This is a genomic window from Janthinobacterium sp. Ant5-2-1, assembly GCF_001445815.1.
Lineage (GTDB): Bacteria > Pseudomonadota > Gammaproteobacteria > Burkholderiales > Burkholderiaceae_D > Janthinobacterium > Janthinobacterium lividum_E.
Window position 1 is genome coordinate 1 of sequence record NZ_LNCE01000054.1, and the last position, 47016, is coordinate 47016.

The 47016-nt window shown below is 61.1% G+C and carries 36 protein-coding genes, 2 rRNA genes and 1 pseudogene; 24 read left to right on the top strand and 15 right to left on the bottom strand.

Going from position 1 to position 47016, the window contains the following annotated elements:
* Both ASN89_RS17835 and rrf read left to right on the top strand, forming a co-directional pair.
* Positions 1 to 125, top strand: a 23S ribosomal RNA gene (locus tag ASN89_RS17835); the annotation flags it as partial.
* 138 nt (positions 126 to 263) lie between these two features.
* Positions 264 to 376 (top strand): 5S ribosomal RNA (gene rrf / locus ASN89_RS17840).
* Positions 377 to 583: 207 nt separating this feature from the next.
* On the opposite strand, the gene uraH is transcribed toward rrf, so the two are convergent.
* On the bottom strand, positions 584 to 937 hold the full coding sequence (gene uraH / locus ASN89_RS17845) for a hydroxyisourate hydrolase (RefSeq protein WP_058050215.1): 354 nt from the start codon (positions 935 to 937) through the stop codon (positions 584 to 586).
* 121 nt (positions 938 to 1058) lie between these two features.
* On the opposite strand from uraH, the gene puuE reads away from it, so the two are divergent.
* From puuE to ASN89_RS17895, 10 genes are all read left to right on the top strand, one after another.
* Complete coding sequence (puuE, locus tag ASN89_RS17850) at positions 1059 to 2012, top strand: allantoinase PuuE (protein ID WP_058050216.1); 954 nt, start codon at positions 1059 to 1061, stop codon at positions 2010 to 2012.
* A 99-nt stretch (positions 2013 to 2111) separates the two neighbouring features.
* Positions 2112 to 3578, top strand: coding sequence for a xanthine dehydrogenase small subunit (gene xdhA, locus ASN89_RS17855; RefSeq protein ID WP_058050217.1), 1467 nt, complete (start codon positions 2112 to 2114; stop codon positions 3576 to 3578).
* A gap of 10 nt (positions 3579 to 3588) precedes the next feature.
* Positions 3589 to 5934 carry a xanthine dehydrogenase molybdopterin binding subunit gene (gene xdhB, locus ASN89_RS17860; protein WP_058050218.1) on the top strand — a complete coding sequence of 782 codons (2346 nt, stop codon included), beginning with the start codon at positions 3589 to 3591 and terminating at the stop codon, positions 5932 to 5934.
* Positions 5935 to 5943: 9 nt separating this feature from the next.
* Positions 5944 to 7011, top strand: a complete 1068-nt coding sequence (xdhC, locus tag ASN89_RS17865) for a xanthine dehydrogenase accessory protein XdhC (protein ID WP_058050219.1) — start codon at positions 5944 to 5946, stop codon at positions 7009 to 7011.
* 9 nt (positions 7012 to 7020) lie between these two features.
* A complete protein-coding gene (gene guaD, locus ASN89_RS17870) occupies positions 7021 to 8337 on the top strand; it encodes a guanine deaminase (protein ID WP_058050220.1) in 1317 nt (438 codons plus the stop codon).
* 43 nt (positions 8338 to 8380) lie between these two features.
* On the top strand, positions 8381 to 9883 hold the full coding sequence (locus tag ASN89_RS17875; protein ID WP_046685495.1) for an adenosine deaminase family protein: 1503 nt from the start codon (positions 8381 to 8383) through the stop codon (positions 9881 to 9883).
* A gap of 791 nt (positions 9884 to 10674) precedes the next feature.
* The gene (locus ASN89_RS17880; RefSeq protein WP_046685494.1) at positions 10675 to 14085 is read left to right on the top strand and encodes a TonB-dependent receptor; all 3411 of its coding nucleotides are present in this window, start codon (positions 10675 to 10677) and stop codon (positions 14083 to 14085) included.
* A 112-nt stretch (positions 14086 to 14197) separates the two neighbouring features.
* Positions 14198 to 15895 carry a bifunctional metallophosphatase/5'-nucleotidase gene (locus ASN89_RS17885; RefSeq protein WP_058050221.1) on the top strand — a complete coding sequence of 566 codons (1698 nt, stop codon included), beginning with the start codon at positions 14198 to 14200 and terminating at the stop codon, positions 15893 to 15895.
* An 18-nt stretch (positions 15896 to 15913) separates the two neighbouring features.
* Positions 15914 to 17143, top strand: a complete 1230-nt coding sequence (locus ASN89_RS17890; protein WP_058050222.1) for a phospholipase D-like domain-containing protein — start codon at positions 15914 to 15916, stop codon at positions 17141 to 17143.
* A gap of 2 nt (positions 17144 to 17145) precedes the next feature.
* The gene (locus ASN89_RS17895) at positions 17146 to 18216 is read left to right on the top strand and encodes a S1/P1 nuclease (protein WP_058050223.1); all 1071 of its coding nucleotides are present in this window, start codon (positions 17146 to 17148) and stop codon (positions 18214 to 18216) included.
* A gap of 36 nt (positions 18217 to 18252) precedes the next feature.
* Here the strand turns inward: ASN89_RS17895 and ASN89_RS17900 are convergent, their stop codons facing one another.
* Positions 18253 to 19017, bottom strand: coding sequence for a DeoR/GlpR family DNA-binding transcription regulator (locus ASN89_RS17900; RefSeq protein WP_046685490.1), 765 nt, complete (start codon positions 19015 to 19017; stop codon positions 18253 to 18255).
* Positions 19018 to 19092: 75 nt separating this feature from the next.
* Between ASN89_RS17900 and ASN89_RS29525 the strand changes: the two are divergent.
* Positions 19093 to 19677: pseudogene (locus ASN89_RS29525) on the top strand (NUDIX domain-containing protein); the annotation flags it as partial.
* Between the two features lie 421 nt (positions 19678 to 20098).
* On the opposite strand, the gene ASN89_RS17910 reads toward ASN89_RS29525, so the two are convergent.
* From ASN89_RS17910 to ASN89_RS17945, 7 genes are all read right to left on the bottom strand, one after another.
* A complete protein-coding gene (locus tag ASN89_RS17910; protein WP_034754516.1) occupies positions 20099 to 21070 on the bottom strand; it encodes an ABC transporter permease in 972 nt (323 codons plus the stop codon).
* A gap of 4 nt (positions 21071 to 21074) precedes the next feature.
* A complete protein-coding gene (locus ASN89_RS17915) occupies positions 21075 to 22154 on the bottom strand; it encodes an ABC transporter permease (RefSeq protein ID WP_034754518.1) in 1080 nt (359 codons plus the stop codon).
* Positions 22151 to 23680: an ABC transporter ATP-binding protein gene (locus tag ASN89_RS17920; RefSeq protein WP_058050225.1), complete on the bottom strand. Its 1530-nt coding sequence runs from the start codon at positions 23678 to 23680 to the stop codon at positions 22151 to 22153. Before ASN89_RS17920 ends, ASN89_RS17915 begins: the two co-directional genes overlap by 4 nt.
* A gap of 81 nt (positions 23681 to 23761) precedes the next feature.
* On the bottom strand, positions 23762 to 24757 hold the full coding sequence (locus ASN89_RS17925) for a BMP family lipoprotein (RefSeq protein ID WP_046685486.1): 996 nt from the start codon (positions 24755 to 24757) through the stop codon (positions 23762 to 23764).
* A gap of 503 nt (positions 24758 to 25260) precedes the next feature.
* The gene (locus ASN89_RS17935; RefSeq protein WP_034754538.1) at positions 25261 to 26163 is read right to left on the bottom strand and encodes a LysR family transcriptional regulator; all 903 of its coding nucleotides are present in this window, start codon (positions 26161 to 26163) and stop codon (positions 25261 to 25263) included.
* Positions 26164 to 26248: 85 nt separating this feature from the next.
* Positions 26249 to 27178, bottom strand: a complete 930-nt coding sequence (locus tag ASN89_RS17940; RefSeq protein WP_058050227.1) for a pseudouridine-5'-phosphate glycosidase — start codon at positions 27176 to 27178, stop codon at positions 26249 to 26251.
* Between the two features lie 3 nt (positions 27179 to 27181).
* The gene (locus ASN89_RS17945; protein WP_058050237.1) at positions 27182 to 28339 is read right to left on the bottom strand and encodes a carbohydrate kinase; all 1158 of its coding nucleotides are present in this window, start codon (positions 28337 to 28339) and stop codon (positions 27182 to 27184) included.
* Positions 28340 to 28861: 522 nt separating this feature from the next.
* Between ASN89_RS17945 and xapA the strand changes: the two genes are divergently transcribed.
* The 7 genes from xapA (at position 28862) to ASN89_RS17980 (ending at position 37594) form a co-directional block, all read left to right on the top strand.
* Positions 28862 to 29701: a xanthosine phosphorylase gene (gene xapA, locus ASN89_RS17950; RefSeq protein WP_058050228.1), complete on the top strand. Its 840-nt coding sequence runs from the start codon at positions 28862 to 28864 to the stop codon at positions 29699 to 29701.
* A gap of 120 nt (positions 29702 to 29821) precedes the next feature.
* On the top strand, positions 29822 to 31015 hold the full coding sequence (locus ASN89_RS17955) for a phosphopentomutase (protein WP_058050229.1): 1194 nt from the start codon (positions 29822 to 29824) through the stop codon (positions 31013 to 31015).
* Complete coding sequence (deoC, locus tag ASN89_RS17960; protein ID WP_046685481.1) at positions 31012 to 31971, top strand: deoxyribose-phosphate aldolase; 960 nt, start codon at positions 31012 to 31014, stop codon at positions 31969 to 31971. Before ASN89_RS17955 ends, deoC begins: the two co-directional genes overlap by 4 nt.
* 12 nt (positions 31972 to 31983) lie before the next feature.
* The gene (locus ASN89_RS17965) at positions 31984 to 34365 is read left to right on the top strand and encodes an aldehyde dehydrogenase family protein (protein WP_414842518.1); all 2382 of its coding nucleotides are present in this window, start codon (positions 31984 to 31986) and stop codon (positions 34363 to 34365) included.
* Positions 34366 to 34535: 170 nt separating this feature from the next.
* Entirely contained in the window at positions 34536 to 35858 is a 1323-nt protein-coding gene (gene deoA, locus ASN89_RS17970) for a thymidine phosphorylase (protein WP_058050231.1), read from the top strand.
* Positions 35859 to 35964: 106 nt separating this feature from the next.
* On the top strand, positions 35965 to 36372 hold the full coding sequence (locus ASN89_RS17975) for a cytidine deaminase (protein ID WP_034754695.1): 408 nt from the start codon (positions 35965 to 35967) through the stop codon (positions 36370 to 36372).
* A gap of 4 nt (positions 36373 to 36376) precedes the next feature.
* Positions 36377 to 37594: a nucleoside deaminase gene (locus ASN89_RS17980; RefSeq protein ID WP_200969070.1), complete on the top strand. Its 1218-nt coding sequence runs from the start codon at positions 36377 to 36379 to the stop codon at positions 37592 to 37594.
* Here the strand turns inward: ASN89_RS17980 and ASN89_RS17985 are convergent.
* The 4 genes from ASN89_RS17985 to ASN89_RS18000 form a co-directional block, all read right to left on the bottom strand.
* On the bottom strand, positions 37591 to 38754 hold the full coding sequence (locus tag ASN89_RS17985) for a dipeptidase (protein ID WP_152988607.1): 1164 nt from the start codon (positions 38752 to 38754) through the stop codon (positions 37591 to 37593). The genes ASN89_RS17980 and ASN89_RS17985 overlap by 4 nt on opposite strands.
* 11 nt (positions 38755 to 38765) lie before the next feature.
* A complete protein-coding gene (locus tag ASN89_RS17990) occupies positions 38766 to 39188 on the bottom strand; it encodes a VOC family protein (protein ID WP_034754561.1) in 423 nt (140 codons plus the stop codon).
* 160 nt (positions 39189 to 39348) lie between these two features.
* The gene (locus ASN89_RS17995; protein WP_046685477.1) at positions 39349 to 39618 is read right to left on the bottom strand and encodes a hypothetical protein; all 270 of its coding nucleotides are present in this window, start codon (positions 39616 to 39618) and stop codon (positions 39349 to 39351) included.
* 142 nt (positions 39619 to 39760) lie between these two features.
* Entirely contained in the window at positions 39761 to 40243 is a 483-nt protein-coding gene (locus ASN89_RS18000) for a hypothetical protein (protein ID WP_046685476.1), read from the bottom strand.
* Between the two features lie 310 nt (positions 40244 to 40553).
* Here ASN89_RS18000 and ASN89_RS18005 point away from each other — a divergent pair, with 310 nt between their 5' ends.
* Positions 40554 to 41489, top strand: coding sequence for a choice-of-anchor A family protein (locus ASN89_RS18005; RefSeq protein ID WP_082654633.1), 936 nt, complete (start codon positions 40554 to 40556; stop codon positions 41487 to 41489).
* 27 nt (positions 41490 to 41516) lie between these two features.
* Here the strand turns inward: ASN89_RS18005 and ASN89_RS18010 are convergent, their stop codons facing one another.
* Together ASN89_RS18010 and ASN89_RS18015 are read right to left on the bottom strand one after the other, a co-directional pair.
* Positions 41517 to 42200: a TetR/AcrR family transcriptional regulator gene (locus ASN89_RS18010; protein WP_058050234.1), complete on the bottom strand. Its 684-nt coding sequence runs from the start codon at positions 42198 to 42200 to the stop codon at positions 41517 to 41519.
* Between the two features lie 10 nt (positions 42201 to 42210).
* Entirely contained in the window at positions 42211 to 43668 is a 1458-nt protein-coding gene (locus ASN89_RS18015) for a PLP-dependent aminotransferase family protein (protein WP_058050235.1), read from the bottom strand.
* 199 nt (positions 43669 to 43867) lie between these two features.
* Between ASN89_RS18015 and ASN89_RS18020 the strand changes: the two genes are divergently transcribed.
* The 3 genes from ASN89_RS18020 (at position 43868) to ASN89_RS29710 (ending at position 46986) form a co-directional block, all read left to right on the top strand.
* A complete protein-coding gene (locus ASN89_RS18020) occupies positions 43868 to 45184 on the top strand; it encodes an aspartate aminotransferase family protein (RefSeq protein ID WP_046685473.1) in 1317 nt (438 codons plus the stop codon).
* Between the two features lie 118 nt (positions 45185 to 45302).
* Complete coding sequence (locus ASN89_RS18025; RefSeq protein ID WP_058050236.1) at positions 45303 to 46805, top strand: CoA-acylating methylmalonate-semialdehyde dehydrogenase; 1503 nt, start codon at positions 45303 to 45305, stop codon at positions 46803 to 46805.
* 46 nt (positions 46806 to 46851) lie between these two features.
* Positions 46852 to 46986 carry a hypothetical protein gene (locus ASN89_RS29710; protein ID WP_268766392.1) on the top strand — a complete coding sequence of 45 codons (135 nt, stop codon included), beginning with the start codon at positions 46852 to 46854 and terminating at the stop codon, positions 46984 to 46986.
* The last annotated feature ends 30 nt before the right edge of the window (positions 46987 to 47016 follow it).

Genomic DNA, 47016 nt, shown 5'->3' on the forward strand with positions numbered 1-47016 from the left:
TGAGATTTCCCAGAGCCTTGAGCTCTTTGAAGGGTCGTTCGAGACCAGGACGTTGATAGGCTGGGTGTGGAAGTGCAGTAATGCATTAAGCTAACCAGTACTAATTGCCCGTACGGCTTGTCCCTATAACCTTAGCAGGTACAGAGGATAAGACGGTACAACGTTGCGTGTGTGTTGATACTACCAGTCATTACCCCAATCTTTGCTTCTTCCAGATTCAGGCTTTGTCGTCCAATTGGAGACAAACGCCAGTACAAGTTATGCCTGATGACCATAGCAAGTTGGTCCCACCCCTTCCCATCCCGAACAGGACCGTGAAACAACTTTGCGCCGATGATAGTGCTGCAACCAGTGTGAAAGTAGGTTATCGTCAGGCTTGTTATTCGAAAAAACCCCTTCCGGTGATCCGGTTGGGGTTTTTTTACGTCTGGAGATTTGTTTGCGTTATAGGCTGGCGGGTACTTGTCGGCTTACGCGCGCAGCGCTAAGCCGACCTACGTTTATTGGATGGCGGGTAGGTCGGATTAGCGGGGCCGCCGAGGTGCGTAGCGCGTAATCCGACAACATTGTTGGCATCGCGGGATCAGCTACCGCGATAGGTCGAATACGACCAAGGCGATACCACTAGCGGCACGTGATAATTTTCATCCGGATGCGCGATGCCGAAGGCCAGGGTGACCAGGTCGATGAAGCGGGGCGATGGCAGTTCCACCCCTTGGGCGGCGAAATAGTCGCCTGCGTTGAACACCAGTTCATATTGGCCCGCCTTCATGCTGTCGCCCTCCAGCAATGGCGTGCTGCAGCGGCCGTCGCTATTGGTCATATCCATCTTCAATAACACCTTTCCTTCCGGCGCGACTGAAAACAGGGCTACCTTGACGCCGGCTCCCGGCTTGCCGTGGGCGATATCGAGTACATGCGTGCTGAGTTTTCCCATTTGCTATCCTGTATATAGGGTGAGTGAATGTGCTTATCGTGCAAATCATATACCGGTGACTGCGCCGGGCTATATGATTGGGCATATAGCCAACATTGTCCTCCTATAGGCGCGCCTCCGCATGAACAATTACGAACATTATCCACGCGACTTGATCGGCTATGGCCGTACGCCACCCCATCCGCAATGGCCGGGCAAGGCCCGCATCGCGCTGCAGTTCGTCCTCAATTACGAGGAAGGGGCGGAAAATAGCGTGCTGCATGGCGATCCTGCGTCGGAAACGTTTTTATCGGAAATGATCGGCGCGGCCGCTTTTCCCGCGCGCCACCTGAGCATGGAGTCGATTTACGAATATGGTTCACGCGCCGGCTTATGGCGCTTGCTGCGCATGTTCGAGGAGCGGCACCTGCCGTTGACGGTGTTTGGCGTATCGATGGCCTTGAAACGCAATCCGGAGGCGGTGGCTGCATTCCAGCAACTGGGTCACGAGATTGCCTGCCATGGCTTGCGCTGGATTTCCTATCAAAACATGGATGAAGCAACGGAACGCGAACACATGCGCGAAGCCGTGCAGATCATTCGCGAATTGACGGGGGCCGCCCCGCAAGGCTGGTACACGGGGCGCGATTCTCCGAATACGCGCAAACTGGTGGTCGAACATGGCGGTTTCCGCTATGACGCCGATTATTATGGCGACGACCTGCCATTCTGGGAAAAAGTGGCCTACACGGATGCCGCCGGCATGCCGGCGGTGCAGCCGCAGCTGATCGTGCCTTATACCCTGGATACGAACGACATGCGCTTTGCCGCCATGCAGGGCTTTAATTCTGGCACGCAGTTTTTCGATTATCTGAAGGATGCCTTCGACGTGCTGTACGCGGAAGGCGATCCGGACGGTTTGAATCAGCCGAAGATGTTGTCCGTAGGCCTGCATTGCCGCCTGATTGGACGGCCTGGCCGCGCGGCCGCATTGGCGCGCTTCCTCGACTATGTGCAGGGTCATGAGCAAGTGTGGATCACGCGCCGCATCGATATTGCCGAACATTGGCATGCGACGCATCCGTTCCAGGAGTGAGTTCTATTGAGATGGGATGATAAGTAAAATCAGTTTTTACATATAGTTGTCCCGTATGCCAGTGTTAATCTCCTATACTGGGACTATACCGAGGCCAGCATGTCAGAACCGATCCGATTTTACTACCGTGGTGCCGTACAGGAAGTGCGCGACGCCGCCCCTACGCAGACTGTGTTGCAGCACCTGCGCGAGGATTTGCATTGCACGGGCACCAAGGAAGGCTGCGCCGAGGGCGATTGCGGCGCCTGCACGGTGGTCATCGGCAGCCTGGTCGATGGCCAGGTCGAGATGAAGGCCGTCAACGCCTGCATCCAGCTCACGCCTACCCTCGATGGCAAGGCCCTGTTTTCCGTGGAAGACTTGCAGCAGTCCGACGGCGCCCTGCACCCGGTGCAGCAGGCGATGGTCGAATGCCACGGTTCCCAGTGCGGCTTTTGCACACCCGGTTTTGTCATGTCCTTGTGGGGCATGTATCTGGAAAAAAACGGCGAGACGCCCACGCGCTGTGAAATCGACGACACCCTGTCGGGCAATCTGTGCCGCTGCACGGGCTACCGGCCCATCATCGATGCGGCCAGACGCATGGGCGAACTGCCACATGTGGCATTCGACCGCGATGCGTTGCGAGTGCAATTGCAGGCGCTGCAGCGCGGCAGCGCGACCACCTATGAACATGACGGCCAGCACTTCCACGCGCCGCGCACCATTGAGGAACTGGTGACGCTGCGCGCGGAAAAGCCGCAAGCGTGTCTGTTGGCTGGCTCCACCGATGTGGGCTTGTGGGTGACCAAGCAACTGCGCGACCTGGGCGACATCATTTATCTGGGCAACGTGGCCGCACTGAAAAGCATCGCCGTGAACGATGGCAAGCTGCACATCGGCGCCGGCGCCAGCCTCAACGATGCTTATGCGGCACTGTGCCAGCATTATCCCGATGAGCTGTCGGAACTGTGGCAGCGCTTTGCTTCCTTGCCGATCCGCAACGCGGGTACTTTGGGCGGCAATGTGGCCAATGGCTCACCGATCGGCGACTCGATGCCGTGGCTGATTGCGCTGGGCAGCGAGATCGTGTTACGCGGTCCTGCTGGCCAGCGCAGCATGCCGCTGGAACATTTTTATCTTGGCTATCAAAAGAAGGATCTGCAGCCCGGCGAATTCGTCGAAGCCGTAGGCGTGCCCTTGCCGCGTGCCGACGTGCATTTCCGCACGTATAAACTGGCCAAGCGCTTCGACCAGGATATCTCGGCCGTGTGCGCCGCGTTTGCCTTTGAACTCGAGGGCGAGCGCATCATCGATGCGCGCATCGCCTTTGGCGGCATGGCGGCCACGCCGCAGCGCGCCGCGCAAACGGAAGCATTCTTGCGGGGACAGGCGTGGAATGAGGATAACCTCGTCATCGCCATGCGTTTGCTGGCCGACGATTACGCGCCCTTGTCCGACATGCGCGCGTCGAACACCTACCGCATGACGACGGCGCAAAACCTGCTGCGCCGCTTCTGGCTGGAAACTCGCCCCGGTGCGCCGCTGCTGCCCACTGCCGTCAACGCCTACGCTTGCCGCGCCTGAAAGGACCAGCATGAACCATCCTGCCACGCCCGAATTGCAAGCGGCCGCCTGGGCCGCCGTGGGCAAGCCCAGCCCACATGAATCGGCGCAATTGCATGTGCTGGGGCAAGCCACGTACACGGACGATATCGCCGAACTGCAAGGCACCTTGCACGCGGCGCTGGGCTTGTCGCAAAAGCCCCACGCGCGCATCACGGCCATGGACCTGTCCGCCGTGCGCGCTGCCGCCGGTGTTGTCGCCGTCTATACGGCACACGACATTCCCGGTACCAATGATTGCGGCCCCATCATCCATGACGACCCCATCCTGGCTGCGGAACTGGTGCAATACGTGGGCCAGCCCATTTTCATCGTGGTGGCTGATACGCATGACCATGCGCGCCGCGCGGCCCGCCTGGCGCAGGTGTCGTACGATGAATTGCCTGCGATCATGACGCCGCAAGCGGCCAAGGCAGCACAATCGTATGTGCTGCCGCCGATGCAGCTGACGCGCGGCAACTACCAGGCCGCGTTCGAGGACGCGCCGCACGTGGTCAAGGGGCAGCTGTATGTGGGCGGGCAGGAACAGTTTTATCTGGAAGGACAGATTTCCTACGCCATCCCGAAGGAAGCGCAGGGCATGCTGGTGCTGTGTTCGACCCAGCATCCGAGCGAGATGCAGCACGTGGTGGCGCATGCGCTGGGCGTGCATTCGCACAACGTCACCGTCGAATGCCGGCGCATGGGCGGCGGTTTCGGCGGCAAGGAATCGCAATCGGCCCTGTGGGCGGCGGCCGCATCGATCGCGGCGGCGAAACTGAAGCGCCCCGTGAAACTTCGCGCCGACCGCGACGACGACATGCTGGTGACGGGCAAGCGCCACTGTTTTTATTATGAATACGAAGTGGGCTACGACGATGAGGGCCGTATCCTTGCCGCCAAGGTCGACATGACCACGCGCGCGGGATATTCGGCCGACTTGTCCGGCCCCGTCGCCACGCGCGCCGTCTGCCACTTCGACAACACCTATTACCTGTCCGACGTGGATATCCGCGCCGCCTGCGGCAAGACGAATACGCAGTCGAACACGGCATTCCGGGGCTTCGGCGGTCCGCAGGGCGCCATTGCTATCGAGTACGTCATCGATGAAATCGCCCGCCACTTGCAACGCGATGCGCTCGATATCCGACTGCTCAATTTCTACGGCCGCAACGATGTGGAAGGGCGCAATGTCACGCCGTATGGCCAGAAAATCGTCGACAATGTTATTCATGAACTCGTCGCCGAACTGGAAGCGAGCAGCGATTATCGCGCACGCCGCCGCGCCATCGATGCCTTCAACGAGGCCAGCCCCATCCTGAAAAAGGGCTTGGCATTTACGCCCTTGAAATTCGGCATCGCCTTCAACGTCACGCATCTGAACCAGGCCGGTGCTCTCGTGCACGTTTATGTCGATGGCTCCGTGCTGGTCAACCATGGCGGCACGGAAATGGGACAGGGCATCAATACCAAGGTCATGCAAGTGGTGGCGCACGAACTGGGCCTGGACCTGGACAAGGTGCGCGCCACGGCCACCGATACGAGCAAGGTGGCGAACACCTCGGCCACGGCGGCTTCCACCGGCGCCGACCTGAACGGCAAGGCGGCGCAGGACGCGGCGCGCCAGATCCGTGAACGCCTGGCCGAGTACGCGGTCAAACTGTACGGCGACGAAACGGGCGCTGTGCGCTTCTTCGACAACCATATCCACGTCAATGGTCACACCGTGCCGTTTGCCGAGCTGGTGCAGAAGGCGTATCTGGCTCGTGTGCAACTGTGGTCGGACGGTTTTTATGCCACGCCTGGCTTGTCGTGGGATGCGAAGACGATGACGGGCCATCCGTTTTCCTACTATGCGTATGGCGCGGCCGTGGCCGAAGTGGTGGTCGATACCTTGACGGGCGAATGGAAGTTGCTGCGTGCGGACGCCTTGTACGATGCAGGCCAGTCCTTGAACCCCGCGATTGATCTGGGTCAAGTGGAGGGCGCATTTATCCAGGGTATGGGCTGGCTGACGACGGAGCAGCTGTGGTGGAATGTGGCGGGCAAGCTGATGACGCACGCGCCGTCGACGTACAAAATTCCCGGCATTTCCGATTGCCCGGAAGATTTTCGCGTCAAGCTGTTCCAGAACCGCAACGTGGAGGACAGCATCCACCGTTCCAAAGCCGTGGGCGAGCCACCGCTGCTGCTGCCGTTTTCCGTCTTTTTTGCCATCCGCGACGCCATTTCCAGCGTGGGCCATCACGCCGTGCAGCCTCCGCTGAATGCGCCCGCCACCAGCGAGGAAATCCTCAAGGCGGTGATGGCCGTGCAAGCGGCGCATGCCGGCGCATAGGAGCAGACGATGAGCGACTGGCTGACAGCGATGGACGACGACACGCAGGCATCTGTGCTGGTGACGGTCGCCCTGGTCGAAGGTTCCGGACCGCGCGAGGCGGGCGCGAAGATGCGCGTCAGTCTCGATGGCCAAGTCGATACCATTGGTGGTGGCCACCTGGAATTGCGCGCCGTGGAAATTGCCAAGACCATGCTGGCCACGAGCGATACCCATGCGCGGCTCGAGCGTTTCGCGCTGGGTCCCAGCCTGGGACAATGTTGCGGCGGCGTCGTCTGGCTAGCGTTCGAGTATGTCGATGCCAGCCTGCATGCGTTGCTGGCCGCCTTGCGCGAACGCCGCCAGCACGACAGCTGGCGTTTGACGGCGCTCGATGGTAAACCCGCCTCGGCCCTGTTCGACGCTGCCGGTAGCTTGATCGCCGGCACTGGCGAACAGGCGCCTGACACGTTTTTGCGCGAGCGCACAACCCATGTCGCTCAGGATGGCAAAGGGCGGCGCTGGCTGGTCGACCCTTGCCTGGCGCCACGTGCCCATTTGACCTTGTTCGGCGCCGGCCACGTGGGCGCCGCCATCGTGCGTGCGCTGGCCCACTTGCCCTGTAATATCACTTGGGTCGATGAGCGCGAAGACATGTTTCCCAAGCAACTACCTGATAATGTACGCATCGCCGCCACCGATACGCCCGAGGAATTTGTCGCTATGGCGCCACCCAGTGGCAGTTTTCTCGTCATGACGCACAGCCATGCGCTTGATCAACGCTTGACGCAAGCCATCATGGAGCGTGAGGATGCGGGCTGGTTCGGGCTGATCGGTTCGCACACGAAACGCAAGCAGTTCGAGCACCGCCTGCAGGCGCGCGGCGTGCCGGATGAGCGCATTGCCGCCATGGTCTGCCCGATCGGCATGCCTGGCATCCGCAACAAGGCGCCGGCCGTGATCGCCGCGTCCGTTGCCTGTCAATTACTGATGGTGTGGGAAGAGGCGGCCGCTGCCGCCCTGGCCGCACCGCTGCGGCTGGCCTCTGCCAGCGCGCCGCCGCGACGCCCAACACGCGCCGCCATTCACCCGTTATAGAAAGAAGTCATGCCGATTGTTCCTGCCACATTGCAAGCTTACCGAGCCAGCTTGCTGCACTTCCACGCCGATCCCGCCTTCAGCGAGGAGGCGCATGCCTGGCATGCGGACGGCTTGCTGATCGTGGCCGATGGCAAGGTCGTGGCCGCCGGCGATTACGTGCAGTTGCAGCCGACTTTGCCGCCCGGCACTCAGATCGTCGATTACCGGGGCAAGCTGATCGTGCCGGGTTTCATCGATACGCACTTGCACTTCCCGCAGACGGAAATGATCGCCTCGCCCGCACCGGGTTTGCTGCCGTGGCTGGAAACGTACACTTTTCCCACCGAGCGCGCGTTTGAGAATCCCGAGCATGCGCGCAACGTGGCCGAATTTTTCCTCGACGAACTGCTGCGCTGCGGCACCACCACGGCGATGGTATATGGCAGCGTGCATCCGCAATCGGTCGATGCCTTCTTTGGCGCCAGCGAGGCGCGCGGCTTGCGCATGGTGGCGGGCAAGGTCATGATGGACCGCAATTGCCCCGAGTTCCTGCGCGATACGGCCGAGTCAGGCGCGCGCGAAAGCGAAGAGCTGATCCGGCGCTGGCACAAGCACGGCCGCTCGCTGTACGCGATCACACCGCGTTTCGTGCCGACCTCGACGAATGAACAGATGCATCTGGCGGGCGAGCTGGCGCGCGCCTACCCGGATACGTATCTGCAAACCCACGTGTCGGAAAACGAGGATGAATGCCGCTGGGTACGCGAGCTGCACCCGCAGGCGCGCAGCTACCTCGATGTGTATGACCACTACGGCATGCTGCGCCCGCGCGCCATGTTCGGCCATTGCATCTGGCTCGATGAGCGCGACCGCGCGCGCATGGCGGAAACGTCGTCGGCGGCCGCCATTTGTCCTACGTCCAACCTGTTCCTCGGTAGCGGCCTGTTCGATTTCGAGCGGGCCGATGCGGCGAAAGTGCTGCTGTCGCTGGCCACCGATGTGGGCGGCGGTACCTCGTTCTCAATGTTGCAAACAATGAACGAAGCCTATAAAGTAGCACGCTTGAAAGGCAGCTATCTGCCCGCCTTGCGCATGTTTTACCTGGCGACCCTGGGCGCGGCGCGCGCCATGCAGCTGGAAGGCACTCTGGGCAATTTCACGGCAGGCACGGAAGCGGACTTCATCGTGCTCGACAAGCAATCGACGCCGCTCCTCGAGCGCCGCACGGCTGGCTGTCAAAGCCTGGAGGAATTGCTGTTTGTCTTTGCGCTGCTGGGCGATGACCGCGCCGTGGCCGCCACCTATTCGGGCGGGCAATGCGTGCATGTGCGGGGGCAGGGCTGACCTACCCGTTGTTCAACACGAATTATCCTGAGCGAGAACGCGAATGCACAAGAAACTCACTGGCCTGGCGCTTGGCGCCGCGCTGGCATTGACCGGAACGGCGCAGGCCGCCAAAGCCGTGCCCACCCCGTCTTCCAACGAAGCGGCCACCGCGCGCCATTTCGCCGCCCTGCTTGCTGGTGCGCAGCCGAAGACAGCCGAGCTGAGCCTGTTCTTTTCCATGATGCCCAAGGGCGGCGACTTGCATCACCATTACTCGGGCGCCATCTACGCCGAGCAATTCCTCGACTGGGTCGACAAGGAAAACTATTGCGTCAACAAGACAACGTACCGCATTGAAAGCAACAAGGACGTCGTGGCGGCCGAGCGCGCCAAACCAGCCGCGCAGCGTGGCTGCCTGTCGTCCACGGAAGTGTTTGCCGACGCGGGCCTGTATGCGGAATTGCTGCAGCGCTGGTCGACCAAGGATTTCTATAACCACAGCGCCATCCAGACGCCGCCGGACCGCACTTTTTTTGACACCTTCGGCTACTTCGGTCCCGTCGCGTCGAGCAACACGGCCGACGGCCTGAAAACCCTGAAGCAGCGCGCCATCGCGGAAAACCTCAGCTACATCGAGACGATCTTCGAGCTGTCGCCATTCGTGCAAAACGCGCAGTTCGACCAGCAGGTGCTGGCGCCGGGCTTGCAGCCGGCAGCGTTGCAAGCCGTGCTGGCCAACTGGACGCAGAATCTGGAGCAGGATGCCAGCTTCCAGAAAAGCATCACCGCCTACAATGACAACGTCAACGCCAGCAGCGCCGGCATCGACGATGTGAACTTCACCATGCGTTACCAGGCGTATGTGCTGCGCTTCCTGTCGCCATCGCAAGTGTTCTCGTCCATGGTGGCCGCATTCAAGGCCGCCAGCCTGAATCCGCTGCTGGTGGGCGTGAACATCGTGGGCCAGGAAAGCGTGAATGTGTCCATGCGCGATTACAGCCTGCACATGGAAATGTTCAAGTTCCTCAAGGCCAAATATCCAAACGTGAAGATCGCCCTGCACGCCGGCGAGCTGGCGCTGGGCATGGTGCCGCCGGAAGGCATGGCATTCCATATCGCCGAAGCCGTCGATGTGGCGGGCGCCGACCGTATCGGCCACGGCATGGATATCGCGTACGAAAACAATGCGCTGTCGACCATGCAGAAGATGCGCGAACGGGGCATCCCCGTGGAAGTGAATCTGACCAGCAATGATTACATACTCGGTATCAAGGGGCAGGCACATCCGATCACCCTGTACCGCAAGTATGGCGTGCCGTTCGTCATTTCCACCGATGACGCGGGCGTCTCGCGCAATACCTTGTCGAACGAATATGTGCTGTTTGCCAGCCAGTACAAGACCGATTATGCGGAAATCAAAAAGCTGTCGTATAACAGCCTGCGCTATTCCTTCCTGGCGGAAGCGGACAAGCAGCGTTTGCTGAAAGCGCTTGATGCCCGTTTTACCCGTTTTGAAGCGCAAATTGCCGCGGCCGACAAGGCAGGCAAGGGCGGCAAACCGTAAGTTGCGCGACGTTCAGAACTGATACTCTTAAATGGCCGGATATTCCGGCCATTTTTTTTCTCATCTTAAATATCGTGCTGTTATTTTGTTAATTTTGTGGCGGCCATGCGACACAATTAACGGCAGATACACGACTTTATCCGATTTCATGGATGAATCAATTTCAAGTACATATTGCTCATTTATAATCACGCGCCATAAGCCCGGACGCTGTCATCACGATATCAATCCAGCTAGTTACCCTATGCTATTTATATTTTAAATATATAAATATGTAAAAAAAATCGTATTTGTCATCCATTTTTTGATGATGCATAGTGAGATGAAGATGATATTAAAAAGTCACAATTCATCTGGGCGATATCGTATGAAGATGGGTATTTGCAGTAAATAAAGGTGAGATACAGAGTGAAACAAACAGTCGCGCAGCTAAATGACGACATTCTTCTGTATTTTGCCGCCGTGTCACAGTCTTGAAATATTTAACAATTACACTCGCGGCTTGCCATGTTAGCCGGGTAAGCATGTGGAATGAATGACACAGGTGCTAGCGCCCTGGGTCGTACGGATCGGTCGCAGTTTTCTTCCGCCGTAATTGTCTGGATAGGAATAGTTGTGATGTGTGGAGCGGCGTTTTGAGATGGTCTTGTCAGGACCGCAGCCAGTCCAGCCGGCGTAACAGTTGCAGCATCGTAAAGAGGAAATGTTGTGTTTGTGTTGCTGTGCGGCGCAGCCGGACGGTGGGGCAATCCAGGATTTTCAAAAAATAATAGTCTTTTCTGGGGTTAAAGATGATCAATCACAAGCGACTTCGGCTGACGCAAATCGCGTTAAGCCTGTCTATTGCACTGGCAGCGGCACCATCGTTCGCACAGAACACTACGTCTTCCATTGGCGGCCGTATCTCGGCCACTGACGGCAAGCCGGCAGCTGGCGCGCAAGTCAATATCGTTCACGTTGAGTCCGGTTCGGCCAGCAACGTGACCACCGATGCAGAAGGCCGTTATGTTGCACGCGGCCTGCGCGCTGGCGGTCCTTACACCATTACCATTACCAAGAATGGCGTGGTTGAAAAACGCGAAGGCGTATATATCGCCCTGGCGGAAACAGCCAACGTCGACGCCACGCTGGGCTCCGACATGCAAGTGGTGAAAGTCAGCACCAATGCCATCCGCAACCAGGTGTTTAACCGTAACAACATGGGTGCCGGCACCAATATCGGCCCTACCGAACTGGCTACCCAGGCATCGATCTCGCGCAGCCTGCAAGACTATGCCCGCGCCGACCCACGCTTGTCGCAAACCGACAAAGAGCGCGGCGAAATCTCCGTTGCCGGTCAAAACTCGCGCTACAACTCGATGACGATTGACGGCGTGGCCGTAAACGACACGTTCGGCCTGGAAGCGTCCGGTACGGCTACTGGCAAACAACCGATCTCGATCGAAGCGATCCAGTCGGTGCAAGTTAACGTTGCCAACTATGACGTTACCCAAAAAGGCTACACCGGTGCGAACGTCAACGCTGTAACCAAATCGGGCACCAACAAGGTCAAGGGCAGTGTCTACTACGCTTTCCGTAACGACACCATGTCGGGCGACCGTTACAACAGCACCGACGATACTTATTACGCACCGCCAAAATCGAAAGACACCACCAAGGGTATTACCCTGGGCGGCCCGCTGATCGAAGACAAGCTGTTCCTGTTTGCCAACTACGAAAAAACCACCAGCTCGCGCGGCGCGCCAGCATTCGGTCCTGTCGGCAGCGCACAGACCAACGTTGCCATTACCCAAGGCGCCATCGATAGCGCGGTTGCTATTGCCAAGGACAAATACGGTATCGATGCCGGTACTTCGGCAGTTCCTGCAGGTTCCGAATTCACGGCGACGGAAAAGTTGCTCAAGCTGGACTGGAATCTGACCGACACCCAGCGCATGATGCTGCGTTACACCAAGACTGAACAGTCCGAGCCGATTTACACCGGTTTTTCCGGCACTGGCTTGTCGCTGAGCTCGTACTGGTATGACCAGAACAAGAGCCTGGAAACCCTGGTTGGTCAATGGACCGCCGAGTGGACCCCGACCTTCTCGACCGAAGTCAAAGTGTCGTCGCGCGACTACGACAGCGTACCGCGCAACAACGCTTATCTGCCGGCAATCGGCCTGCAGTTCAGCGGCGCGCTGCCAGCTGGCGCACCTTCGAGCCTGGCTACCGGCAACCGCTTCCTGAACTTTGGTACTGAACAGAGCCGTCAGCGTAACATTCTTGGTACAAAAACCAAGGATTTCTACGCAGCCGGTACATGGTCGCTGGGCGACCATGAAGTCAAGTTCGGCACCGACTACAGCAAGAACGATATCTATAATGCGTTCCTGCAAAACGTCAACGGTAACTACACCTTCGGCTGTATTAACAGCAGCGCCACGTTTGCCTATTCGTTCGGCGCCATCAACTGCGGTTCTGCCACGGCAGCGCAATTGCAGGCAGCCGTGCTGGAAAACTTCAGCCGTGGCCGTCCTAGCTCGTACACCTATCAGGTGCCACAAGCAGGCCGTACGCTGGACGATGCCGTGGCGACGTTCTCGCTGAAAAACATCGGCCTGTTCCTGCAAGATACTTGGGAAGTCAACAAGCAGCTGACGTTGACCGCCGGCCTGCGCATCGACGGCACCCGCATTGGCGAAAAGCCGATCTACAATGCGCGTGCAGCACAGGCAACTGTCGCTCGTACCACGCCTAACGGTCGTCAGACCGGCGGTTTTGGTATCGATAACTCGCATACCATCGACGGCGAAAACCTGTATCAGCCACGTTTTGGCTTCAACTACAAGCTGGAATCGGCGCGTCCGACGCAAATCCGCGGCGGCTTCGGCTTGTTCCAGGGTGCGGCGATGAGCGTCTGGCTGGGCAATCCTTACCAGAATACCGGTATGGCAACCCAGAACATTACCTGCGCTTCGTCGGCCGGCACTTGCCCGACCACCGATGGCTTCTTCAATGCCGATCCAACCAAGCAGCCAACGAGCGTGCCAGCGGTTATCCCGGCAATGAAGGTCGATGCCCTGAGCACGAACCTGGCGCAACCATCGGTATGGAAAGCCAACCTGGCCATCGAACATGAGCTGCCATGGATGGGCCTGATTGTCAGCGCGGAATACCTGCGTTTCCAGACCAAGAGCGCGATTTACTATGAAGAGCTGAACATGGGCGCGCCAACGGCAACCGGTAGCGATGGCCGTCCAATGTACTATGGTCCTAACGCCTACAATACGGCTTGCTGGAATACAAATGGCGCCCTGATCGGCGGCGCCAATTGCAGCGCCTTGACCAAGGCTGGCAGCAATGCCGCCTTCGGCCAGGTGCTGATGGCTAAAAATACCGACAAGGGCGAGTCGAACGTGCTGACCCTGTCGGTGCGCAGCCCGACTCGTGATGGCCTGTCGTGGGGCTCGTCGTACACCTACACCGATGGCACTGAAGTATCGCCGCTGACGTCGTCGACCTCGAGCTCGAACTGGGGCGGCCGTGCCGTCTTCAATCCGAACGAGAATGTTGCGTCGAACTCGAACTATCTGGTCAAGGATCGCTTTACCGCCAACGTCAACTGGCAAAAACGTTTCTTCGGCGAATACAAGACCACGTTCGGTCTGTTCTATGAAGGCCGTAGCGGCAAGCCGTACAGCTGGACCGTCAACAATGACTTGAACGGTGACGGCCTGGCTGGCAACGACCTGATGTACATCCCTAGCGCGCCAGGTTCGGGCGAAGTGGTGTTCTCCGGTGCGACGCCGGCAGCGCGCGCCGCCAACGAGGCAGCGTTCTGGAAAGTGGTCAACGCCAATGGCGATCTGCGTAAAGCCAAAGGTGGCGTAATCGGCCGTAACGAGAGCTTTTCTCCATGGACCAACAGTTTCGACGTGCGCATGAGCCAGGAAGTACCGGGCTTCTTCAAAGGTAACAAAGGCATCATTACCTTCGATATCCTGAACGTTGGTAACCTGCTGAACCGCAAATGGGGCCGCATCAATGAAGTGGGCTTCCAGGGCGCCGGTGGCCAGGTGCGCAGCTTCGTTGACTATGCCGGTATGCAAAACGGCAAGTATGTGTACAACACCCGTCCTGTGGTGGAAAGCCTGGAAACGCGTCAAGTCAAAGGCGAATCGCAATGGGCGCTGCAAGCAACGGTCAAGTACGAGTTCTAATCTCGTCCTTGTCCCGTAGCTTGGCAAACTAAAAAACGGCTGGTGGCGACACCAGCCGTTTTTTTATACACAAGATGGTTTACTCTTTTCCCTTTTCAATAAATATCATTCCATGGCTCACTTCCTACGCACTCCGGTCGCTGCCGCGGCCCTGATCCTGACCCTGTCCGCCTGCAGCAACCTGGCGCCTGCGCCGAGCGGCCAGATTGAAGTGAACCTGGTCGCTTTGAACGATTTTCACGGCAACCTCGAGCGCAGCAAATTCAGCTACACGAGCGCCGCCGATACCGAGCGCAAGACGGTGCAGGCGGGCGGCATCGATACTTTGTCCGGTGCATTGACGGCGTGGCGCCGTGAAGACGCGCAGCTGATCTTTGTCGGCAATGGCGACCTGGTCGGCGCCAGCCCCGCCATGTCGGCGCTGTGGGCGGACGAACCGAGCATCGTGGCCATGAACATGCTGGGCATGAAGGCCAGCTCCGTCGGCAACCATGAATTTGACCAGGGCAAGGCGGAATTGCTGCGCCAGCAGCGCGGCGGCTGCGAGTCCTCGCGCGCCGACAAGGCGTGCAAGTTCACGCCTGACTTCAAGGGCGCCAGCTATACCTATATGGCGGCCAATGTGATCGACACGCAAACGGGCAAGTCCCTGCTGCCCGCCTACCGCATCGAAGAGGCGCATGGCGTCAAGGTGGGCCTGATCGGCGCCGTACTGAAAGATACGCCGTCCGTCGTGACGGCCGCCGGCATTGCCGGCCTGCAGTTTGGCGATGAAGCGGACGCCATCAACGCCACCTTGCCGCAATTGCGCGCACAAGGCGTGGGCGTGTTCGTCGTGCTGCTGCATCAGGGCGGCGAGACGAAGGAAGCCGTCGACCAGCCCGATTGCAGCCACTTGAAGGGCGAAGTGGTCGATGTGGTGAAACGCCTCGACCCGGCGATTCAACTGGTCATCAGCGGCCATTCGCACCAGGGCTATCTGTGCCGTGTCGATGGCCGCCTGGTGACGCAGGCACAGATGGGCGGACACATGCTGACGCGCATCAAGCTCAAGGTCGATCCCGTCAAAAATGCACTGATCGATGCCAGCGCGCAAAACGTCGTCATGCTGCCGGGCATGTATGAGCCGGACCCGGCAGTGGCAGCCTACCTGGAATCGGTCAAGCAGCGCAGCGCGGCGGAACTGTCGCGTCCCGTGGCCGTCATTGCCGTGCCGAACGTGGGCCGCAGCACCAAGGGCAGTGGCGCTTCCCCACTGGGCGACCTGGTGGCCGACAGCACCCTGTTCGGCGCACGCGCCGCCGGGGCGCAAATCGGCCTGATGAATAATGGCGGCATCCGCAAGGACCTGGAGGCGGGCGCCGATCTGATGACCAACGTGGGCCAGAACCAGGCCGTGGTCCCGTTCGGCAATACCTTGATCGTCGTGAGTCTTTCCGGCGCGCAAATCCGCACCTTGCTCGAGCAGCAATGGCCGGGCGAAGAGGCAGGCGAGGGCAATTTGCTGCAAGTATCCGAAGGTTTTAGCTACCGCTGGGACAGCACGCAGCCGCAAGGCCAGCGCGTGCTGCCGGGCAGCATCATGTTGAATGGCATTCCTCTTGAAGACAATCAACAATACCGTGTCGCCGCCAACAGTTTCCTGGCCGGCGGCGGCGACCGATTTACCGTGCTGGCGGCCGGCACGCGCCGCCTCGACACGGGCGTGCGCGACATCGACGCCTTCAGCGACTATCTGATCTCCCGCGCGCGCGCCGGCAAGCCGGCAGGCAGCGTCACGGCGGCGGGCCGCATCGTGCGCGTCAAATAACATTTACCAGGAAAAACCATGCGTCGCTTATTTGTTTCTGTAGTTCTGTCCAGCCTGTTCGCGGGCACTGCCCACGCGGATTTCACCATTCCCGGCTTTGAGCTGGTGCACACGTCGCCCGTGGAAACGAGCTTGACCAATCCCGACTTGCGCGAGCCTGTTGCCGTATGGAGCGAGCTGTTCGATGGTGCAAAGAAAGAGATCGTCATCGCCCAGTTCTATGCCGTCAGCAAGCCGGGCACGGCTTTTGAAAAAGTGCTGGCCAGCCTGACGGCCGCCGGCCAGCGCGGCGTAAAAATCCGCTTCCTGCTGGACCAGAAGGGCGTGGGCCTGTCGGAAGCGGCCACCATCGCGCAGATCAAGGCGATTCCCAACCTGGACTTGCGCCTGATCGATTTCAACAAGGTGACGGGCAACGGCATCGTGCACGCGAAATACCTGGCCGTCGATGGGCAGGTGGCGTACATCGGCAGCCAGAATTTCGACTGGCGCTCGTTCGAGCACATCCATGAGACGGGCTTGAAAATCACGGAAGCCGCCATGGTTGGCCGGGTGCAGGCGATTTTCGAACAGGATTGGCAAGCCCAGGCATTGACGTCGCAGGGCAGCCGCGCCACGGTGCTCAACAGCAAGGTGGTGCCCGCCAACTACGCGCAGAACGCTTTCCTGCTGGCCAGCCCGAATGCCTACAACCCGGCCGGCGTGGGCGACTCGGAAACGGGTTTGCCCGCCTTGCTGGCGCAAGCGCAAAACGAAGTGCGCATCCAGTTGCTCGACTACGCGCCGCTGTCGTATGGCCCGAACCGCACCCGTCCGTATTACGCCGTGATCGACAACGCCGTGCGCGCGGCCGCGCAGCGTGGCGTGAAAATCAAGCTGATGGTATCAAGCTGGAATACGGAAGCGCCGGCCATTGCCTACCTGAAAAGCCTGGCCCTGTTGCCGAACGTGGAAATTCGCATCGTGACGATTCCTGCGGCATCGACGGGCTTCATTCCGTTTGCGCGCGTGATCCACAGCAAGACCATGACCATCGACGGCAAGCTGGCCTGGATCGGCACGAGCAACTGGGCGGGCGGCTATTTTGACCTGTCGCGCAACCTGGAAGTAGTGCTGCGCAATGAACAGATGGCGCAACGCATCGCCGCGCTGCATGAGCAGACGTGGAGTTCGGCGTATGCGCAGCCTATCGATATCAACAAGCAGTATCCGAAGCCGGCCAAGGCCACGCCGCAAGGCAAGGAGTGAACATGCAAAAACTGTTGAGCGTGCTGGCGCTGGGCGCAGCTTTTGCCTCCAGCAATGTGCTGGCCTGGGGCAACGACGGCCACCGTGCCGTGGGCGCCATCGCCGATCAATTGCTCAAGGGTAGCGCGGCGCAGGCGCAAGTGGCGAAATTGCTGCTGCCTGGCGAAAGCCTGGAAAAGATCGCCAACTGGCCCGATTGCGTGAAGGGCACGTATTGCGGCCCGCAATCGCCGGAAATGCTGAGCTATGTGGCGGCGAACCCCAAGCATGGCGAATACCACTACACGAATGTGCCGTTCCAGAACGCGCACTACCACGACCATGGCGTGGGCACGGCCGACGACGATATCGTGCAAACGCTCAAGCAGGCGATCCTGGTGTTGCAAGGCAAGGCTGATGCGGCCAGCAATCCGCACGGCTTCAGCCAGCGCGAAGCCTTGATTTTGATCACGCACCTGGTGGGCGATATCCACCAGCCGCTACACGTGGGCAATGCGTTTGTTGGCAAGGATGGCCAGTTTTTCGTGCCCGCCACGCAGGCGCAGATCGACGACGTCACCATTTTCAATGCGCGCGGCGGCAACGATTTGCTGCTCGACGATGCGAAGATGACGGCACTGTCCGATGCCGTGATCCCGGCGCAGCTGCCGGACGACGATGGCACGGCCAAGCCGGCAGGCAGCTATCCGAAGTCGCCCACCAAGCCCCTGCATTCGTATTGGGATACCACCGTGGTCGATTACGCCATGCGCCGCCTGAGCACGCGCACGCCGCAGCAGTTCGCCCGCACCGTGATCGCCAGCCAGCCACAAGTGAGCGGCAACACCGGTGACCCTGCCACCTGGCCGTATCAGTGGGCCGATGCCTCGTTGGCGGCCTCAAAAATTGCTTTCACGGACGTGGTGGCCGGTCCGGCCACGCAGCAGACGAGCCGCAAGGGCGAAGTCTACAACGTCTGGAGCTTGAACGTGCCGGACAATTATCCCGTGCCCAGCTCGGCGCTGGCGAAGCAGCAGCTGATCGAGGGCGGCTATCACCTGGCGGCCGTGCTGCAGGCGATCTGGCCGCAGTAACGATGTCATTCGAAAGCGGCCTGCGGGCCGCTTTTTTTATGCCAGGGTGACGCCAATTCCCATTTCGCGGTAGGGCGCCACCAGGGCGTCGTCCACGTCGCGGTGCACGATGATGTCGTTGACCTGGCTCAAGGGCGCAATCTGGAACGGCGAAGCTGTATTGAACTTTTCCGGCGAGGCCAGCACGACGGTACGGGCCGACGCGTCGCTGAGCGCGCGTTTTACGCACGCTTCTTCATAATCCCCGGTGGTGATGCCCGCTTGCGGATGCAGGCTGGACACGCCCATGAAGTACAGGTCTGCGCGGATGCGGCCGATGGCTTCCACGGTGGCCGCGCCGACGCCCACGATCGAGTGCTTGTACAAACGCCCGCCCAGCATCAGCACCTCGATGCCTGGGTGATTCACCAGTTCGATGGCAATCGATGGGCTGTGCGTGACGATGGTGGCGCGCAACTCGCGCGGCAGCTGGCGCGCCAGTTGCACGGCGGTCGTGCCGCCGTCGAGAAATACCACTTGCCCCGTTTGTATCATGGCGCCCGCCGCACGGCCGATGGCGGGCTTGGCTTCCGGCGAAAGCTGTTCGCGGGCCGCAAACGGCGCCAGCGCGGGCGAACTCGGCAGCAAGGGCAGGGCGCCGCCGTGCACCCGCTCCAATAACCCTTCCTTTGCCAGCTCGCGCAGGTCGCGCCGTATGGTGTCTTCCGACAAGCCCAGGGCATCGCTGACTGCCTTGGCGACGATCTGTCCTTCGCGCTGGAGCAAGTCCAGCAGATATTGTTTGCGTTGATGTGTTAGCACGGTTTTTCTTGTATTTTCTTGATATTGCACGAGTTTGCATGATAAAGTCGAAAAAGACAAGCACAAGGAGACGACATGCACAAAGAAAATAGCAAACAGGAACGGGTCCGCATCCAGGACGTGCAAACCCTGTCGCACGACTGGTATCTGCTGCAAAAAACCACGTTCGACTACCTGCGCCATGATGGCCGGTGGCAGACGCAGACGCGGGAAACCTATGACCGTGGCGACGGGGCCACCATCCTGCTCTACAATAAAATCAAGCGCACGGTGATCCTGATCCGCCAGTTCCGCTTTCCCACCTATCGCGCAGGCCACGATGGTTTCCTCATCGAATCAGCGGCCGGCTTGCTGGAAGAGGCCAGTGCGGAGCAGCGCATCCGTGCCGAGGTGGAAGAGGAAACCGGTTACCGGGTGGGACAGGTGCACAAGGTCTTCGAAGCCTTCATGAGCCCCGGCTCTGTGACGGAGCGCCTGCATTTCTTTGTTGCCGAATACGATCCCGCCAGCCGCATCGGCGATGGCGGCGGCCTGGTACACGAAGGCGAAGATATCGAAGTGCTGGAATTATCGCTGGCGCAGGCCATGCGCATGGTCGCCGATGGGCGCATCTGCGACGGCAAGACCATCATGCTGCTGCAGCATGCGCAGCTGCAACTGATGCCGGTCAAACAAGGCATGCAGATCCTCGTTGCCGGCCCGTATCGCTCCGGCACGGGCGACGATCCCGCCCTGATGGCGGCGAATGTGGCGGCCATGGAAGCCGTCTGCCTGCCGCTGTATGCCAAGGGGCACATGCCCGTGCTCGGTGAATGGCTGGCCTTGCCAATGCTGGCGCTGGCCGGTTCTGAACAAGTAGGCGACAGCGTCTACGAAGCAATGTTTCATACGCATGCGAAGCGCTTGCTCAGCCATTGCGATGCCGTGCTGCGCATTGGCGGCGCGTCCCAGGGGGCCGACCAGATGGTGGAAGTGGCGCGCAGCCTGGGTCTTGCCGTGTTTTTCTCGCTGGACGAGATTGCTCAGGCATAAAAAAAGCGAAGCCCGCAGGCTTCGCTTTTTTGTCTGCGCTCGCTGAAACTTAGCGCGATTTGACGAAGGGGATACCGATAGCCTTCGGCGCGATGGATTTCGCCATCAAGCCCGCCAGCACGATCACGGTGACGACGTACGGCACCATCTGGATCAGCGAGCCGGGGATGCGGCCCACGACGGGCAAGTCCACGCCTTCGATCTGGATCTGGATGGCGGCGAAGAAGCCGAACATCAGACAGCCGAGGAAGGTGTAGACGGGACGCCAGTTGCCGAACACCATGGCCGTCAAGGCCAGGTAGCCGGCGCCGGCCGACATGTCGCGCAGGAAGAAGCCGCTTTGCACGATGGCCAGATACGCGCCCGAGAACGAACACAGGATGCCGGCCACCAGCATGGCCAGGTAGCGCGTCGCTTCCACGCTCACGCCGGCCGAGTCGGCCGCATGCGGATTTTCACCGCAGGCGCGCAGGCGCAGGCCGAAGCGCGTGTGGTACAGCAGCCAGTGCACGAGCGGGATCAGCAGGAAGGCCACGTAGACGAGGATGGAATGGCCGCCGATCAGATGGGCATACACCCAGCCGATGAAGGGGATGTGCTCCACGTATTGCGTGCCCGGCAAGACCACGTCGAACAGCCGCGCCGAACCGAGGTCGGGCGTGCGGCCGCCTTGCTGGAAGAAGAATTGCGCCAGTACGAACGTCAGTCCGCTCATGGCGATGTTGATCGCCATGCCGGCCACCAGCTGGTTGCCCTTTTGCGTGATGCTGACGTAGGCCTGCAGCAGGGCCAGGGCCACGCAGACGAGCATGCCGGCAGCCATGCCGTAATACGGGTTTTGCGTCGTATAGGCCACGGCGGCGGAAGCAAACGCGCTGGCCAGGATCTTGCCTTCCAGGCCGATGTCGATCATGCCACTGCGTTCGGCAAACAGGCCGGCCATGGCGGCAAAGATCAGGACGGGCGCATTGCGCACGGTCGATACCAGGATGCTGGCGAATTGAAAGTCGTCGAGTGTCATGGTGTTAGCCTTTGGTGCGCTTGAGCAGGGCGGAAATGGCCGGTGCGTAGAAGTTTTCCATGGCGCCGCAGAACAGGATGATCAAGCCCTGGATGAAAATGAACGTTTCGGTCGGGATATTCGGTTTTTCCAGCGACAAGTCGAAACCGCCCTGGATCAGCGCGCCGAACAGCACGGCCGACAGGAAGATGCCGACCGGATGCTGGCGGCCCATCAGGGCGATGGCGATGCCGATGAAGCCGGCGCCGCCGACGAAGTTCAGCGACAAATAATGCGTCGATCCCATGATGGAATTGACGGAACCCAAGCCCGCCAGCGCGCCCGAGATTAGCATGACGATGATGATCATCTTGCTGATCGACACGCCCGCATAGTGGGCCGCATGCTTGTTCAGGCCCGTGGCGCGCAGCTTGAAGCCCCACGACGAGCGCCACACCATCACGCCATAGATCACCAGCGCGGCGATCGCCAAAATAAAACTGATGTTCAGCGGCGTGTCGCCCAAGGACGGGAACCAGGTACTTAAGCGCGGCATTTCGCCGCTTTCCGCAAACACGCGGCTGGCCGTGTTCTGCTCGCCCGGCGGAATCAGATACTTCACGATAATGAAGTTCATCAGGCTGGCGGCGATGAAGTTGAACATGATGGTGGTGACGACGATGTGGCTGCCGCGCTTGGCTTGCAGGTAGCCGGGCAGGAAACCCCACAGCGCGCCGAACAGGGCCGCACCGATCATGGCTGCCGGTATCAATAGCCAGGCGGGCAGGGTCTGATCGAAGGCCAGCATGGCGACAGTAAGGCCCAGGCCGCCGATATACATCTGGCCTTCGGAACCGATATTGAACAGGCCGGCCTGCATCGCCACGGAGACTGACAGGCCCGTGAAAATGAAGGTGCTGGCGTAGAACAGGGTGTAGCTCAAGCCTTCCGGATTGAGGATGGCGCTGTGGACGAGGATGGACAGCGATTCGGCCGGGTCTTCGCCCAGCATATAAATCACCAAGGCCGCGACCAGCAAGGCCGACAGCAGGTTTAACATGGGCATGACAAAGGCTGTCGCCCAGCGTGGCAAGTCGTTATTCATGATTTATGCATTCCCCCCATCAACAGACCGATGCGGGTGGTATCGAATTCTTCAATTTTCAGTTCGCCGGTGATGCGTCCGCCGCACATGACGAGGATGCGGTCGGCCAGCGCCCGCACTTCTTCCAGTTCGACGGACACCAGCAGGATCGCCACGCCTGCGTCGCGCAGGGCCAGCAATTGCGTATGGATGCTTTCGATGGTGCCGATGTCGACGCCGCGCGTGGGCTGACCCACCAGCATCAGTTTCGGCTTGGCCAGTACTTCGCGCGCGATCACCACCTTTTGCTGGTTGCCGCCCGACAGCAAGCCGATGCGCAAGTCCGGATTGGCCGGACGCACGTCGAAGGTTTTCAGCAGTTCCGCGCAGCGGGCGCCGATGGCCTTGAAGTTGAACAGGCCCCAGCGGTTTTTCAGGTGGTCCTGGTAACCGAGGATGGTGTTTTGCATGACGGAGAAATTCTTTACCACGCCATCGCGCAAGCGGTCTTCAGGAATGTGGGCGATGCCCAGCTCACGGAAGGCCAGCGGCAAGCCATCGGCATCGTGGCGCTTGGCAAACGGCAAGTCCTTGTCGAGAAAACGCAGCTTGCCCGAGGTGGGCAAACGCATGCCGGACAGAATTTCCAGCAGCTCGCTTTGGCCATTGCCCGACACGCCCGCGATGGCGACGATTTCGCCGGCGCGCAAGTTGAAACCTATGTCGGCCAGCAATTTGACTTGCTGCTCGTCGGCCAGTTGCAGACCGTCCACTTCCAGCACCATGGCGCCCGGATTGTACGGTGCACGCGGCAAATGGCTCTGGATGGGGCGGCCGACCATCATGTTGGCCAGTTCCTCTTTCGAGGTGCCGGCGGTCGCCACGGCGCCGACCACCGTGCCGCCGCGCATGACGGTGACGTTATCGGTGATTTCCAGGATCTCCTGCAGCTTGTGCGTGATCAGGATGATGGTCTTGCCCTGCTCCTTGAACAGGCGCAGGATTTCAAACAGCGACGCTGTTTCCTGGGCCGTCAGCACGGCCGTCGGCTCGTCGAGGATCAGGATATTGGCGCTGCGGTAAATCTGCTTGAGGATTTCCACGCGCTGCTGCGCGCCGACGGACAGGTCTTCGATCTTCGCCAGCGGGTCGACGTCGAGGCGGTAGCGCGCGCAAATCTCGCGCAATTTCGCTTCCGCTTCCGTGCGGTGGCTGGCCAGGCGAAAACCGCCTTCCGTGCCCAGCATGATATTGTCGAGGACGGTGAAGTTCTCGACCAGCATGAAGTGCTGGTGCACCATGCCGATGCCGAGGTTGATCGCTTCCTGGCTGTTGCGGATCGGCTGTACTTTCCCGTCGAGCAGGATTTCTCCGCCGTCGGCACGGTAATACCCGTACAGGATGCTCATCAAGGTCGATTTGCCGGCGCCATTTTCCCCCACCAGGCCATGGATACTGCCCTTGGCGATGGAGAAGCTGACGTCGGCGTTCGCCTTCACATGTCCAAAATGCTTGGAAATGCTGCGAAATTCTACTGCTGGCTGCATAGGTTCATAACTGGATAGTTTCATGGAAACGCGCCGCGCGGAGACTGGCCCCGGCGGCGCGCTAAAAGATACGGAGAAAAATTAAACCGGGCAGCTGCTGCCGACGCGGTAATCGATCACTTTGATCTTGCCATCGATAATGTCCTTACGCGCACCCAACACGCGCTTTTCGATTTCCGGCGTAATCAGCTTGCGGTTGTTCTCATCGAGAGCCCAATCCACGCCGCCTTCTTTCAAGCCTTTATAGCTGACGCCGCCCTTCCAGGTGCCGTTCTTGACTTGCATGAAGCTGTCATAGACCGTGTTGTCGACGCGCTTGACCATCGAGGTCAGGATGCTGCCTGGATACAGATGATTCTGGTTAGAATCGACGCCGATGGCCAGCTTGCCTTTTTCCTTGGCCATTTGCAGCGTGCCCATGCCGCTGCCGCCTGCGACGGCGAAGACGACATCGACGCCGCGCTCGAATTGCGAGCGGGCCAGTTCGCCACCCTTGGCCGGGTCATTCCAGGCGCCGGACGTGGTGCCGACCATGTTTTGCGTGATTTCCGTTTTCGGATTGACGGCCTTCGCGCCTTGCGCGTAGCCGCAGGCGAAGTTGCGGATCAGGGGAATATCGATGCCGCCGATGAAGCCGACTTTCTTGCTCTTGCTGGCCATGGCCGCAGCCACGCCCACCAGGTAGGAGCCTTCTTCTTCCTTGAAGACGACGGAATTGACGTTGCTGCCGGCGGCCTGGCCGTCGATCAGCACGAATTTCACGTTCGGGAATTCCTTGGCGACCTTTTGCACGGCTTGTGTTTGCGCAAAGCCGATGGCGGCGATCATGTCGAGTTTCTTGCGGGCCAGGCCACGCATGACTTGTTCGGCTTGCGTATCGCTCGATGCCTGTACTTCGATGAAGGAAATGCCCGTGTCTTTTTTGAAGCGCGATGCGCCTTCGAAAGCGGATTGGTTGAACGACTTGTCGAACTTGCCGCCCGCGTCATACACGACACCCAGTTTTGGGGTAGCCGCGGACGCTTGAGCAGTCAGAAATACGGCTGCGATCGTCAAACTAAATTGTGTAAGTTTCATGAATTGGCTCCTGGAAGATCGATATTGTATATTTTTTATAGGTGAAACATATAATTTGGGGCCGATTTAGCCTGTTTTTGATGCACGAGGTGATAATTCCTTATCAACATTGCACTGTATTGCACAAGATCATTGCTGACCTCGTCTGCTTTCATGTCGTCAGTGTGATGCTCATGCAACAGTCGCACCCCGTCTCTTTTATAGGTACAACATCGAATAGGGCTGCCGGAGCGGGCTGGGATGCGCCGTCAGTGGACGGGCAGGGCAAGCACGGGACCGGCGCCGCGATGGGCGTCCGAATCACTATGCATCATGCCAGATATGTATGACAAATACGTTTTTGTTTATGTATTTATATGCACTGCATATAAATAGGTTTTAAGAACGCATAACAAAACCGTAGCGAGCGGCAGTGAGTTGTGGTCGAAAAGCGGAACTGTGCGAATGCACAGTGAGCATCGGAGGCCGCGACCCGCGACGCGCAGTAGGTTTTGTTCGCGTTCTCAGGCAGCCGGGGGATTGAGGATATTCAGGAAGGCCCGCACGACGGGTGCGTCGTCCAGCGTCGTGTAGCTGATGTACAGATTCGCTGATGGCGGATTGGTCTTGATGGGCAGAAACACGACACCGGGCCAGCCGATGCGGCTTGTTGTTTCCGGCACCAGGGTCACGCCCAGGCCCGCGCCCACCATGGCCAGCAGGGTTTGCGGCTCGCTCGCTTCCTGGAAAATCACGGGTTCGAAACCGGCGTTGATGCAGCATTGCACCAGGTAGCGGGGAAACGCGGACTTGTCGAGGTTCAGCGTCAGCATGGGCTCTTCGGCGATGTCGATCAGTTCGATGGACGTGTTTTTCGCCAGCGGATGGTGTTCATTGACGGCCACGCAGACGTTTTCGCGGAAGCACAGTTCCTGGCGCAGATTATCGTGACGCAAGTCGTCGTCGTTGAGCTTGGGTTCGCGCCAGAAGCCTACGTCGATCTGCTTGGCGCGCAAGGCTTCGTATTGCACCGTGGGGCCGAATTCATGGATGGTCCAGGTGACGCGGGGAAATTTGGTCTGGAATTCTTCCAGCAGGCTGGGGATAGGGCCCCACATGGCGGAGCCGACGATGCCCACGCGCAAGCGGCCCACTTCGCCGCGGTCGATCTGGCGGATGGTGTCGATGGTCATGCGCATCTTGGCCAGCAGGTCGGCCGCCTCGTTCATCAGCGCCTTGCCCGCCACGGTCAGCTCGAAGGTGCGCGTGGTGCGCGCAAACAGGCGTACGCCCAGTTCGCTTTCCAGTTTCATGATCTGCTGGCTCAGGGGCGGCTGCGAGATATGCAGGCGCTCGGCGGCGCGGCTGAAGCTTTTCTCCTCGGCGACGGCAAGAAAATACTTTAACTGTTTCAGATCGATGGACATGCTTTCCTTGGCGTTGCGTGTTGCTAGGCGATGGAACGGCGCGCGGACCCGTGAAGGTGCGCGCGCTTTCTTTACAGCAGTCCTATTATCGTGCCACGACCGCCTGCATGGCAATGGCCAGCGCCGTGCCGACTTGCGCATTGTGCTTGACCAGCGCGATATTCGTTGCCAGGCTGCGGCCATCCGTCAGCTGCTTGATGCGCGACAGCAGGAATGGCGTGACTTGCTTGCCCTTTACGCCACCCGCGTCCGCTTCCTGCAGCGCTTGCGTCGTGATGGCATCGATTTCTTCCTTCGGCATCGCTTGCGCGGCCGGCACGGGGTTGCTGACGACTACGCCGCCCTTTAAACCCAGTTGCCACTTGGTGCCGATGAAGGCGGCCTGTTCGGCGGCCGTATCGAGGCGGAAATCGGCCTTGAAGCCGCTTTCGCGCGTGAAGAAGGCGGGGAATCCTTCCTGGCCCACGCTGATGACGGGTACGCCATGGGTTTCCAGGTATTCCAGGGTCAGGCCGATGTCGAGGATGGATTTGACGCCCGCGCAGACGACGGCCACCGACGTTTGCGCCAGTTCCTGCAAATCGGCGGAAATGTCGAAGCTCGTTTCCGCGCCACGGTGCACGCCGCCGATGCCGCCCGTGACGAACACGGCAATACCGGCCAGTTCCGCGCAGATCATGGTGGCGGCCACGGTGGTGGCGCCCAGCTTGCCTTGCGACAGGACGAATGGCAGGTCGCGGCGGCTGACCTTCATGGCGTCGGGCGAGGTGCCCAGCAGTTCCAGCTGTTCGGGCGACAGGCCCACGCAGATTTTTCCATCGATGATGGCGATGGTGGCCGGTACGGCGCCGCCGTCACGGATGATCTGTTCCACTTCGCGCGCCATTTCCACGTTTTGCGGATATGGCATGCCGTGCGAAATGATGGTCGATTCCAGCGCCACGATAGCCTTGCCGGCGGCGCGCGCGTCGAGTACTTCTTGCGAGAACAAGAGGAAATTCTGTAATGGGGTCATGGTTCAGTCCTGTTGAAAGAGGGTAGGGGGAGGCGGCGCCAGGTCGGCGTCGTCAATGTTGTCGAGTGCGCCGGCGGAAATCTGGGGGGAGACGGTGGCAGCCGATTCCAGGGTCATGGCGGCCAGCTTCAGGCCGCGCCGGCAGGCCAGTTTCAAATCGCTGCTGTCGTGGTACAGCGACCAGCAGACGGCGGCGGAAAAAGCATCGCCGGCGCCCGTCACGTCGACGGCGTCCACTTCGCGCGCGGCCAGGTGGACGATGGGCGCATCAAGATTGTCGCCATCCGTGAAGTACACGCCTTCGCTACCGCAGGTGACGATCACCTGGCGCACGCCCTGGCGCTGCACTTCGCGGCAGGCGGCGCGCAGGTCCGCTGCCGTGGGCAAGGCCCGCGCCACGCGCGTTTCCAGTTCGCCCCGGTTGAGTATCAGCAAATGCAAGCCCGTCAGGTCTTGCGGCAAGTGCGCCATCTTCGGCTGCGAGACGGCGACGATGACGAGCGGCGTCGCGTGGGCCGCGTCCTGGCGCGCATCGGCCAGCAGGGCCTGCACGCTGTCGTGGCCCAGGTTCAGGTCACAAACGGTGAGGGCTGCGGCGGCGCGCTGCGGCTGGCGGCTGTGCAAAAAGGCGGGAGTCAGCTGTTCGTACAGTTGCATATTGGCCATCGCCAGCAGCATTTCGCCATGTTCGTCGAGCACGGCCGTGTAAGTGCCGCTGCTGGTGTTACTTAAATGCAGGCTGCCGCGCATGTCGATGCCCGCGTCTTCCGCGTGCGTCTGCAGCGCGTGGCCGGCCGCATCGTCGCCCAGCGCCGTCAGCAGGGCCACGGGGATCGACAAGCGGGCCAGGTTTTCCGCGATGTTGCGGCCCACGCCGCCAAATACTTCTTCCGAACGCACGGGATTCGAGGTGCCCATCTGCAAGGTCGCCAGAGTGCGCATCTTGCGGTCGAGGTTGGCGGCGCCGATACACAGCACGGGACGGCTGTCGGGCAGCACATAGGCGCGTCCCAGCAGGCGGCGCTCGCGGATCAATCCGGCGATGTGGCCGGCGACGGCCGAGCGCGACAAGCCCAGCTCGCTCGCCAGGTCTTGCTGCGAGATGAAGGGGTTGTTGCGGATCAGCGTGTACAGCTGGTCTTTTTTATTGGTATCGGTCACTGGGTTTTCGCTGAGGGTTAAACATTTGTCTGGAACTGTAAACATTTGTCTCATCAGTGTCAAGCTCGTGTCAAGTGCATGCGAAAAACCTTCGTATGGAGCTTGTATGCATGCATTTTCCGGGGATGGCGGGCCTGGGCTTGCCTCGACTATAATATCGGCCATTTATATTTGAATTGTATAAATGGGCAAGAAAAATGGTATTTGCCATACATATTCCGTTTGATGCATAGTGGCGGCAAATAGAGGCTATCCCAGTAGGGAGCGTCTTCTGCTGGCAGCGCATCGGGAGCGCGGACAAGGCGTGAGGAGTATGCGTGGCGAGCCACGCGACGACGATCAACGCAGTCCCGCTTCTGAGGGGCGCCAGCAGGGGATGTATTCATCTACTGGGATAGGCTCATTGGCAATACGCATTTCGATATACCTGTAACACCATACATACCCGATACCTGGGCGATACTTTTCGTACACCGTCGCGCAGGCAGCAACCCATCATCATTAGTCAATCAGAGGATAACCATGTCGAACAACACCCCTTTCCACGCCGCCGAAATCATCCGTGCCCGCGCTCCTGAAAATTTCAAGCCGCGCGTGGCGATGATCCTCGGCTCCGGCCTGGGTGTGTTGGCCGAGCAGATGACGGACGCCGTCAGCATCAGCTTTGACGAATTGCCAGGCTTCCCGATCAGCACCGTGCACGGCCATGCGGGCGAACTGGTGATCGGCACCCTGTCGGGCGTCGCCGTCGTTTGCATGAAGGGCCGTGGCCACTTCTACGAAGGCTATGGCATGGGCGTGATGACGAGCGCCATCCGCACCTTGAAACTGCTGGGCTGCGAAATGCTGTTCGTCACCAACGCCGCCGGTTCCCTGCGCCCTGAAGTGGACGCCGGCAGCCTGGTGGCCATCAGCGACCATATCAACCTGCTGCCAGGCACGCCGATGGTCGGCCCGAACGACGACCGCTTCGGCCCGCGCTTCTTCAGCATGGCCAACGCCTACGATGCGGATCTGCGCAATCTGGTCAAGGACACGGCTGCGGCGAACGGCATCACCCTGCACGAAGGCGTGTTCGTCGCCTACCCTGGCCCGAACTTCGAGACGGCCGCTGAAATCCGCATGATGGCCCGTCTGGGCGCCGACACGGTCGGCATGTCGGTGGTGCCGGAAGTGGTGTCGGCCCGTCATTGCGACCTGAAAGTGGTGGGCGTATCGGTGATTACCAACCTGGCCGAAGGCATGTCGCCATTCGCCCTGTCGCACGAACAAACCCTGAAATACGCGGCCATCGGCGCGAAAGACCTGGTCAAGCTGATCCTGGCTTTCCTGGCCACCGTGGCCGCCAAACCGCAAGCCTAAGCACTTTTCTTGACGCAGTAGCGGCGCGCCACTTAGCGGCGCTGCCGCGCGGCAGGCCGGGAAAATCCGGCCTACACTGTTCGCATCATCTTCGCATCACTCCATAAAGCGAGCCTTATCATGTCACGCGCATTTATCCTCCTGCTTGATTCCTTCGGCCTTGGCGCGACGCCAGACGCCGCCAAGTATGGCGACGCAGGTGCCAATACCTTTGGCCACATTGCCAGCACTGTCGCCAAAAGCGGCAAGACCTTGAAACTCCCGAACATGGAACGCCTGGGCCTGGGCGCCGCGGCGCACCTGGCCAGCGGCGAATGGGCCACGGGCTTCGACCGGCGCGACGGTTTTACCGGTGCCTACGGCGCGGCGCGCGAGCGCTCCACCGGCAAGGACACGCAGAGCGGCCACTGGGAAATCGCCGGCGTGCCCGTCGAATTCGACTGGGGATATTTCCCCCGCACGACGCCGTCGTTCCCGGCCGACCTGACCGACAAGCTCAAGGCCCTGTCCGGCGTGCCGGGCTTCCTCGGCGACTGCCATGCCTCGGGCACGGACATCATCAACAAGCATGGCGACGAGCACGTCGCCACCGGCAAGCTGATTATCTATACCTCGGGCGACTCGGTGATGCAGATCGCCGCGCACGAAGAATCGTTCGGCCTCGAGCGCCTGTACGAAGTGTGCGAAATGGCCTTCAAGCTGGTCGAGCCGTACAACATCGGCCGCGTCATCGCCCGTCCGTTCACGGGCAGCAATGGCAACTACACGCGCACGTCCAACCGCCACGACTACGCCGTCGCGCCACCCGCGCCGACCCTGCTCGACCACGTCAAGAATGCGGGCGGCGAAGTCGTCGGCCTGGGCAAGATCAGCGACATTTTCGCTACCCAGGGCATCTCCAGAGTCGTCAAGGGCGTCGACAACATGGCGCTGTTCGAAGCGCTGTTGAAGACGGCCGATGAAGTGCAGGACAAGTCGCTCACCTTCGTGAACTTCGTTGATTTCGACCAGGCGTTCGGCCACCGCCGCAACGTCGAAGGCTATGCCGACGCGCTGCGTGAAATGGATGCGCGCCTGCCGGAATTCATGGCCAAGCTCAAGGAAGGCGACCTGGTCGTGATCACCGCCGACCATGGCTGCGACCCCACCTGGCACGGCTCCGACCACACCCGCGAACACATACCGATGATCTTCTTCGGTCCCGGCGTCGCCCCGCGCGCACTGGGCATTTCCGAGACCTTCTCCGATATTGGCCAAACCCTCGCCAAGCACCTTGGCGTACCACCACTTGCTAATGGAACCAGCTTGTTATGACACTCATGCACCCCGAATTCAAGCGTAACGAGGCCGTTGGCCTCGACCTGGGCTGGATCAACCAGATCCGCGTCAACCGCGCCGCGACAGACCGCCGCGCGGCCAGCCTGGCGAACCGCCGCACCGTGAAAAAGGAATACCAGGCCGCCTGGCTGGTGAAAGCCATCCAGATGATCGACCTGACCACCCTGGGTGGCGACGATACGCCGGGCAGAGTCGAACGCCTGTGCATGAAGGCCATGCGCCCGCTGCGCGCCGACCTGATGGACGCACTGGGCCTGACTGAACTGAGCACCGGCGCCGTGTGCGTGTACCACGAGATGATCCAGCCGGCCGTGAAAGTCATCCAGGGCCGCTTGCCCATCGCAGCCGTGTCGACGGGTTTCCCGGCCGGCCTGACGAGCATGGAAACGAAGCTGCGCGAGATCGAGCTGTCCGTCGCCGCCGGCGCTTCCGAGATCGATATCGTCATCACGCGCCAGCACGTCCTGAACGGCAACTGGCAAGTGCTGTACGACGAAATGCTCGCCTACCGCAAGGCGTGCGGCGAAGCGCACGTGAAGGCGATTCTCGCCACGGGCGACTTGCTGACCATGGAAAACGTGGCCAAGGCGTCGTGGGTCTGCATGATGGCAGGCGCCGATTTCATCAAGACCTCCACCGGTAAAGAGGGCGTGAACGCCACCATTCCCGTGGCCCTGACGATGGTGCGCACGATCCGCGAATACCACGAGCAGACGGGCTTCCAGGTGGGCTTCAAGCCGGCCGGCGGCGTCAGCTCGGCCAAGAGTGCGCTGCAATACCTGACCCTGATGAAGGAAGAACTGGGCAACGAATGGCTGCAGCCGCACCTGTTCCGCATCGGCGCTTCCAGCCTGCTGACCGACATCGAGCGCCAGCTCGAGCACTACGTCACCGGCAGCTACTCGGCCAATCATCGTCACGCACAACCTTAAAGAACAATCGTCATGCCAACAATTAACGAGATTCTCAATACTATGGACTACGGCCCTGCTCCCGAAAGTCAAAAAGAAGCGCAAGCGTGGCTCGATGGCCACCAGCGCACATTCGGTTTGTTCATCGACAATGCCTGGAGCGCGCCGGCGGAGCTGTTCGCCTCGACCAACCCTGCCGACGGCACGCAGTTGGCCGAACTGACGCAAGCCACTGACGCCGACGTGGAGCGTGCCGTCGAAGCCGCGCGCCGCGCGCTGCCTGTATGGCAGGGCATGGGCGGTCACGGCCGCGCGAAAGTCATGTACGCGCTGGCCCGTTTGCTGCAAAAGCACTCGCGCCTGTTCGCCGTGCTGGAAACCCTGGACAACGGCAAGACCATCCGCGAAACGCGCGATATCGACTTGCCGCTGGCTGCGCGTCACTTCTATCATCACGCCGGCTGGGCGCAGCTGCAGTCGGAAGAATTCGCCGACTACCGCGCCGTGGGCGTGGTGGGCCAGATCGTGCCCTGGAATTTCCCGCTGCTGATGCTGTCGTGGAAAATCGCCCCGGCCCTGGCGGCCGGTAACACGGTCGTCTTCAAGCCGGCTGAATTCACGTCGCTGACCGCCATGCTGTTCGCCGAATTGTGCGTGCAGGCGGGCGTGCCGGCCGGCGTCGTCAATATCGTCACCGGCGACGGCCGCGTGGGCTCGGCCATCGTCAACCATCCTGGCGTCGACAAGATCGCGTTTACGGGTTCGACCGAAGTGGGCCGTTTGATCCGTGAAGCGACGGCCGGCAGCGGCAAGAAGCTGTCCCTCGAACTGGGCGGCAAGTCGCCGTTCATCGTCTTTGAAGATGCGGACCTCGATGGCGCCGTGGAAGGCCTGGTCGATTCGATCTGGTTCAACCAGGGACAAGTGTGCTGCGCCGGTTCGCGCCTGCTGGTGCAGGAATCGGTCCAGGAACGCTTCCTGAACAAGGTACGCGCGCGCATGGAAAACCTGCGCCTCGGCTCGCCGCTGGACAAATCGATGGACGTGGGCGCGCTGGTCGACCCCGTGCAGCGCCAGCGCATCGCCGCGCTGGTCGATTCGGCCCGTGCCGAAGGCTGCGACGTGTGGCAACCGGCGTGCGAACTGCCGGCTGACGGTTCGTGGTTCCCGCCGACCCTGATCACGGGCGCGTCGACCTCGGCCGCCGTGGCGCAGGCTGAAATCTTCGGCCCCGTGCTGGTGGCCATGAGCTTCCGCACGCCGCCCGAAGCGGTGCAGCTGGCGAACAACACGGTGTACGGCCTGGCCGCCAGCGTGTGGACCGAGTCGATCAGCCTGGCCCTCGATATCGCTCCCGCCATCAAGGCTGGCGTGGTGTGGATCAACAGCGCGAACCAGTTCGATGCGGCGTGCGGCTTCGGCGGCTACCGCGAATCGGGCTTCGGCCGTGAAGGCGGCCGCGAAGGCATGCTGGAATACATGACGGCCCTGGCCGAAGATGCGCGTCCGGCCCTGCCGGTGGTGGAAGCGAAAGCCAAGGGCAACGTGAAGCCGGCGCCAGCCGATCCGTTCGCCATCGACCGCACGGCCAAGATGTACATCGGCGGCAAGCAGGCGCGCCCCGACAGCGCCTACAGCGCGCCCGTGTTCGGCGCAAACGGCGCCCTGCTGGCCGAAGTGGGCGTGGGCAGCCGCAAGGATATCCGCAACGCCGTCGAAGCGGCACATAAAGCGTCCGGCTGGACCAGCGCCACGGCGCACAACCGCGCGCAAGTGCTGTACTACATCGCAGAGAACCTGGCAGCGCGCGCCGACGAATTCGCCGCCCGCATCGCCGCCATGACGGGCAGTAAAAACCCCGAGAAGGAAGTGCAGGCCTCGATCGAACGCCTGTTCTACTACGCCGCCTGGGCCGACAAGTACGACGGCCTGGCGCACCAGCCGCCAACGAAAGGCATCACCGTGGCGCTGAACGAAGCGGTTGGCGTGATCGGCATCGTCTGCCCGAATGAAGCGCCGTTACTCGGCTTCATTTCGCTGGTGGCGCCGGCCATCGCGCTGGGCAACCGCGTGGTGGTGGTGCCGTCGGAAGCGCATCCGCTCTCCGCGCTGGACCTGTACCAGGTCTTCGATACGTCCGACCTGCCGGGCGGCGTCGTCAACATCATCAGCGGCAACGCCGATGAACTGGCGCGCACCCTGGCCACGCACGCCGACATCGACGCCGTCTGGCGCCATGACGGATCCGCTGACGGTTGCGCTGAAGTCGAGCGCCTGTCGGCCGGCACCCTGAAACGCACCTGGGTCGGCGGCGCCAAGGGCCGCGACTGGTACAGCGCTGCCCAAAGCGGCGGCCGCGCCGTGCTGGCGCATGCGTCGCAAGTGAAAAACGTGTGGATTCCTTACGGCGTCTAAGTTTGTAAAGCAGGATAGTGGGGCCGGTTCTTCCGCGCAGCGATGTGCCGGGGCGCCGGCCCCAAGTTGCTTTCGCCAGCAAGGCGTGTAGGTCGGATTAGCCCGCAGGGCGTAATCCGACAAGGCCGCTGGATCGACATCAGCATTTGAATAGGACATCGGGAGCTATCATGTTTCTAACTCAGGAAATCATTCGCAAGAAGCGCGACAAGGGCGTATTGAGCGCCGAGGAAATCCAGTTTTTCGTGCGTGGCATTACTGACGGCAGCGTCAGCGAAGGGCAGATCGCGGCGCTGGGCATGGCCGTCTATTTCAACGACATGAACATGGACGAGCGCGTGGCGTTCACCCTGGCCATGCGCGATTCCGGCCACGTGCTGGACTGGCGCTCGCTGAACCTGCCTGGCCCCATCGTCGACAAGCATTCGACGGGCGGCGTGGGCGATGTGGTCTCCCTGCTGCTGGGCCCCATGGTCGCCGCGTGCGGCGGCTACGTGCCGATGATCTCGGGCCGCGGCCTGGGCCACACGGGCGGTACCCTGGACAAGTTCGACGCTATTCCCGGCTACTGCACGGTGCCGGACAATGCACTGTTCCGCAAGGTGGTGCAGGATACCGGCGTGGCCATCATCGGCCAGACGGCGCAGCTGGCGCCGGCCGACAAACGCTTCTACAGCATCCGCGACGTCACCGCCACGGTGGAATCGGTGGCCATGATCACTGGCTCCATCCTGTCGAAGAAACTCTCGGCCGGGCTGGACGCGCTGGTGATGGACGTGAAAGTGGGTTCGGGCGCCTTCATGCCGACCTACGACAAGTCGGTGGAGCTGGCCGAAAGCATTGTCGCCGTCGGCAATGGCGCGGGCATGCAGACGTCGGCCATTCTGACGGACATGAACGAGTCGCTGGCGCCGTACGCGGGCAATGCGCTGGAAGTGCGCGGCGCCATGGATTACCTGACGGGCCGTTCGCGTCCCGCGCGCCTGCATGAAGTGACCCTGGCGCTGTGCGCCGAGATGCTGGTGCTGGGCGGCCTGGCCGCCACCGAAGAGGAAGCACGTGTGAAATTGATGGCGGCTCTCGATTCGGGTGAAGCGGCCGAGCGCTTCGCGCGCATGGTGTCGGCCTTGGGCGGCCCGGCCGATCTGGTCGAACATCCGGACAAGCACCTGGAACAGGCGCCGTTCATCGTGCCTGCGCCAGCGCTGTCGGCCGGTTTTGCCAACGTGCGCGATTGCCGCGCCATCGGCCTGGCCGTCGTGGCCCTCGGTGGTGGCCGCCGCCGTCCGACGGACAGCATCGACTTCGCCGTCGGCCTGACGGACCTGGTGGGTCTGGGCGAGCAAGTGGCCGTGGGCCAGCCGCTGGCCATGGTGCACGCGCGCACGGAAGCGGCGGCGCAGCAAGCCGTCAGGGAAATCCAGGAAGCGTATGCCATCAGCGCGGTGGCGTTGACGGCCAATCCCGTGATTTACCGTACCATTCGTCCGTAGTTTACAACTGGGGTCAGACCCCCGTCTGCGATGGCGCCGAGCTGTGCGTTGGCGGTGTTGAGGGTCTGACCCCGACCTTAATGATTTCAAAGGTATGACAGAAAAAATGAACAACCAAGAACTGATCGCCGAAGCCAATGCCGGCCGTGAGCTGGCCTACGCGCCATACTCGCGTTTCAAGGTAGGCGCGGCGCTGCTGTGCAAGGATGGCCGCGTCTTCCGTGGCTGTAACGTGGAAAACGCCGCGTATGGCCTGTGTAACTGCGCCGAGCGCACGGCATTTTTCAGCGCCATCGCGCATGGCTGCAAACCGGGCGACTTCGCCAAGCTGGCGGTGACGGGCGACACGGCTGAACCGATCTCTCCATGCGGCGCCTGCCGCCAGGTGATCTTCGAGATGGGCGGCGCCGATTTGCCGGTCATCCTGACGAACCTGAAAAACGATGTCATGGAAGTGACGGCGGGCTGGCTGCTGCCGCACGGCTTCGGCAATTCCGACCTGGACATGAAGTAACAGGATCCGCTTGAACAAGACGATAGACATCCAGGCCGCCGTGGCGATTGCCGCGGCCGAAGCCATGGCGGCCAAGACGCAGGGCACGTTCGGCGTGGGCGGCGTGCTGCTCGACGGCGCCGGCAACGTGCTGCAATCGATGCACAACAACGTCGTGCGCCAGGGTCTGGTGTTCGACCCCACGGCGCATGGCGAGCGCCAGCTGGTGGACTGGTACTTCGCCGAGCGGGCCAAGGGCGTGCCCTTGCCGCCGCCGGGGGAACTGACCATCGTCACGTCGCTCGACCCGTGCTGCATGTGCACGGGGGCGATTCTGGCGGCCGGTTTCAACGTGGTGGTGGCCGCGCCCGACGTCAAGGCCGGCATCAATTACGATGGCAGCGCCACGTTCACGGCCTTGCCGGCGCCGCTGCGGGCGCAGGCCGGCCGCAGCTTTTGCTACCCGGCCGTGCGCGGCGCAACCGAATATGCGCGCCTGCCTTCCGGCGCCGCACCCAAATCTTTTTTCATCGGCAAGAGCATCCACGAGGCGACGCAAGCACTGTGTTCGCTCGTGTTCGAGTCGACATCGGCGCAGGTGATGCAGCTGCTGAACGCGGGCGACGACGTGCCCCTGCGCGATCCCGCCACCTTGCCGTCCGAGCATGCCGTGGTGCGCGCCCTGCGCCGCCGCTATCCGGACGCCCTGACTTACCGTTGCGAACCGCATGCGCCCGATGCGGGCCTGGCGCCATTCCTGCAGGCGGCCATGGAGCAGGACGTGCGCGATGGCGGACAGGGCGACGCTGCCGCCTTGCTCGATTCCTTCGGCAACCTGCTGCTATGCATGCCCGGAAAAGTGTCGCAATCGGTCATCCGCACGCCGTTCATGGAATGCACGCGCCAGTACGCGCAATTGCGCTATGAATTGATGGCTGGCGCCCAGCCCGCGCTGCAGGAAGACATCAAGAGCTATCTGGCCCATCCCAAGCACGGCACCTTCGTGCTGGCCATCGGCCCGGACGACGGCGCCGCCAGTTTCATGACCCTGGGCGCCTACGGCTCCACGATGGAGGGAGCGCTGCCGGAGAATAATCCCGCGCAGTTCCAGTACGTGCGTCCGGCCATGGAGGAAGACGCGCTGCTGGCGCTGTGCGAGTCGATGCCGCCGCTGTACCGCAAGCTGATACGCATCCGGCCGCGCCAGGTGGCGAGCCAGGACTTGATCAGCGCCTTGGCTTAGGCGTCATCGTCCGGCAGGTTTTTCAGCAAGAAATCGCGCACGTTTTCGCCGGCCACGCGGCGGATCTGCGCTTCCGACAGGCCCGCGTCGAGCAGCGCTTGCGTCAAGCGTGGCAAGCCCGTCGCATCGATGGCTGTGGTGACGGCGCCATCGAAGTCCGAACCATAGGCCACGTGTTCGGCGCCGATCAGTTTGACCGTGTACTGGATGGCGCGCGCGATGGACGCCACGTCCTTGCCGCACACGGCCGTATTCCAGAAACCGATGCCCACCAGGCCACCCTGAGCCGCGATGTGTTTGAGCTGTGCGTCGCTCAGGTTGCGGCCGTTGGCGCACGTGCCGCGCACGCCCGTGTGCGACACCATCACGGGGCGTTTCGCCATCGTCAGCACGTCGTCGATGGTGGCCGGCGACGCGTGCGCCAGGTCGACGATCATCTTGCGCTGCTCCATGGCGCGCAGCCATTGCTTGCCCAGCGGCGTCAGGCCGCCTTTCTTCAAGCCGTGCTGAGAGCCAGAGATTTCCGTGTCGAAAAAATGCGTGGGCGCGGCCATGCGATAGCCGGCCCGGTACAAGGTATCGAGATTATCCAGCTTGCCTTCCAGCGCATGCGCGCCTTCCAGAGTCAGCCAGCCGGCCAGCAAGGCGGGGTCTTTTTCGCGCGCGGCGATGAAGCTGCGCAACTGGGTGCGGCTGCCGATGACGCGGACCTTGCCATCGCTCCTGGCCGCTTGCTGGCGCAGCTCGTCGGCCTGGTAGGTGGCGCGCGCCAGCAGGCTGTTCCAGGTGGCGGGCGGCAAGCCTTGCGCCACCACCAGCGCCGTGATGTTGTCCGTGTCGCTGCCATTGTGTTCGATATTCATCTTGCGCGGCGTCTTGGTGACGACGGAAAAGGCTTGCAGCGCCACGTTGGCGCGCTGCAGGCGCGGAAAGTCGACATGCCCGCGCTGGCTGTCGCGGTTCAGGTTGCGTTGCCACAGCAGGCTGTCCGCGTGCAGGTCGGCGATCCACAGGCTCTCGTGCAGGGCCACAGTGGCTGCCGATGGCGCCTTGCCGGACGGGGGATGGATGCGGTTGAGGTGTTCGTCGACGAGGACGGGAGCGGACAGGAAACCGCCGATCAGCGCAAGGCTGGCGGCGGTGAGGGTGCTGATAATCATTGTTCTCCGTTTTACCATGGATCGTAGGTACCCAGGCTCCAGATATGGCCTTCCGGGTCGCGGCAGGTAAAGCCCCGTCCGCCGTAATCTTCATCCTTGATGTCGAGCACGATCTCGGCGCCGGCTTCGCGCGCGCTGCGGTAGACGGCATCGGCATCGCTGACGACCAGGTAGCAGCTTTGCGTGTTGGCGCCGCCGATGTCGCCAGGCAGTTTCATCAGGCGGCCATAGTCGCTGTCGATGGCGGGCGCGACCATGACCATGCCATTGCCAAAGCTCAGCTGCGCATGAGCGACGCCACCGTTGCCGTCAGGCACGATCAATTGTTTTTCAAAACCGAGCGCCTTGCATAGCCACTCGATGGCGGCGGGCGCGTCGCGATAGCGCAGGCAGGGAATGGTCGTCGCTGCTGTCGCTTTTGCTGTCGTGGTCATCAGAAAACTCCTATGGCTATGGGGGAGTAGCTTCGATCATGGATACTGCGTGGCGTTCCGTATTAAGACCATCCTGTGGGATGGGTTTGACGCCCATCAGTGCTGCTCCCGTCCATAGTGCCATAGAACCATCATTGCACTCTTGCCACGACGCAAATTTTTATTGCGGCGACTGCTGCGAGCCCGAGGCTTTCTCGTCTGTACCGGCATCGTCGCTGTTGCTTGCCCATTTCAGCAGCATGACGAGGGCAAACAGCATGATGGCCAGCGGCAAGATGGTGATCACGAACGCCAGGCCCAAGCAGCACGCCAGCAGCATGGGCCAGGGCATGGCGCGCAAGGCAGCCATGCCCTGGCGCGTGTAAGCGCACAGCTCGTTCCAGAAAGCGCTGAAGGAAGTGCTGCCCGGTGCCGAATTGATGTCTTTCATGCCGTTCTCCTGTCGTGTGGTTGCCGCTGCCGTATGCATGCTGGCGATGAAGCCACTATAGGCAAAACGGTGCTGCCAGGTATCGCGTATGCGACGAATGGCAGGAATGACGGACCGAACGGCCATAGACAGGGACAAGCGGTTAGTCGAACACCTTGAGTTTCAGCTGGAAACTGAGGGCGCCATACAGGCGGTCCTTGTAGGACGGCACGATGGCGATGTTCACGCCCACGCGCTGGTATTCATAGCTGATGGTGGGGACCAGGGCCGGGAACCAGCCGCCATCGCGCATCTTCGGATAGCCGCTGAAGCCGCCAACGACGGCGCCGATGCGCAGCGGGCCCACCTTGATCGGCTGGTAGTACACGCCCAGGTAGTTCGAGTAGGCGCGGTCGCTATTGTAGAAGCGGCCAGCCGTGACCGAGGCGACCGTGGAAAAGCGGTATTCGGCGCCCAGGCCCGGATTGCTGTCGTTCAGGTCCTTGTCGCGCTGAAAGTGATACGAGTAAAAGCCCGCGTTGAGCCAGGTTTCGCTGAGGGGCTGGTTGTCGATCATGTTAAACACATCGGCGTGCGCGCCGCAGGCATATGCCAGCATCAGTGCGCCTAGGGACAATCGTTTCATGCGTGCTTCATCCTTATGATTTCGTACTCTGTGGTGCGGCCTGGTCTGGCGCTGCCGCGATCGTATCACCAAGTTGGCTGCGCTTCTAAGCAATATTGAAAGTGCAGAACAGACAGCTGTTTGCCCGTCTGTTCAAAGCGTCATCCGGATGGTTTGAACGTTCCCCGGGCAGCGATAGAGGAATGATTTCAATTATGCAATTATGTTTGCATTATTGTTACAAAAGTTGTTGATTTGCGACATATCAAAGTCGATGGATATGATATTCTGGCGTCAAGTTAATTTTCTTTTTGGAAATAAAATGTCAATCATGCCTAAATCATCATTCGTTCTCGTTCTGTCGGCCGTGTTCGCCGCCGGCGCCGCGCAAGCCGGTGTTGTCGATTTGGGCATCGGTGGCGCCAATTTGTATTCCTTGAGCAACTTCAGCGCGTCCGGCAGCGATGTCGAAGGCGGCGTGCTGGTGGCCGGTAATTTGACGGCATCGAACTATTCGGTCAATGACAAGAACAAGGACGCCTACGTCACGCACGGCAATACGGGCTATGCGCTGGTCGTTGGCGGCAACCTGAACTACAGCTCCGGTTCGATCAAGAACGGCAATTACTTTGTGGGCGGCAGCACGACGACGAGCAGCGTGGGCCTGAACACGGCGAGCAAGACGACGGCGTCGCCCGTATCGTTTGCCTCCACCTCGGCACAGCTGAAAAATACGTCGACCTCGCTGGCCAAAGTGGCGGCCACGGGCAGCAACTCCGTGGCTTACGGCGGCATGACCCTGAAGGGTGGCACGGGCAGCGTGCAAGTGTTCGACCTGACTTCCGCAGCTCTGGGCGGGGTGAACAACTTCAAGTTCAGCAACCTGCACACGAACGACACCCTGATCCTCAATATCAGCGGCACGAATGTGAACCTGTCCGGCGGCTATGGCGATTTCAGCAAATACAATGTGCTGTACAACTTCTATGAAGCGAAGACGATCACCTTGAACGGCGTGGGCCTGTACGGCAGCGTCCTGGCGCCGCTGGCGACCCTGGCCGGTGGCAATGGCCAGATCAATGGCAGCGTGGTGGTGGATAACTGGGCCTCGAACATCCAGGTCAACGCCAACCATTATTTCAACGCCACCAACGTGGCCGGTTATGTGTCGGCCGTGCCGGAACCGGAAACCTATGCGATGCTGCTGGCCGGCCTGGGCCTGGTTGGCTTCATGGCGCGTCGCCGCAAGAACAAGACGGCAGCGTAACGTTTGCGCTGTTCAGGAAACCGCCTTTCAAGGCGGTTTTTTTTCGCCTGCCGGCGGCATGGACACGGCCGCCAGCACCATGTGCGCGATCAGGATTTCCGCGTCCTCGTAATCCTTGCGCGTGAGCTGCTTGCGTTCCAGCACCAGGGCCATCTGCGTTGAAAAATCCGCATACGATTGCGTCATGGCCCAGATGGCGAACATCAGGTGCGTGGCGTTGACGGGCGCGATCCTGCCGGCGGCGATCCACGCTTCGAAGACGGCGATATCCTTGCGCAGCAGGGGCACGACTCTTTCGCGTATCTGCGCGCCGTACAGGGGCGCGCCGTTGATCACTTCCAGCGCATACACGCGCGATGCCCACGGCTGCTCGCGCGAAAAGCGTAGCTTGGCGCCGATGTAGGCGCGCAGCACGTCGCGCGGCTCGTCGTGTGCATTGGCCAGCATGTCCATGCGCGCCAGCCAGTCGTCGAGCACGTCGTCGAGCACGCGCTGGTACAGCAGCTGCTTGGACGGGAAGTAATACATCAGGTTTTGCTTCGACAGGCCGGCCCGTTCGGCGATGGTGGCGATCGACGCGCCTTCATAGCCGCTTTCCGCGAACGCGCGCACGGCTTGCTCGAGGATGTCCGCTTCCAGGCGGTCGCGGTTTTGCAGGCGCCGGCCGCCGGCGTTTTTCACGGAAAGGGCAGGGGATTTGTCGCTGGCCATGGCGGGTTCTCTAGCGTGGGCGTATCGATTGCAGGAATGCCTGCAGCACGGGAGTATCGGTGTAGGCCACGTTGAAGCGGAACCACACCGTCTCGGGCGCGCGTAGCATGAAAAATTCGTTCGGCGACAGCAGGATGCCCGCCTTCAAGGCCATGTCGGCGATGACCTTGCCATTCCATTCCGGCGTCTGCACGTCGAGCCAGCCGGCGCTGACGAACATGCCGCCGCGGGGCCGCGCCACGGGCGCCATGCCCGCCTGCGCCAGGCAGTCGATACTGCGCTCGCGGGCCGCATCGAGTTGCGCCACCAGCCGTTCCACCATGCGCTTGTAGGGCCGCGCGGAGATGGCGTGGTAGACGGCGCGCTCGTTGATTTCCGACGTCGTCAGCCCCGCCAGCATTTTTACGCGCACCAGTTCCGCCACCAGCGATGGCGAGGCGCAGATCGAGCCCACGCGCAGCACGGGCGACAGGGTCTTGGAAAAACTGCCCACGCGGATCACGCGGCGCAAGCCGTCCATGGCCGCCAGCGATGCGTCGCCGCGCGCCGCCAGTTCGCGGTAGATATCGTCTTCCACCAGCCAGAAATCGAATTGCTCGGCCAGTGCCAGCAGGCGGTGCGTCTGCGTCTGGCTCAAGGATGTGCCGAGCGGATTTTGCAGCACCGTGTTGACGAACATCAGTTTTGGCTGCGTGCGCGCGGCCTCGCTGGCCAGCGCATCGAGATCGAGACCCGCCTCTCCGCGGCTGATGCCGACGGGGATGCAGCCGTGGTGGCGGATCAGCGACTGCAGATTGCTGTAGCCGGGGTCTTCCACCAGCACCGTGTCGCCCGGCTTGGTCAGGCTGCGCAGGATCAGATCGAAGGCATGCGTGGCGCCATGCGTCAGCAAGACCTGGTCCGGCTCCACCTGGAACAGCTCTTCCGACAAGGTGGCGGCCAGGTGCTGGCGCAGCGAGGGAAAACCGAGCGGGTGGCCATAGCCGCGCAATCGGCTGGCGGGTATGCGCATGGCCTGGCGCACGGCGTCGAGCACGGTCGCCTCGCCATACATCTCGGGCGGCAGCCAGCCCGCGCCCACGGGCAGGGCATCGGACACGCCCGAATACAGATCGGGCGTGAGGGCGTCGATGGCGGTGGGACTCGCGTGTACGGTGCTTTGTGGCGTAGCGGCGATATCGTGGCGCGCAACGAAATAGCCGGAACCGCGGCGCGACGACAGCAAGCCGAGGTTGACCAGGCGGTCATACGATTCGACGACGGTAAACGTCGACACGCCATTGCAGCGGGCGAACTGGCGCACGGACGGCATGCGCGTGCCGATGCGCAGGGCGCGGCTGCCTACCATGACGCTGATGGCGATGACGATCTGCTCGACCAAGCCGCCCTTTTTCTGGCGGTCGATGTCCAGCACGGGCCAGCCGCTTGCTTGCTCGGGGGTATCGTCTGTGCTATCGCTGTGCTTCACGGTGGCTCCTTATGCTGCCTTGCACAAAACTGTAGTGGTTTTTCGACCTGTACGGTTGGGATACTTTGCCGTTTGTGTATCTGTGCCATTGGGGATGGCCTGTCTATTATTACATCAGCTTTTTGCCAACTGGTAAATTATTTTACGCATCGTCAAAAACGATCCTGGCCCCGCGCCAGCCCATCCCAAGGAGAAGGTCATGAACGAAACAAGGCCAGAATCGATGTCGGCATTCTGGATGCCGTTTACGAATAACCGTGATTTCAAGGCCAACCCGCGCTTGCTGGTGTCGGCTGAAGGCATGTACTACAAGGACGTCGATGGCAACGCCATCCTTGATGGCACGGCCGGCCTGTGGTGCGTGCCGTGCGGCCATGCGCAGCCGAAAATCGTTGGCGCCATCCGCGAGATGGTGGGCCAGCTCGACTTCGCGCCCACCTTCCAGATGGGCCATCCGGCCGCCTTCGACCTGGCGGAAAAACTGATGGATTACACGGGGCATAAATTTGGCCACGTGTTCTATACGAACTCCGGTTCCGAAGCCGTCGACACGGCATTGAAGATCGCGCTGGCTTATCACCGGGCGCGCGGCGAGGGTGCACGGACCCGATTGATCGGCCGCGAACGCGGTTACCACGGCGTGGGCTTCGGCGGCATTTCCGTGGGCGGCATCGGCGGCAACCGCAAGACCTTCGGCCCCTTGCTGCCGGGCGTGGATCACCTGCCGCACACGCATAACCTGGACAAGAACGCCTATACGGTGGGCGAGCCCGAATACGGCACCCACCTGGCCGATGAACTGGAACGGATCGTCGCCCTGCACGACGCCTCGACGATTGCCGCCGTCATCGTCGAACCGGTGGCCGGTTCCACGGGCGTGCTGATCCCGCCGAAAGGCTACCTGAAACGCTTGCGCGAACTGTGCACCAAGCACGGCATCCTCCTGATTTTCGATGAAGTGATCACGGGCTTCGGCCGCATGACGACGCCGTTCGCGGCCGATTATTTCGACGTCGAGCCGGACCTGATGACGACGGCCAAGGGGCTGACCAACGGCATGGTGCCGATGGGCGCCGTGTTCAGCAAAAAGTATATCCACGACGCCTTCATGGACGCGCCGGCCGGCATCGAACTGTTCCACGGCTACACGTATTCCGGCCACCCGCTCGCTTGCGCCGCCTCGCTGGCGACACTGCAAGTGTTCGAGGAACAGGACATCCTCGGTCACGCCAAAGCGATGCAGGCGTATTGGAGCGACGCCGTGCATTCCCTGAAAGGCTTGCCGCACGTGATCGACCTGCGCAGCATCGGCCTGATCGCAGGCATCGAACTCGACCCCATCGCCGGCAAACCGGGCACGCGCGCCTTCAACGCCTTCAAGCAGGCCTTCGCCGACGGCGTGCTGATACGCACGACGGGCGACATCATCGCCCTGTCGCCGCCGCTGGTGCTGGAAAAACAGCATGTCGACGAGCTGTTCGGCAAGCTGGCCAAGGTACTAAAAAATCTCGATTGAACGGCAAACCCAAACAAAACCCGGGGTCAGACCCCCTCATCCATTAGCGTCGACTTTTGCGTTAGCGGCATTGAGGGTCTGACCCCAGCCTCTGCCCTTGGGGTTAAAAAGGAACAACATGAATGATCTCGACACCATCACCCATTACATCAACGGCGCCAAAGTCGACACCCAAAGTGGCCGCTACGGCGACGTTTACAACCCCGCCCTGGGCGAACCCGTGGCCCGGGTCGCGCTGGGTACCGTGGAAGACGTGGATGCAGCCGTGCAGGCAGCGGCCGGCGCCTTTCCTTCCTGGTCCGCCACGCCGCCATTGACGCGTGCCCGTGTCCTGTTCCGCTACCTGCAGCTGTGCCAGCAGCACACGGACGAATTTGCCGCCATGCTCACGCGCGAACATGGCAAGACCTTTGCCGATGCGCAGGGCGAAGTGGCGCGCGGCATCGAAATGGTGGAATTTGCCGTCGGTATTCCGCAACTGCTGAAGGGCGAATTCACGGACCAGATTTCGCGCGGCATCGACGCCTGGTCCATGCGCCAGGCGCTCGGTGTGGTGGCCGGCATCACGCCATTCAACTTCCCCGTGATGGTGCCGATGTGGATGTTCCCCGTCGCCATCGCCTGCGGCAATACCTTTGTCTTGAAACCATCCGAGCGCGATCCATCGGCCTCTTTGCTGCACGCGAAACTGCTGAAAGAAGCAGGCTTGCCCGACGGCGTCTTCAACGTGGTGCAGGGAGATAAAGTGACGGTCGACGCCTTGCTCGACCATCCCGTGGTGCAGGCGATCAGCTTTGTCGGCTCCACGCCGATTGCCGAATACATCTATGCGCGCGGCAGCGCCAGCGGCAAGCGCGTGCAAGCGCTGGGCGGCGCGAAAAATCACATGGTGGTGATGCCCGACGCGGATATGGACATGACGGTCGACGCGCTGATCGGCGCGGCCTATGGTTCTGCGGGCGAACGCTGCATGGCCATCTCCGTCGTGGTGGCAGTGGGCGACGCGGGCGACAAATTGATCGATGCACTGGCAACGCGCACGGCCGCACTGAAAGTGCGCGACGGCATGGAAGATGGTGCGGAAATGGGACCGGTCGTGTCCTTGGCAGCCAAGCAGCGCATCGAAAAACTCATCGCCTCGGGCGTGGAGCAGGGGGCGACTCTGGTCGTCGATGGCCGCAACCACGTGGTGCCGGGCCGCGAGAACGGCTTCTTTGTCGGCGGTACTTTGTTCGACCACGTCACGCGCGACATGAACATCTACAAGGAAGAAATTTTCGGCCCCGTGCTGTGCGTGCTGCGCTGTCCTGACGTGGTGCACGCTGTGGAACTGATCAACGCCAACGAGTATGGCAACGGCGTGGCCATCTACACGCGCGATGGCGGCGTGGCGCGCGAATTCGTGCGCCAGATCCAGGTCGGCATGGTGGGCGTCAATATCCCCTTGCCCGTGCCGATGGCCTTCAACAGTTTCGGCGGCTGGAAGCGCAGCATGTTCGGCGACCACCACGCGTATGGGCCCGAAGGCGTGCGTTTCTACACGCGCCACAAGGCCGTGATGCAGCGCTGGCCGAACACGGCAAGCGCTGGTGTGGAATTTGCTTTTCCCCAGATGAAGTAAGGGTTTCAAATCACAAGCCGGCCGCACATAACAAGAGGAATACGCGATGATCGAGTCTTTGAACTATTTGCCCCATCCCGCCCTGCCCAACGAGGAATTGGCGGGCCACTTCACGGACCTGGCGCCGCCGCTCACGGCGCGCCAGGCCGCCATCGAAAGCGCCCGTTGCCTGTATTGCTAAGATGCGCCGTGCAGCCGTATCTGCCCGTCC

Bases quoted from the DNA above. Each gene is read 5' to 3' on its own strand.
- ASN89_RS17910 (WP_034754516.1), bottom strand. From the start codon at position 21,070: ATGACACTCGACGACTTTCAATTCGCCAGCATCCTGGTATCGACCGTG.
- guaD (WP_058050220.1), top strand. From the start codon at position 7,021: ATGCCGATTGTTCCTGCCACATTGCAAGCTTACCGAGCCAGCTTGCTG.
- ASN89_RS17915 (WP_034754518.1), bottom strand. From the start codon at position 22,154: ATGAATAACGACTTGCCACGCTGGGCGACAGCCTTTGTCATGCCCATG.
- xdhC (WP_058050219.1), top strand. From the start codon at position 5,944: ATGAGCGACTGGCTGACAGCGATGGACGACGACACGCAGGCATCTGTG.
- ASN89_RS17885 (WP_058050221.1), top strand. From the start codon at position 14,198: ATGGCTCACTTCCTACGCACTCCGGTCGCTGCCGCGGCCCTGATCCTG.
- uraH (WP_058050215.1), bottom strand. From the start codon at position 937: ATGGGAAAACTCAGCACGCATGTACTCGATATCGCCCACGGCAAGCCG.
- ASN89_RS17880 (WP_046685494.1), top strand. From the start codon at position 10,675: ATGATCAATCACAAGCGACTTCGGCTGACGCAAATCGCGTTAAGCCTG.
- ASN89_RS17940 (WP_058050227.1), bottom strand. From the start codon at position 27,178: ATGACCCCATTACAGAATTTCCTCTTGTTCTCGCAAGAAGTACTCGAC.
- ASN89_RS17935 (WP_034754538.1), bottom strand. From the start codon at position 26,163: ATGTCCATCGATCTGAAACAGTTAAAGTATTTTCTTGCCGTCGCCGAG.
- ASN89_RS17890 (WP_058050222.1), top strand. From the start codon at position 15,914: ATGCGTCGCTTATTTGTTTCTGTAGTTCTGTCCAGCCTGTTCGCGGGC.
- ASN89_RS17990 (WP_034754561.1), bottom strand. From the start codon at position 39,188: ATGACCACGACAGCAAAAGCGACAGCAGCGACGACCATTCCCTGCCTG.
- ASN89_RS17975 (WP_034754695.1), top strand. From the start codon at position 35,965: ATGAACAACCAAGAACTGATCGCCGAAGCCAATGCCGGCCGTGAGCTG.
- xdhA (WP_058050217.1), top strand. From the start codon at position 2,112: ATGTCAGAACCGATCCGATTTTACTACCGTGGTGCCGTACAGGAAGTG.
- ASN89_RS17920 (WP_058050225.1), bottom strand. From the start codon at position 23,680: ATGCAGCCAGCAGTAGAATTTCGCAGCATTTCCAAGCATTTTGGACAT.
- ASN89_RS18000 (WP_046685476.1), bottom strand. From the start codon at position 40,243: ATGAAACGATTGTCCCTAGGCGCACTGATGCTGGCATATGCCTGCGGC.
- ASN89_RS18020 (WP_046685473.1), top strand. From the start codon at position 43,868: ATGAACGAAACAAGGCCAGAATCGATGTCGGCATTCTGGATGCCGTTT.
- ASN89_RS17965 (WP_414842518.1), top strand. From the start codon at position 31,984: ATGCCAACAATTAACGAGATTCTCAATACTATGGACTACGGCCCTGCT.
- ASN89_RS18005 (WP_082654633.1), top strand. From the start codon at position 40,554: ATGCCTAAATCATCATTCGTTCTCGTTCTGTCGGCCGTGTTCGCCGCC.
- ASN89_RS17995 (WP_046685477.1), bottom strand. From the start codon at position 39,618: ATGAAAGACATCAATTCGGCACCGGGCAGCACTTCCTTCAGCGCTTTC.
- xapA (WP_058050228.1), top strand. From the start codon at position 28,862: ATGTCGAACAACACCCCTTTCCACGCCGCCGAAATCATCCGTGCCCGC.
- puuE (WP_058050216.1), top strand. From the start codon at position 1,059: ATGAACAATTACGAACATTATCCACGCGACTTGATCGGCTATGGCCGT.
- ASN89_RS18010 (WP_058050234.1), bottom strand. From the start codon at position 42,200: ATGGCCAGCGACAAATCCCCTGCCCTTTCCGTGAAAAACGCCGGCGGC.
- ASN89_RS17985 (WP_152988607.1), bottom strand. From the start codon at position 38,754: ATGATTATCAGCACCCTCACCGCCGCCAGCCTTGCGCTGATCGGCGGT.
- ASN89_RS17925 (WP_046685486.1), bottom strand. From the start codon at position 24,757: ATGAAACTTACACAATTTAGTTTGACGATCGCAGCCGTATTTCTGACT.
- deoA (WP_058050231.1), top strand. From the start codon at position 34,536: ATGTTTCTAACTCAGGAAATCATTCGCAAGAAGCGCGACAAGGGCGTA.
- ASN89_RS17895 (WP_058050223.1), top strand. From the start codon at position 17,146: ATGCAAAAACTGTTGAGCGTGCTGGCGCTGGGCGCAGCTTTTGCCTCC.
- ASN89_RS17955 (WP_058050229.1), top strand. From the start codon at position 29,822: ATGTCACGCGCATTTATCCTCCTGCTTGATTCCTTCGGCCTTGGCGCG.
- ASN89_RS18025 (WP_058050236.1), top strand. From the start codon at position 45,303: ATGAATGATCTCGACACCATCACCCATTACATCAACGGCGCCAAAGTC.
- ASN89_RS17875 (WP_046685495.1), top strand. From the start codon at position 8,381: ATGCACAAGAAACTCACTGGCCTGGCGCTTGGCGCCGCGCTGGCATTG.
- xdhB (WP_058050218.1), top strand. From the start codon at position 3,589: ATGAACCATCCTGCCACGCCCGAATTGCAAGCGGCCGCCTGGGCCGCC.
- deoC (WP_046685481.1), top strand. From the start codon at position 31,012: ATGACACTCATGCACCCCGAATTCAAGCGTAACGAGGCCGTTGGCCTC.
- ASN89_RS29710 (WP_268766392.1), top strand. From the start codon at position 46,852: ATGATCGAGTCTTTGAACTATTTGCCCCATCCCGCCCTGCCCAACGAG.